The following is a 56,562-nucleotide window of genomic DNA, read 5'->3' on the forward strand; positions in this document are numbered from 1 at the left end:
ATGGTCGAGCCGAACAGGTACAGCCAGTAGGCGAACATGTTCAGCCGCGGGAACGCCACGTCGGGCGCGCCGATCTGCAGCGGCATGATCCAGTTCGTGAAACCGGCGAACAGCGGCGTCGCGAACATCAGCAGCATGATCGTGCCGTGCATCGTGAACGCCTGGTTGAACTGCTCGTTCGACAGCAGCTGCAGACCCGGCCGCGCCAGCTCGGCGCGCATCAGCAGCGCCATCACGCCGCCGATCAGGAAGAACACGAACGACGTGACCAGATACAGCGTGCCGATCGTCTTGTGGTCCGTGGTCGTCAGCCACTTGATCACGGTGTTGCCGGGTTGCTTGCGCCTTACCGGCAGCTCGTCCGTGTAGTGGGACTCCGCCGCCGCGGCACCCTGGGGTTCATTGAGGATGCTCACAGAGTCTTCGACTCCCACTTCTTCTCGTGGCTCGTCTGCGCGATGCCGGCGGGAATGTAACCGGTCTGGCCCTTCTTCGCGAGGTCCTTCAAGTGCTGCTGGTAGCGCTCGGGGGAGACGACCTTCACGTTGAACAGCATCCGGGCGTGGTCGACGCCGCAGAGCTCGGCGCACTTGCCCCGGAAGGTGCCCTCCTTGGTGGGGGTCACCTGGAAGGAGTTGGTACGGCCCGGGATGACGTCCATCTTCATCAGGAACGGCAGCACCCAGAAGGAGTGGATGACGTCACGTGACGTGAGGACGAAGCGGACCGTCTCACCCTTGGGAAGCCAGAGGGTGGGACCGGGGTTGCCCGTCTGCGGGTTCCGCGTGGCGGGCGTGCCGACGTCGTAGACACCGCCGGCGTTCGCCGGGAACTGGTTCTTGAACCGGCCCGGGATCGCGGCGAGGTTGCTGTCCGTCTTCGCGTCACCGGTGGAACCGCCGACGTTCTCGATGTAGTTGAAGCCCCAGCTCCACTGGAAGCCGACGACGTTGACCGTCACGTCGGGCTTCTTGTCGAGGCTCAGGATCTGAGTCTCGTCACGGGCCGTGAAGTAGAACAGGACCGAGACGATGATGAGCGGAACCACGGTGTACAGCGCCTCGATGGGCATGTTGTACCGGGTCTGTGGGGGAACTTCGACCTTGGTGCGGCTGCGCCGGTGGAACATGGCGCTCCACAGGATCAGGCCCCACACCAGCACGCCGACGGCGAGCGCGGCAGCCCACGAGCCCTGCCACAGGGAGAGGATCCGCGGAGCCTCTGCCGTGGTCGGGGTGGGCATACCAAGGCGGGGGAAGTCCTTGTATGTGCAGCCTGTCGCGGTCGCCAGGACCAGGCCCGCGGTCATTGCCTGCAGCAGCTTCCGCCGCATCGGGCGCCGCGGCGAGCGGTCGGAGCCGTTGGGACTCACGTAGCGCCTTCCCGAGAGTCTCGCCCGCGCGGATTGGCTGCGGCCTGCCTTCTCGCGGGTCGGTCGCCGCCCTGCGTCGGGCAGGGGTTTGGATGTTTATGCGGACCAAACCCTAGCCGACGCGATTTACGGTCGCGCGGGGAGGGTGCCCAACGCGCCGCCCGTTACTCCGGGCGCCGAATAGCTCGGATACGCGGGCTGTTGGGCGTTTACGGGCGCTTTGTGGTCGATCGCGCCTCGCGGCGGAGCCGCTCAGGTCAGGGCCCAGCACGCCTTCGTGGCCCGCCCACGTCTTACCGTTGCCGTGTGTCCTACTTCGATGCCGCCTCCTCCGCTCCCCTCCATCCCGTGGCCCGGCAGGCCCTGTTGGCCTCCCTGGACGAGGGGTGGGCCGATCCCGCCCGGCTGTACCGGGAGGGGCGGCGGGCGCGGATGCTGCTGGACGCCGCGCGGGAGGCCGCCGCCGACGCCGTGGGCTGCCGGGTGGACGAACTGGTCTTCACCTCATCGGGAACGCGGGCCGTACACGCGGGGATCGCGGGGGCGTTGGCGGGGCGGCGGCGCGTCGGGCGTCACCTGATCGTGTCAGCGGTCGAACACTCTGCCGTCCTCCATTCGGCCGAGGGGCTGGTGGCGGAGGGCGGTGCGGCGACCGAGGTGCCGGTGGACCGGACCGGGGCGGTGCGGCCCGAGGGGTACGCGGAGGCCCTGCGGGCGGACACCGCGCTGGCCTGTCTGCAGTCGGCCAACCACGAGGTGGGGACCGTACAGCCGGTCGCGGAGGTGGCCGAGGTGTGCCGGGCGGCCGGGGTGCCGTTGCTGGTGGACGCGGCGCAGTCGCTGGGATGGGGGCCGGTCGAGGGCGCGTGGTCGCTGCTCGCGGCCAGTGCCCACAAGTGGGGCGGTCCCGCGGGCGTCGGGCTGCTCGTCGTACGGAAGGGGGCGCGGTTCGCGGTCCAAGGCCCGGTCGACGAGCGGGAGTCGGGGCGGGCCGCCGGGTTCGAGAACCTGCCCGCGATCGTCGCCGCGGCGGCCTCGCTGCGCGCGGTGCGGGCCGAGGCGGCGGCGGAGGCCGTACGGCTGCGGGAACTGACGGAGCGGATCCGGACGCGGGTGCCGCGGCTGGTGCCGGACGTGGACGTGGTGGGCGCGCCCACGCACCGGCTGCCGGGGATCGTCACCTTCTCTTGTCTCTATGTCGACGGAGAGACCCTGCTGCACGAACTGGACCGCGAGGGTTTCTCCGTCTCGTCCGGTTCGTCCTGCACGAGCAGCACGCTGACGCCCAGCCATGTGCTGCGGGCGATGGGGGTGCTGAGCGAGGGGAACGTGCGGGTGTCGCTGCCGCCGGGGACCGCCGCGGCGGACGTGGAGCGGTTCCTCGCCGTGCTGCCGCGGGCCGTGTCGGGGGTCCGGCAGAGGTTCGCGGGACCGGCGCCGGCGCCCGTGGCCGCCGTACGGCAGGACTCGCTGGTAGTGGACGCGCTCGGGAAACGCTGCCCGATCCCGGTGATCGAGCTGGCGAAGGTCATCGGGAACGTGCCGGTGGGCGGCACGGTCCGGGTGCTGTCCGACGACGCGGCGGCCCGGCTGGACATCCCGGCGTGGTGCGAGATGCGCGGGCAGGAGTACGTGGGCGAGGAGCCGGCGGACCGGGGTGCGGCGTACCTGGTCCGCCGGCTCTCCTGAGCCTCAGCTCAGGAACTGGCGCACGTCGGCGGCGGCCTCGTGGCCGTACGCCTTGGTGAAGCGGTCCATGAAGTGGACGCGGCGCAGCTGGTACTCCTGGGTGCCGACCGTCTCGATGACCAGCGTGGCGAGCATGCAGCCGACCTGGGCCGCGCGCTCCAGGGAGACGCCCCAGGCGAGACCGGAGAGGAAACCGGCGCGGAAGGCGTCGCCGACGCCGGTGGGGTCGGCCTTGCGCTCCTCCTCCGCGCAGCCGACCTCGATCGGGTCGGCGCCGACGCTCTCGATGCGGACGCCGCGCGAGCCGAGGGTGGTGACGCGGTGGCCGACCTTGGAGAGGATCTCCTCGTCGCTCCAGCCGGTCTTGGACTCGATGAGGCCCTTCTCGTACTCGTTCGAGAAGAGGTACGTCGATCCGTCCAGCAGGATCCGGATCTCGTCGCCGTTCATGCGGGCGATCTGCTGGGAGAAGTCGGCGGCGAAGGGGATGGCGCGGGAGCGGCACTCCTCCGTGTGGCGGAGCATCGCCTCCGGGTCGTCGGCACCGATCAGGACCAGGTCGAGGCCGCCCACGCGGTCGGCGACGGTCTTCAGCTCGATCTGCCGGGCCTCGCTCATGGCGCCGGTGTAGAAGGAGCCGATCTGGTTGTGGTCGGCGTCCGTGGTGCAGACGAAGCGGGCGGTGTGCAGCGTCTCGGAGATCCGGACCGAGTCGGTGTCGACGCCGTGCCGGTCGAGCCAGGCGCGGTACTCGGCGAAGTCGGAGCCGGCGGCGCCGACCAGGACCGGTGTGGTGCCGAGCTGGCCCATGCCGAAGGCGATGTTCGCACCGACACCGCCCCGGCGTACGTCGAGGTTGTCGACCAGGAACGAGAGCGACACCGTGTGCAGCTGGTCCGCGACCAGCTGGTCGGCGAAGCGCCCGGGGAAGGTCATGAGGTGGTCGGTGGCGATGGAGCCGGTGACTGCGATGCGCACGACGGGGACTCTCCTGCGGGGGAGGCTGGATTGACAGTTCAAGCTACCCGGTCGGCGCGGCGGCTCTGAAGCGGTCAGAACTACCCGATAGTAGATCTTTCTTCGCGCGCCCCGGCGTGCCTACGGTGCCTTATGACGAACCTCGAAGTTCCTGGCACCGTTCCGGCCGACCTGGAGGGCGACCTCGCCTCGCTGCGCTGCGACTGCGCCCTGATGGCTCCGCACTGGACGGCCCCCGACCGGATCACCGCGCTTCCGGTCTCCCCCTCGCTCATCCACGGCGTGACCGTGCCGTCGCGGTCGGCGCGGATGCTGGACGCGATGCCGGAGTACGGGAACTGAGCGCGGACGGCTCCGCCGAGGCGCCCTGCTGAGCCGTCGTCCTGAGCCGGTCGGCCCGGGTCGGCGCGCTCGGGGGAACCGTGCGCTCCCCCGCCGCGTCCCATCGCCGTCCCCCGTAGAGGGGATACGGGATACGACCCTCCAGCGGGCCTTGCGGCAGCGGCTGGCCGGGTCCTCGGACAGTGGCGCGGCCGAAGGAGCGATGCGGTGAACACCGAGCGACCCGACAACGACGGAGCGGGCCGGAAGACCGGCCCCGCCCAACCTTCCGATGAGACCGGGGTCTCGGACGCGGGTGACGGGGCGGGAGGCTCGGGTGACGGGCCGGAGGACTCGGGCAGCGGACGCGGGGGCGCGGGTCACCGGCCGGCGGACTCGGGCAGCGAGCGCGAGGAGTCGGGTGCCGGGCCGGTGGACTCCGGTAGCGGCCCTGAGGAGTCGGGTGCCGGGCCGGAGGAAAGCGGGCCCGGGGCGACGGGGCTTCCCGCGGATGAGGTGGGGGCGGCCGACAAGACGGCCGGGGTGGACAACCGCGGCGAAGACGTGGGGGGCGGGGTCGTCGGGGTCGGGGTCAACCCCGGGAAGGCAGGTGCTCAAGAGGCCGATTCCGGGGAGAGCGACACCCGGGAGGCCGATGTCCAGGGGGCCGACTCCGGGAAGGGCGACGCCCAGGAAGCCGCTGCTCCGAAGGCCGCTGCCCGGGAGGTCGATTCCGGCGCGGGTGACTCCCGGGAGGCCGGTGATCAGGTCGACGCACAGGAGGCCGGTGCCGGGATCGGTGACGGGCGGGGGCGGCGGGGGTCTCGGGTGGCGGTGGCGGCCGTTGTCGCCGGGGTGTTGCTGGTCGGGGGTGGTGGGGCGCTGGTGGCCGCGCGGGCATCCGGGGATTCCGGGGCCGGGGTGGCCGACACGGGCGGGACTCCGCCGCCGCTCGCCCTGGACGGGTACTCCGGGGGCGGGATCGCGGTCGGTGAGCCAGACCCGTACGGCACGACCTACCGGGCCGGGGGCACCCTGCCCGGCGGTCCGGGTGCGGCGGCCGTGTACGCGGCCGAGGGCTCGGTCGGCAAGGACGCGGTGACACGGCTGGCCGCCGCCCTCGGGGTCGCGGGGACGCCCGTGACCGAGGGGCAGTACTGGAAGGTGGGGGGCCAGGACGGCAGCGGCCCGAGCCTCCAGGTGAACAAGGCGGCGCCGGGCGCGTGGACGTTCAGCCGCTACGCACCCGGCACGGACGCCTGCGAGGGCGCCACCCTCACCTGCGTGCACGACCCCGCCGCCCCCGCCGCCGACCCGGTGAGCGCGGCCGTGGCGAAGAAGGCCGCCGCCCCGGTACTGAAGGCGGTCGGCCAGGACGACGCGAAGGTGGACGCGAGTCAACTCATGGGCGCGCAACGGGTGGTGAACGCCGATCCGGTGGTCGACGGACTGCCGACCTACGGCTGGACGACCGGGCTGACCGTCAGTGCCCAGGGTGAAGTGGTCGGCGGGAGCGGGCAGTTGAAGGCGCCGGCCAAGGGCGACACCTACCCGGTGCTGAGTGCGCGCAAGACGCTGGAGCTGATGAACGCGGCCCCGCGGAGCGACCACCGCATGGGCATCGGCGGCTGTGCGGGCACCGTACCGGCGAAGGACCGGCTGGAGGCCCCCTGCGCCACGTCGGCCAACTCGCCCGCGGCGAGCGCCTCTTCGACGTCCACGACCTCTTCCGCGGCCACGGCCTCTTCGGCGTCCGCGACCGTCGAGCACGCCGTGTTCGGCCTCGCCGTGCACTCCGTGGGCGGGACGCGCACGCTGGTGCCGTCCTGGCTCTTCGCCGTGCGGGAGCCGAGCGGGCGGGGCACCTTCACGGTGACGTATCCGGCGGTCGATCCGGAGTTCCTCGCCTCGGCCTCGCCGAGTACGGCGCCCACTCCGACATCGACCGCGAACTCCGCTTCCCGTGACATCAGGGCCGACGGCTACTCCGCCGACGGCAGGAACCTCACGGTGATCTTCACCGGCGGGGTGTGCGCGGAGTACCGGGCGACGGCCGCCGAGACGTCGGGCAAGGTCACGGTGAAGGTGACCGAGACGCGCCGGCCGGGCAAGGTCTGCGTGATGATCGCCAGGATCTTCCACCGGACCGTGCGGCTGGACGCGCCGGTGGGCGGGCGCCGGGTGGAGGGCTCGGACGGCAAGGCACTCCCCGTCCGGACGGTGACGGAACAGCCGTCGGCGGGCCCGTCACTGGCCCGGTAGGCGCACCGGGAGACAGGGGCGCCCGCGACGGGCTCCTCGGCGGGAGCCAGCGGCGCGCTCCCCGGAAAGGCCGGGCAGCACGAAGGCGGCGCCCCCGACACACAGGGTCGCCGCCTTTCGGACCGGCTGGGCGCGGTGGCCGCCCGGCCTAGCTGAAGGAGTCGCCGCAGGCGCAGGACCCCGTCGCGTTCGGGTTGTCGATCGTGAAGCCCTGCTTCTCGATGGTGTCCACGAAGTCGATGGAGGCGCCGCCCAGGTACGGGGCGCTCATCCGGTCGGTGACGACCTTGACCCCGTCGAAGTCCTTGAGGACGTCGCCGTCGAGCGAGCGCTCGTCGAAGAAGAGCTGGTAGCGCAGGCCGGAGCAGCCGCCGGGCTGTACGGCGACGCGCAGCGCCAGATCGTCACGGCCTTCCTGGTCGAGCAGGGCCTTGACCTTCGCCGCGGCGGCGTCGGACAGGATGATGCCGTCGGTGACGGTGCTGGTCTCGTCCGATACGGACATCTACATCTCTCCCGGGTTGTACGGAGACTGGTTGCCGACGTATTCAACCGGCATGGCCGCGGATTCATTCCGGGCCTGTCTTGGTCTTTTCGTCTGTTCCTCTCTTCATGCTCGCACATGCCCGCAAGAGCCTCCCGTGCGCCGACCGGGCGCGTGTGCCGGGTCGGCGCACGGTGCCGACCGGGATTGATGTCACATCGACGTTATGGGCATCGTCAAAGTGACGTGAAGCGGTTATGATAGATAGCGTCATTTCGACGAAAAGGCGCGTCCTCCATCAGAACAGCCCGCAGAACAGAAAGGGTGCGTGTGGTGACCACCGCCCAGACCCAGGAGCTCGACGTACAGCCGACGCCCCTCGCCCTGCTGCTCCTCGGCCGCGAGGCCGACCCGCGGAGTGAGCGTGGCGTCGAATGTCCCGGCGACCTGCCCTCGCCGTCCGACCCGGACCTGGTCGAGCGGGCCCGCGCGGCCAAGGAGAAGCTCGGCGACAAGGTCTTCGTGCTCGGCCACCACTACCAGCGCGACGAGGTCATCCAGTTCGCCGACGTCACGGGTGACTCCTTCAAGCTCGCCCGGGACGCCGCCGCGCGCCCCGACGCCGAGTACATCGTGTTCTGCGGTGTGCACTTCATGGCGGAGTCCGCGGACATCCTGACCGGCGACGACCAGAAGGTCGTACTGCCCGACCTCGCGGCCGGTTGCTCGATGGCCGACATGGCCACCGCCGAGCAGGTCGCCGAGTGCTGGGACGTGCTGACCGAGGCCGGTACCGCCGAGCGGGTCGTGCCCGTCGCGTACATGAACTCGTCCGCGGACATCAAGGCGTTCACCGGCAGGCACGGGGGCACGATCTGCACCTCCTCGAACGCGCGGCGCGCCCTTGAGTGGGCCTTCGAGCAGGGCGAGCAGGTCCTGTTCCTGCCCGACCAGCACCTGGGCCGCAACACGGCCGTCCGCGACCTGGGCCTGAGCCTCGACGACTGTGTCGTCTACAACCCGCACAAGCCCAACGGCGGCCTCACCGCCGACCAGTTGCGGGCGGCGAAGATGATCCTGTGGCGCGGGCACTGCTCGGTGCATGGTCGTTTCTCACTGGAGTCGGTCGAGGAGGTCCGCGCGCGCATCCCCGGCGTCAACGTCCTCGTCCACCCCGAGTGCAAGTACGAGGTCGTGGACGCGGCGGACCAGGTCGGCTCGACCGAGTACATCATCAGGGCACTGGAGGCGGCTCCAGCCGGTTCCAAGTGGGCCATCGGTACGGAGCTGAATCTCGTACGACGCCTGGCGAACCGTTTCGCCGCCGAGGACAAGGAGATCGTCTTCCTCGACCGCACGGTCTGCTTCTGCTCGACGATGAACCGCATCGACCTCCCGCACCTCGTCTGGACCCTGGAGTCCCTCGCCGAGGGCAACCTGGTCAACCGCATTCAGGTCGACCGGGAGACGGAGACCTTCGCGAAGCTGGCGCTGGAGCGGATGCTGGCGCTGCCGTAGGCCCCGCTTCCGTACGGTCCCGACCGTCCGTACGGTCCGCGCGCCCTTACGTCCGTACGGTCAACTACCGCCGCCCGCCCGCCGGTTGAGGTTCTCCTCGGCCGGCGGGCGGGCGTCCGTCCGCCCCGGGCGGGTTCACTCCGCCCTCGGACGCACCAGTCCGGACTCGTAGGCGACCACCACGAGTTGTGCCCGGTCGCGGGCGCCCAGCTTGCCCATGGCCCGGTTGACGTGGGTCTTCACCGTCAGAGGGCTGACTTCCAGGCGTTCCGCAATCTCGTCGTTGGAGTGGCCGCCGGCGACCTGGACGAGGACCTCGCGCTCCCGCACGGTGAGGGAGCCGAGGCGCTCGGCGCGGGCCGGGTCCTGGTCCTCGTCGGAGGTGCCGCCCTGGGCGAGGAACCGGGCGATCAGCCCCTTGGTGGCGGCCGGGGACAGCAGGGCCTCGCCCCCGGCGGCGACCCGGATCGCGCTGAGGAGTTCCTCGGGCTCGGAGCCCTTGCCGAGGAAGCCGGAGGCGCCCGCGCGCAGCGACCGCACCACGTAGTCGTCGACCTCGAAGGTCGTCAGGATGACCACGCGGACATGGGCCAGGGACGGGTCCGCGCTGATCATCCGGGTGGCGGCGAGACCGTCGGTGCCGGGCATCCGGATGTCCATCAGCACCACGTCGGCCCGCTCCTCCCCGGCCAGCCGGACCGCCTCCGCCCCGTCCGACGCCTCTCCCACGACCTCCATGTCGGGCTCCGAGTCGACCAGCACCCGGAAGGCGCTGCGCAGCAGGGCCTGGTCGTCGGCGAGGAGCACACGGATGGTCATGCGGGGTCTCCCGGGGCAGCTGGTCGGGGGCGGGTCACACGGGCGTACCGGTGGCGCGGGCGGGGCTCTTGACCGGCAGGATCGCATGGACGCGGAAGCCGCCGCCGTAGCGGGGACCGGTGGTGAGGGTGCCGCGCAGGGCGGTCACCCGCTCCCGCATGCCGAGCAGCCCGTGGCCGCCGCCGGAAGCGGGGTCCTCGTCGTCGCCTGAGCCGTTGTCCAGGACGGTGATCTCGACGTTCGGTCCCACCCGGACGACGCTCACCTCGGCGTGGGACGCCGTGCCGGCGTGCTTCTGGACGTTGGTGAGGGCCTCCTGGACGACCCGGTAGGCGGCCAGGCCTACGGCGGCGGGCAGGGTCGTGTCGTGGTCGGCGCGGGCCACCTCGACGCGCAGGCCCGCGCTGCGGAAGGTGCCGACGAGTTCGTCGAGCCGTTCGAGACCGGGGGCCGGCTCGGTGGGGGCCTCCGGGTCGCCGGACTGGCGGAGCAGACCGACGGTGGCGCGGAGTTCGTTGAGTGCGGAACGGCTGGCCTCGCGTACGTGCGCCAGCGCCTCCTTGGCCTGGTCGGGCCGCTTGTCCATGACGTGCGCGGCGACCCCCGCCTGCACGTTGACGAGCGCGATGTGGTGGGCGACGACGTCGTGCAGGTCGCGGGCGATGCGCAGGCGCTCCTCGGCGACGCGGCGGCGGGCCTCCTCCTCGCGGGTGCGTTCGGCGCGTTCGGCGCGCTCACGGATCGCGTGCACGAAGGCGCGGCGGCTGCGCACCGCGTCACCCGCGGCGGCCGCCATGCCGGTCCAGGCGAAGATGCCGAGGTTCTCCTGCGCGTACCAAGGGAGCGGGCCGCCGAGCATCGCGGCGGCGGTCAGCACGGTCATCGAGAGCAGGCCGACGCGCCAGGTGGTGGGGCGGTCGGTGGTGGCGGCGACGGTGTACAGGGCGACCACGGCGCACATCGCCACCGGGGCGCGCGGGTCGCTGGTGACACTCTCGACGAGGGAGGCGCCGGCGGTGACGGCGAGGACGGCCATGGGGGCGCGGCGGCGGAACACAAGCGCCGCGGCGGCCACGCCCATCAGGGCCAGGCTGAGCGCGTCGGGGACCCGGATGCCCCAGGTGACACCGGTCTCCCCGCGCGGTTCGACGAAGGAGCCGGCGACCATGCAGAGCAGCACCGCCGCGGCGAGGGTCGCGTCCAGCGCGGCCGGGTGCGCCTTCAGCTGACAGCGGGCGCGGTCCAGGGTCCTCATTGCGGCAACGGTACGGGGCCCTGGGCGGGGGCGGAACGGGGGTCATCCGTACGTTTTCGGCGGGGCGGCGGGGCGGGTGCGGGCGTTGCCGGGGCCGGTCGCCCTCGGGGCCCGCTCCGGCCTGCACGGCCTCGTCCTCGAACGCCGGACGGGCTGACGCCGGTGGGCGCCCGGGGGTCAGCCCGGGATCAGGCCCCCGTCGCTCAGCAGCTTGCGGACGTCCTCCAGGGTGGCGTCCGGGGAGGGGAGGATCAGCCCGGACGGCTCCAGGGAGTCGTCGGGGAGCGGGTCGCCCAGCTCCCTGACCCTGGCGAGCAGGGCGTGGAGGGTGGCGCGGAAGCCGGGGCCGTCGCCCTTCTCCATCTCCTTGAGAAGGACGTCGTCCAGTCTGTCCAGCTCGGCGAGGTGGCTGTCGGCCAGCCTCACCTGCCCCTCCCCCATGATCCGTACGATCATGTCGCCCTCCTCGGCGTGGGCTACTGCTTGTCGAAGCGCGGAGTGTCCTGCGGCTGCTGGGGCTGCGCCTGGCCGGCGCCGCCCTCGATCGCCTGCTGCTGCGCGGACGAACCTCCGGCCAGCTCGGCCTTCATCCGCTGAAGTTCCAGCTCCACATCCGTACCACCCGACAGCCGTTCCAGCTCGGCCTGGATGTCGTCCTTGGCGAGGCCGCTCGGGTCGTCGAGGGCGCCGGAGGCGAGAAGCTCGTCGATGGCGCCGGCCCGCGCCTGGAGCTGCTGGGTCTTGTCCTCGGCACGCTGGATCGCCAGGCCGACGTCGCCCATCTCCTCCGAGATGCCGCTGAACGCCTCGCCGATCCGGGTCTGCGCCTGGGCCGCCGTGTAGGTGGCCTTGATGGTCTCCTTCTTGGTCCGGAAGGCGTCCACCTTGGCCTGGAGGCGCTGGGCCGCGAGGGTGAGCTTCTCCTCCTCGCCCTGGAGCGTGGTGTGCTGCGTCTCCAGGTCCGTCACCTGCTGCTGGAGGGCGGCGCGGCGCGACAGCGCCTCGCGGGCCAGATCCTCGCGGCCGAGGGCGAGCGCCTTGCGGCCCTGGTCCTCCAGCTTCGAGGACTGCGACTGCAACTGGTTGAGCTGGAGCTCCAGACGCTTGCGGGAGGTGGCGACGTCGGCCACACCCCGGCGCACCTTCTGAAGCAGCTCCAGCTGTTTCTGGTACGAGTAATCGAGGGTTTCGCGCGGGTCCTCGGCCCGGTCAAGGGCCTTGTTCGCCTTCGCGCGGAAGATCATCCCCATACGCTTCATGACACCGCTCATGGGCTTCGCGCGCCCCCTTCTGACGGACTCCGGCTCCAGCGACTGCAACAGAACCCACAGTACGGGCCCTGCATCCATTACCGCACTGTTCGGGGAGTGATGCGCTCATCCCCAAGGACGACTGCCTTCGGTTCCGCTCCGGCGTAGGGAGTAGGTGCTCCCCTGGTCCGGCTCGTCCGCGACGCGTCCTCTGTCTCCCTACAGACGACTGGTGTTGCCGGATCGTTCCCCACCGGGCTGGGGTCCAACCCCGTCCACCCCGTACCCTTGGGTTTTGTGTTCCGTAGCCGTGCCAAGGAAGAGAAGGCCCCGACCGCCGTCAAGGCGTCGCTGACCGACTCCAAGCAGCCCCGCGACCCGCAGGCCCCGAAGGGTCGGCCCACGCCCAAGCGCAGTGAGGCCCAGACCCAGCGGCGCAGCGTCGCCAACACCACGATGACGCGCAAGGACGCCTCGAAGCGCCAGCGCGACGAACGGCGCGCGCAGATGGAGAGGCAGCGCCAGGCGCTGGCCGGCGGTGACGAGCGGTATCTGCCCGCTCGTGACAAGGGGCCGGTGCGCAAGTTCGCGCGTGACTTCATCGACTCGCGCTTCAACGTGGCCGAGTTCTTCCTGCCGCTGGCCGTGGTGATCCTCGTGCTCAGCGTGGTGCGGGTGGCCGCGCTACAGAACATCGCGCTGCTGCTCTGGCTCGTGGTGATCGTGCTGATCCTGCTCGACTCGGTGCTGAGCGTCTTCCGGCTGCGGAAGCGGCTCGCGGAGCGCTTCCCCGGTCAGAACCAGAAGGGCGCGGTCGTCTACGCCCTCATGCGCTCCCTCCAGATGCGCCGGCTGCGCCTGCCCAAGCCGCAGGTCAAGCGCGGAGAGCGGCCCTGAGCGCGAACTCCTTCTCCGGGAGCGCGGCGCGCGCCTGGCTCGGCGGAGTGGGCGGGCTGCGTGACGTCGTACGCCAGGAGCTGGTGGCCCGGCAGCTCGACGAGCAGATAGTCGGCCGGTATCCGGTCGGACAGCGGCTGCGCGTGCTCGACGTGGGCATGGGCCAGGGTTCGCAGGCGCTGCGGCTGGCCCGGGCCGGGCATCAGGTGACCGGTCTGGAGCAGGACGCGACGATGATCGCCGCGGCCCGCGGGGCGCTGGCCGGCGAGCCCGAGGGCATCCGGGAGCGGGTGCGGATCATCGAGGGCGACGGCCGGGACACGGGCGTGCACTTCCTGCCGGGCAGCTTCGACGTCGTGCTCTGTCATGGCGTGCTCATGTATGTGCAGGAGCCCGATCCGATGGTGGCCGGGCTGGCGCGGGTGCTCGCGCCCGGGGGTCTGCTCTCCCTGCTCGTACGGAACGCCGACGCGCTCGCGATGCGGCCCGGCCTGTACGGGGACTGGACCACCGCTCTGGCCGCGTTCGACTCGGTCTCGTACCGCAACCGGCTCGGTCTCGACGTACGGGCCGACCGCCTGGAGACGCTGACGGCCACCCTCGCGGGCATCGGGGCGCCCTTGCAGGCCTGGTACGGGGTACGGGTCTTCAGCGACACCGCCGCCGACGGGGCGGAGATCCCGTCCGACGTGGAGACCCTGCTCGCCGCCGAGGAACGGGCCGGCCGCACAGACCCCTACCGCTCGGTCGCGGCGCTGCTGCACCTGTGCGGGGTGCGCGGCTAGGGCGGACGGTGACGCCGGGGGCGGCGGGGTCTCTCCGGGTGCCCCCGGCGTCACCTCCGCGGAGACCTGGCTACGCGTCCTCGGCGTGCAGGCTCATCGGACCGTAGATCTCCGTGGAGTCCTCGAAGAGCCGTACCTGGTCCGCGCCGCCCGCCACGAGTTCCTTCCACACCTCACCGAGCCAGGACTCGGCGTCTCCCTGGGTGGTGAACTCCTCGGGCTGCGTCGCCGGTTCGACCTCGGTCCCGTCGGACTTCTCGAACCGCCACGTCCATGCCGCCATGTACGCCTCCAAGGTCTGAGCACATGCAGAGCAGAAGCCGGATCTTGGTCCGGCCTCTGCTGTGCAGCCTAGTCGGATGCGCGACACCTGGTCGGAGAGGCGAAAATCATCCCTGTGGAACTCACTCTGCTCGGCACCGGCGCCCCCGCGGGGCTTCCCCGCCCCGACTGCCCCTGCGCGGCCTGTGCCGTGTCGCTCGGGACCGACGCGCGGGCGGCCACCTCGCTGCTCGTCGACGGGTCGCTGCTGCTCGACCTGACACCCGGCGCGGCCTTCGCGGCGGCGCGGGCCGGGCGTTCGCTGAGCGGGGTGCGGCAGGTACTGCTGACCCACCCGCACGACGGGCCCCCCGTGGAGGTGCCGGCCGGGCTGCCGCAGCCGGGGCGGGTACCGGACGGGCGGCGGCTGGCCCTGCTGACCGGGCACCGGGTGCGGGCGGTGGCGATGGACGCGCCGGGCACCGGGTACGCCGTGACCGGCCCGGACGGGCAGCGGCTGCTGTACCTGCCGCCGGGCGGGGCGCCGGCCGGCCTTGAGGTGCGGCCCGTCGAGCCGTACGACATGGTGCTGCTGGATGTGGTGGGGCGGCCGGACGCGCTGGCGAGGCTGCGGGCCGTGGGGGCGGTCGGGCCGGCGACGGACGTGATCGCCGTGCACCTGGACCACGACGTGCCGCCGGGCGCCGAGTCGCGCCGCCGGCTGGCCGCGGCCGGGGCGCGGGCGGTGCCCGACGGTTCGACGCTGACCGTCGGGGTCTACGAGGACGTGCCCGACGTACCGCGCCGGACGCTGGTCCTCGGCGGGGCGCGGTCCGGGAAGTCGGCCGAGGCCGAGCGGCGCCTGGAGGCGTTCCCGGAGGTGCTGTACGTGGCGACCGGCGGCGCGCGCAACGGCGACACCGAGTGGGCCTCCCGGGTCTCCGCGCACCGCGAGCGACGCCCCGGGTCCTGGCGTACGACGGAGACCTGCGACCTGGTGCCCCTGCTGGCGAAGGACGGGCCGCCGCTGCTCGTCGACTGCCTGTCACTGTGGCTGACGGACGCGATGGACACCGTAGGGGCGTGGGACGACGCTGAGTGGGCGGACGGCGGGGAGCGGGCCCTGCGGGAGCGGGTACGGGAGTTGACGGCCGCGGTGCGCGAGACCCGGCGGACCGTCGTCGCCGTGTCGAACGAGGTCGGCTCGGGCATCGTGCCGGCCACCGCGTCCGGCCGCCGCTACCGCGACGAGCTGGGCCGGCTCAACACCGCGGTCGCCGACGAGTGCGAGCACGTCCTGCTGGTGGTGGCGGGGCAGGCGCTGACACTGCGCGGCTAGTGCTGTGACCGGGAAGGTTCACCGGCTCGCGACGCCCGGTCACGGGTCAGTACAACCAGGGCGTTCCCGGCCTCGGCGTCGGGGTCGCCCGTGGCGGCTCGGGCGCCTTGCGGGCGAGGACCAGGTGGACGGGCGGGAAGCGGTCACCGAGGCGGCGGGAGACCGCGATGAGCGCGCAGTCGCGGAGGGCGGGCGGCCGGGGGTGCGGGCTCTCGACGAGGAGGAGGCCGCCGGGGCGCAGGACGGCGAGGGCGGCGCGGAGTTCCGTGTCGGGGTCCGGGGCCTGCGAGCGGTCGCGGAGCAGGGAGACGACGTCGTAGCGGGCGCGGAGCACGGCGAGGAGGCGCGGGTCCGTCAGATCACCGGCGTACGCCTCCTCGACGCGCTCGCTCGCGCGCGCCCGCAGGACGCGCGGAGAGGGGTCCACGCCGTCGAAGGACGTATACGGGAAGTACTCCTTCGCCGTCCCGGGGAAGCGGCCGTCGCCGGTCCCGACGTCCAGCCAGCTCTCCGGTTCGGGGAGGAGGCGCAGGACCGCGCGGGCCGCGGCGCGGTGGCGGCGGCGCTCGCCGAGGGCGTGGACCCGGGTGCGCGGGCTGTTCATGGCGGCTCCCAGTGACGTACGACAATCCGCTGCAAACCGGAACGTATGGGATCACGATCTTGGGTGCAATGACGTCCGGTGCGTGTGGTGACGACGGGGCGAGGTGGCGTTCGGGCGCTGCCGGTACTGTTCGGCGAATGAGCTCGCTTAATCTCGACGACTTCACCGATCTGATCGAGCGCCCCGACGGTGGTGTGCGCCGCGACGCCGAGGCGCGTCGGGAACGTCAGATCGTGCCGCCCGGGGCGCTGGGCCGCCTCGACGACCTGGGTGAGTGGCTGGCGGCGGCGCAGTCGTCCGTGCCGGTGCGGCCGGTGGAGCGAGCGCGCGTGGTGCTCTTCGCGGGCGACCACGGGATCGCCGAACTGGGCGTGTCGGCGCGCGAGGCGGGCACCGCCGGGCAGTTGGTGCGGTCCGTCCTGGAGGGCGGCAGCCCGGCGGCGGTGCTCGCCCGCCGGCTCGGCGTGCCGGTGCGGATCGTGGACATGGCCCTCGACTGCGATCCGGGGAGCCTGCCCGAGGAGGTCGTACGGCATCGGGTACGGCGGGGCAGCGGCCGGATCGACATCGAAGACGCGCTGACCCTGGCGGAGGCGGAGGCCGCCTTCCTGGCCGGCGTCGCGATCGCCGACGAGGAGGCCGACTCCGGCACCGATCTGGTGGTCCTCGGCGACATCAGCGTCGGCGGCACCACCCCGGCCTCGGTACTGATCGCCGCGCTGTGCGGCACCGACGCGTCCGTGGTGACCGGGCGGGGCGGCCTGGCCGTCGACGACCTGGCCTGGATGCGCAAGTGCGCCGCGATCCGGGACGCGCTGCGCCGGGCCCGGCCGGTGCTCGGGGACCAGCTCCAGCTGCTGGCGACGGTGGGCGGCGCCGACCTCGCGGCGATGACCGGCTTCCTGTTGCAGAGCGCCGTACGCAAGCTGCCGGTGATCCTGGACGGGGTGGTGGCCGCCGCCTGTGCGCTGGTGGGCCAGCGGGTCGCGTTCCGGGCGCCGGACTGGTGGCTGGCGGGCCAGAACAGCGGGGAGCCGGGGCAGGCGAAGGCGCTGGACCGGATGGCGCTGGAACCGCTGCTCGACCACGGGGTGACCGTCGGGGAGGGCGCGGGGGCGCTGCTGGCGCTGCCGCTGGTGCAGGCCGCGGCGGCGCTCGCCGCCGAACTGCCTCTGACGCCGGAGCCGGAAGACCCGGCCGGACCGACAGGACCGGCAGGACCGGATGAAGCGGCCGGACCGGCGGAGTCGGCCAAACCGACTGAGTCGGCGGAGCCGGCGGCACCGGCTGAAGCGGCGGCACCGGTGGCACCCGCGGAGCCGGCGGAACCGGCGTAACGGGTCGCATCGGACCGTGTGACCGAGGCCGGGAAGGCCGAGTGACGTGCCGCGTCGCCGTTGCGGCGACGCAAAAGGAATGTTCGCCTCAACGACCCCCATATGATCCTCCCTCATGGGAGAAGTCCGGCTAGCGCCCGCTCAGGAACGTCACAGCTCAGGCGCCTCGCGGCGGGCCGCCGCGTTCACCGTCTGGTATCTGCGGGCCGTCGCGTTCATCAACTTCCTCAGCGCGGCGTGGGTTTCGCTGGGGCAGGACGTACGACGGCACAACCAGGAGAACTTCTTCACCCCGTACCTGCTGACCGCGGGTTTCGCCTCCGGGGTGTTCACGGCGTTCCTCGCCATCACCATGCGGCGCCGCAAGCGGGCCGCGTGGATCCTGAACCTCGTGGTCAGCGGGCTGTTCCTGGCGCTGTTCACCTTCGCGATGACGTTCCCGGAGATCCGCCGCTACCCGCAGAACTGGATCTCCCTGCTGCTCACCGCCGCCTTCGTGGCCGCGCTGCTGACGGGGCGGCGGGAGTTCTACGCCAAGGGCGACCGGTCCAACCCGCGGCTGGCCGCCGTCGTCGCGGTCGGCGGCACACTGGCCGCCTCGCTGCTCGCCGCGCTGCTGGTGACGGTCACCAACCGGGCCTGGGACGCGTCCCGTTCGACGTTCCTGGAGCGCTGGCACTACGGCACGTTCCGGCTGGTGTCGGTCGCCGCCACGGAGAACCGCTTCCCCGGCATCTGGACCCCGAACTGGGTCAACATCGCCATCAACGTGCTCAGCACCCTCCTCGTCCTGGCCGTCTTCTACGCCGCGTTCCGCTCCCGGCGGGCCGTCGACCCGCTCACCGAGGACGACGACAAACGGCTGCGGGCGCTGCTGGAGCGGCACGGCGACCGGGACTCGCTCGGCTACTTCGCGCTGCGCCGGGAGAAGAGCGTCGTCTGGTCGCCGACCGGCAAGGCGGCCGTGGCGTACCGGGTGATCGGCGGGGTGTCGCTGGCCTCCGGTGACCCGCTCGGCGACCCGGAGGCGTGGCCCGGCGCGATCGAGCCCTGGCTGGCCGAGGCGCGCGAACACGGGTGGATCCCGGCCGTGATGGGGGCGAGCGAGGAGGCGGGCACCGTCTACGCGCGGCACGGGCTCGACGCCCTCGAACTGGGGGACGAGGCACTGGTGGAGGTCGCCGAGTTCACCCTGGAGGGGCGGGCGATGCGGACCGTGCGGCAGGCCTACAACCGGGTGAAGCGGGCCGGGTACACCGTGCGGATCCGGCGGCACGAGGAGATCCCGGCCGACGAGATGGCGTACCTGCTGCTGCGGGCGGACGACTGGCGCGACGGGGCGACCGAACGCGGCTTCAGCATGGCGCTGGGGCGGCTCGGGGACCCGCACGACGGGCGCTGCGTGATGCTCGAATGCACGGACGGGAAGGGCGAGTTGAGGGCGGTGCTGTCCTTCGTGCCGTGGGGGCCGAACGGACTGTCGCTGGATCTGATGCGGCGGGACCGGGACTCCGACAACGGGCTGATGGAGTTCATGGTGATCGAACTGCTGCGCCGCGCCCAGGAGATCGGGATCACCCAGGTCTCGCTCAACTTCGCCATGTTCCGGTCCGTCTTCGAACGTGGCGCGCGGATCGGCGCGGGGCCGGTGCTGCGGCTGTGGCGCTCACTCCTCAGCTTCTTCTCGCGCTGGTGGCAGATCGAGTCGCTGTACCGCGCCAACGCCAAGTACCGGCCCATCTGGGAACCCCGGTTCCTGCTCTTCGAGAAGAGCGCGGACCTGCTGCGCATCGGCCTCGCGTCGGCGCGCGCGGAGGGGTTCCTGGAGGCGCCGGGACTGCCGAAGTGGCTGCACCGCAAGCATCTGGAGACGCACAGATGAGAAGGCTCGCCCGCTGGGCCCGCGCCGAATGGGGACTCTTGTACGTCACGGCGCGCGAGCCGCTGGCCAAGCGGCACTGGCGGGCGGTCCCGATGACCCTCGGGGCGGTGCTGTTCACCGCGGTGCTGCAGTTCGTGCAGAACCAGCCGTGGGGTTTCGGGTTCGTGCAGGACATCGGATCCGTACGGGCCGAGGAACCCCTCACGCTGGCGCTCCTGCGCACCCCGCTCTCCCTCTTCGTACCGGCGCTGGACCTGCCCGTGTGGGGCGCGCTGGCGCAGATCCTGTTCGTCTTCGGGATCGCGGAGCTCTGTCTGGGCTGGTGGCGCACCCTGGTCATCTCCTACGTGGCGACGCTCGCCGGCACGCTGTACGCCCGCGCCGGCGTCCACCTCGGCTTCGACCACCTGCTGGGGCTGCCCGCCTCCGACGCCCGGGTCGTCGACACCGGCCCGTCGGCCGCCGTGGTGGGCCTCGCCGTCTTCCTCGGCTGGCGCTACGGCGCATACGCCACGGTGGGCGTGGTCTGCGCGGCGATGGCGGTCGAGGTGACGGTCAAAGGCAACCTGGCCGGCAAGGAACACCTGGCCGCGATCGCGGCGGTGGCGACGCTGTGCGCCCTCTCCTCGCTCCGCCACCACTACCGCCGGCGCCGCCCGCCGCGCACTCCCGGACCAGCCCGCTGACCAGCCCGTTCCGGGCCCGCGGCCCGCGCCACCCCGGCTACCGCCGCCCCGCCACCCGCGCCGGCTCGGGATCCGGCTTCCCGCCGAGCCAGTCCTGGACCACCCGGCGGGGCCCGGCCCAGCGGCGGTCGTGGTGGTAGGCGCGGAGGCTGGAGCGGGCGCGGGCGCGATGGCGGCGCCGGTAGAAGCGCTTGGCCCACAGGGAGCCGGGGCGGGCGAGGCGGATCGCGCCGACGAGACCGACGAGCGGGACCAACACGCCGAAGACCGCGGTGCGCGCCTTGCCCTTGCTGAGGGCGATCAGGGAGAAGACGAAGTTCACCACGACGCTGACGACGACGCCGGCACGGTCGTGGAGTTCGGCGGCGGAGAGGTCGTTGACCCCGAAGGGCGAGAAGCCCGCGAGGACGAAGCCGACCAGGGCCGCCGTCAGCACCACGGCCTCGACGCTCTTGCGGCCCGCCTCGGTCCAGTAGACGTCGTCGAGGTAGAGGATCAGCGCGAACTCGTCCAGGACGAGGCCGGCGCCCATGCCGAAGACGATCGCGAACAGGGCCGAGCCGACGCCGTAGCGGCTGCTGGCGACCGCGCCGAAGCCGCCGAGGACGGTGAGGATCACCCCGGGTACCACGTGGTGGATGTGCACCCCGCCCGCCTTGACGTTCCCGAAGGGCCCCTTGCCCGCCCGGATGAGCCGGGTGATCAGCCGGGTGATCAGGAACGTCAGGACGAAGGCGGTCAGCGCGAGGAGCAGCGGCAGCTTGCCCGGTTCGACGATGTTGCGGTGCAGCCAATGTCCCATAAGCGCACTTTATCCACGGTGGCCTCCCACGCCCCGCCGACCGCCGGGTAACCTTCGCCGGTGTCCAGGACCCACCCCCGTCAAGGCTCCGCAGGTCTCCGCTTCGCCTTCGGCACCCTGACCGTGCTGCCGGTCCGGGTGACCCGCTGGGACCGTGAGGCCGCGCGCGGTGGCATGCTCTGCGCCCCCCTGGCCGGCCTCGTCGTCGGCGGCTGCTCGGCCGCGCTCGGAGTACTGCTGCTCCTGCTGGGCGCGGGCGCGCCGCTCGCCGCCGTCGCCACCGTCGCCGTACCGGCCGTCCTCACCCGGGGCCTGCATCTGGACGGACTGGCCGACACCGCCGACGGGCTGGGCAGCGGGAAGCCAGCCGAGGACGCGCTGCGGATCATGAAGCAGTCGGACATCGGCCCGTTCGGCGTCCTCACCGTCGTCCTCGTCCTCCTCGCCCAGACCGCCGCCCTCGCCCAGCTCTACGGCGACTCCTGGACCCGGGGCGCCGTCGCGGCCGTCGTGTCGGCGCTCGCGGGCCGGCTGGCGCTCACCCTGGCCGCCCGCGCCGGGGTACCGGCCGCCCGCCCCGAGGGGCTGGGGGCGGCGGTCGCCGGGGTGGTGCCGGTGGCGTGGGCGCTGACCGTGACGCTCGGCTGTGTCGTGGCGGCGGGCGCGGCCGGCCTGGCCCTGGGGACGTACTACGGCGTCGCACCGGCGCTCGTCCTGGCCCTCTGCGCCGCCGAACTCCTGTTGCGGCGCTGCGGGCGTCGCTTCGGCGGGGTGACGGGCGACGTGTTCGGCGCGCTCACCGAGACGGCGGCCACGGCGGCGCTCGTCGTACTGTGCCTGGGCTGAGCCCGGTTCGCCGGGCCCCGCGAACACCCACGGGAGGGACCCCTCCGCGCACGCGCGTAGGCTCGCCCCAGGGTGTTCACCAGCCCCCCACGAGGACCCACCGCCGAAGGTCGGATCCGAAGGTCGGCTGCCGGCCCGGTCGACCCACCCAGATCGGCCATTGGAACTTCACATCGGAAGCGAGATTTCACCACCGTGACTGCTCTCACTCTCAGCACCGCAGCGGTGCCCGGCCTGCGCGCCGACGCGCTGGTGATCGGTGTCGCCAAGGGCTCCCGGCCCGCCTCCGGCGACCTGGTCGTGGCGCCGGGCGCCGAGGCCGTGGACAAGGCGTACGACGGCACGCTGGCCGGCGTCCTGGAGACCCTCGGCGCCTCCGGTGCCGAGGGCGAGGTGACGAAGCTGCCCGCGCCGGCCGGCTTCAGGACGCCGCTCGTGCTCGCGGTCGGGCTCGGCACCGAGCCCGCTGAGGGCGACGCCTACGACGCCGAGGCGCTGCGCCGGGCCGCCGGCGCGGCCGCCCGCGCGCTCTCCGGCGCCAAGAAGGCCGCCTTCGCCCTGCCGCTCACGGACGCCGCCGACGCCGGCGCGATCGCCGAGGGCGCCCTGCTGGGCTCGTACGCCTTCGTCGCGTACAAGGACCTCGTGCCCGCCAAGAAGAAGACCGGCAAGGCCCCCCTCGCCGAGATCGCCCTGCTCGGCGGCAAGCCCCGCGACAAGGCCCAGAAGGCGGCCGTCGAGCGCGCCGTCGCCGTCGCCGAGGAGCTCAACCGCGCCCGCGACCTGATCAACACCCCGCCGAACGACCTCGACCCCGAGGCCTTCGCCGCCGTCGCGCAGGCCGCGGCCAAGGAGCACGGCATCAAGGTGCAGGTGCTCGACGAGAAGGCGCTGGCGAAGGGCGGCTACGGCGGCATCCTCGGCGTCGGTGCCGGCTCGGCCGCGGCCCCGCGGCTGGTGAAGCTGTCGTACACGCACGGCAAAGCGAAGAAGCACCTCGCCTTCGTCGGCAAGGGCATCACCTACGACTCGGGCGGCATCTCCCTGAAGCCGGCCGGGCACAACGAGACGATGAAGTGCGACATGAGCGGTGCCGCCGCCGTGTTCGCCGCGGTCGTCGCCGCCGCCCGCCTCGGCCTGGAGGTCAACGTCACGGGCTGGCTGGCGCTCGCCGAGAACATGCCCTCCGGTTCCGCGACCCGCCCCGGTGACGTGCTGCACATGTACAGCGGCAAGACCGTCGAGGTGCTCAACACGGACGCGGAGGGCCGGCTGGTCCTCGCGGACGCGCTCTGGGCGGCCTCGGCGGAGAAGCCGGACGCCATCGTCGACGTGGCGACGCTGACCGGCGCCATGGTGCTGGCGCTCGGCAACCGCACCTTCGGCGTGATGGCGAACGACGACGCGTTCCGCGCGGCGATCGTCGACGCGGCCGAGGAGGTCGGCGAGGCGTCCTGGCCGATGCCGCTCCCCGAGCACCTGCGCAAGGGCATGGACTCCCCCACCGCCGACATCGCCAACATGGGCGAGCGGATGGGCGGGGGCCTGGTCGCCGGTCTCTTCCTGCGCGAGTTCGTGGGCGAGGGCATCACCTGGGCGCACCTCGACATCGCGGGCCCGGCCTTCAACGAGCAGGGTCCCTTCGGCTACACCCCCAAGGGAGGCACGGGTTCCGGTGTACGCACGCTCGTGCGCCTCGCGGAGCTGACCGCCGCCGGTGACCTGGGCTGAGACGGTCCCGTCCGGTACGACGGCCCCGGGCGCGTGCGGCCCGGGGCCGTTTTGTCCGCTCTTGACGCGGGAGTGGGACGTCTCACACACCGGCCCGGCGTCTCGTCGGCCCCCGACAGGTGCGAAGATGGGTTCTCGGCAGGACAGGGCCCCCACCACAGGGCCGAAGAAAGAGCGGCCGACACCAGCCGCCGACCGGTCGTCGCCGACCGGCGTGGCGCACATGCATGGAGGACGTGACGTGGCGAACGACGCCAGCACCGTTTTCGACCTAGTGATCCTCGGCGGTGGCAGTGGCGGTTACGCCGCGGCCCTGCGCGGGGCGCAGCTGGGCCTGGACGTCGCACTGATCGAGAAGGACAAGGTCGGCGGTACCTGCCTGCACCGGGGCTGCATCCCCACCAAGGCCCTGCTGCACGCCGGCGAGATCGCCGACCAGGCCCGCGAGAGCGAGCAGTTCGGTGTCAAGGCCACCTTCGAGGGCATCGACATCGCCGGCGTCCACAAGTACAAGGACGGCGTGATCTCCGGCCTGTACAAGGGTCTGCAGGGTCTCGTCGCCTCCCGCAAGGTGACGTACATCGAGGGTGAGGGCCGGCTCTCCTCCCCCACCTCCGTCGACGTGAACGGCCGGCGCGTCGAGGGGCGCCACGTGCTCCTCGCGACCGGCTCCGTGCCGAAGTCGCTGCCGGGCCTGGAGATCGACGGCAACCGGATCATCTCCTCGGACCACGCCCTCGTGCTGGACCGCGTCCCGCAGTCCGCGATCATCCTGGGCGGCGGTGTCATCGGCGTGGAGTTCGCCTCCGCGTGGAAGTCCTTCGGCGCCGAGGTGACGATCGTCGAGGGCCTGAAGCACCTCGCCCCCCTTGAGGACGAGAACTCCTCCAAGCTTCTTGAGCGCGCCTTCCGCAAGCGCGGCATCAAGTTCAACCTGGGCACCTTCTTCTCGAAGGCCGAGTACACCCAGAACGGTGTCAAGGTCACCCTCGCCGACGGCAAGGAGTTCGAGGCCGAGGTCCTGCTCGTCGCCGTCGGCCGCGGCCCGGTCTCGGCCGGTCTCGGCTACGAGGAGCAGGGCGTCGCCATGGACCGCGGCTACGTCCTGGTCGACGAGTACATGCGGACGAACGTCCCGACCATCTCCGCCGTCGGTGACCTGGTCCCGACGCTCCAGCTCGCGCACGTCGGCTTCGCCGAGGGCATCCTGGTGGCGGAGCGTCTGGCCGGTCTCAAGACCGTTCCGATCGATTACGACGGTGTCCCCCGGGTGACGTACTGCCACCCCGAGGTCGCCTCCGTGGGGATCACCGAGGCCAAGGCCAAGGAGATCTACGGCGCGGACAAGGTCGTCGCTCTCAAGTACAACCTGGCGGGCAACGGCAAGAGCAAGATCCTGAACACCTCGGGCGAGATCAAGCTCGTCCAGGTCAAGGACGGTGCCGTGGTCGGCGTCCACATGGTCGGCGACCGTATGGGCGAGCAGGTCGGCGAAGCCCAGCTGATCTACAACTGGGAAGCGCTGCCCGCCGAGGTCGCCCAGCTCATCCACGCCCACCCGACGCAGAGCGAGGCGCTCGGCGAGGCTCACCTGGCGCTGGCCGGCAAGCCGCTGCACTCGCACGACTGACAGCCCTCGGGCGCGACGACACAGACTTCCGCAAATCGTTAGGAGCAACCGAAACCATGCCGGTTTCCGTAACCCTTCCGGCGCTCGGTGAAAGCGTCACCGAGGGCACAGTCACTCGCTGGCTGAAGGCCGAGGGCGAGCGCGTCGAGGCCGACGAGCCGCTGCTCGAGGTGTCGACCGACAAGGTCGACACCGAGATCCCCTCGCCCGTCGCCGGCGTGCTGGCCTCCATCAAGGTGGCCGAGGACGAGACCGTCGAGGTCGGCGCCGAACTGGCCGTGATCGACGACGGCACCGGCGCGCCCGCCGCCGCCCCGGCTCCGGCCGAGGCCGAGGCACCCGCGCCGGCCCCGGCCCCCGAGCCGGCCCCGCAGTCCATCCCCTCCACCGAGCAGGCCGCCCCGGCTCCGGCGCCCACCGCCGAGTCCGCCGCCGGTGCCGGTTCCGCCGAGGGCACGGACGTCGTCCTGCCCGCGCTCGGCGAGTCGGTCACCGAGGGCACGGTCACCCGCTGGCTGAAGGAGGTCGGCGAGGAGGTCGCGGAGGACGAGCCGCTCCTGGAGGTCTCGACCGACAAGGTCGACACCGAGATCCCCTCCCCGATCGCCGGCGTCCTGCTGGAGATCGTGGTGGGCGAGGACGAGACCGCCGAGGTCGGCGCCAGGCTGGCCGTCGTCGGCGCCCCGGGTTCGGCGCCCGCCGCCGCTCCTGCCGCAGCCCCCGCCGCGCCCGCCCCCGCCGCTCCGGCCCCGGCTCCCGCCCCTGCCCCGGCTCCCGCCCCGGCCGCCGCTGCTCCGGCTCCGGCTCCGGCCCCCGCTGCTCCGGCTCCGGCTCCGGCCGCCGCTCCCGCCCCGGCACCGGCTCCCGCGCCCGCCCCGGTGGCCGCGGATCCGGCCGCTCCGGCTCCCGCGCCCGCCGCGGTGGCCCCCGCCGCCCCGGCTCCGGCTCCGGCCGCGCCCTCCGGTGACGAGGGTGCCTACGTGACCCCGCTGGTGCGCAAGCTCGCCGCCGAGAACGGCGTCGACCTCTCCACCGTCAAGGGCACCGGCGTCGGCGGCCGGGTCCGCAAGCAGGACGTCCTCGCCGCCGCCGAGGCCGCGAAGGCCGCCGCCACCCCGGCTCCGGCCGCCGCTGCCGCCCCCGCCGCGAGCGCCAAGAAGGCCCCGGCCCTCGAAGCGTCCCCGCTGCGCGGCCAGACCGTGAAGATGCCCCGCATCCGCAAGGTCATCGGCGACAACATGGTCAAGGCACTGCACGAGCAGGCGCAGCTCTCCTCGGTCGTCGAGGTCGACATCACCCGCCTGATGAACCTCCGGGCGCGGGCGAAGGACTCCTTCGCGGCCCGCGAGGGCGTCAAGCTCTCCCCGATGCCGTTCTTCGTGAAGGCGGCGGCCCAGGCGCTGAAGGCCCACCCGGCCGTCAACGCCCGGATCAACGTGGACGAGGGCACGATCACCTACTTCGACACCGAGAGCATCGGTATCGCGGTGGACTCCGAGAAGGGCCTGATGACCCCGGTCATCAAGCACGCGGGCGACCTGAACATCGCCGGTATCGCCAAGGCCACCGCTGAGCTCGCGGGCAAGGTCCGGGCGAACAAGATCACCCCGGACGAGCTGTCCGGCGCGACCTTCACCATCTCCAACACCGGTTCGCGCGGCGCGCTCTTCGACACGATCATCGTGCCGCCGAACCAGGTCGCGATCCTCGGTATCGGTGCCACGGTCAAGCGTCCGGCGGTCATCGAGACCGAGGAGGGCACGGTCATCGGCGTACGCGACATGACCTACCTGACCCTCTCCTACGACCACCGTCTGGTGGACGGCGCGGACGCCGCCCGTTACCTGACGGCGGTCAAGGCGATCCTGGAGGCCGGCGAGTTCGAGGTCGAGCTCGGCCTCTAGGCAACGGCGTTCCAAGGGGTGCCCCCGTCCGGATCCTCCCGGGCGGGGGCACCGCGCTTTTCACCGTGTAAGTCTCGTCTCACCTGCGTGAAAGCCCCCACGTGCGCCCTTCCGCCGGACGCGCGCGGCCTTATTGTCTAAACGTCGAACGCCCGTCGGGGGCGGCAAGCCCCTCCCTAAGGAGCCCTCATGACCGCGCCCGTCGTCCACTCGCTGCGCGAACAGATCCGCGAGCACATCGTGGAGGGGATCGTCAGCGGGCGCTGGCAGCCGGGTGAGCGGATCGTGGAGCGACGGATCGCGACCGAGCTGGAGGTCAGCCAGACGCCCGTGCGGGAGGCGCTGCGCGAGCTGGAGTCGCTGCGGCTGATCGAGTCGGCGCCGAACAAGGGCGTACGGGTGCGGAACCTGACCGCGGCCGACCTGGAGGAGAGCTATCCCGTGCGGGCCGGTCTGGAGGCGATCGCGGCGGAGCTGGCGGCCGAGCGGCTGGCCGGTGACTGCTCGGCGCTGGAGCCGCACGTGGCCGCGCTGTACGAGGCGGACCGGGAAGCGGACGGGACCGGGCAGGTGCGGCACACGGTGGGCTTCCACCGGGAGCTGGTGCGGGCGGCCGGGAACTCGGTCCTGCTGCACACCTGGGAGGGGCTCGGCATCGAGGTCTTCACGGCGCTGTCGATCCGCTGGCTGGGGACCGTGCAGCAGTCGTACGCGGAGGAGCACGAGGAGCTGGTGGCCGCGTTCCGCCGCCGGGACCCGCGGATCGCGGAGCTGGTGAAGGCGCATGTGCTGGGCTGCGCGCCGCGCCCCTGAGACGGTCGGGTCGACCGTGGCCCACCTGCGGAAACGTTCCGGAGAACCGGCCGAGAAGCGGCACGCGGTGCCCCGGCCCGAGGCACCGCGTGCCGACTTTCTCGGATTCAAGATATTTTGCCCCTCAACCCTTTGATCGATCATCGATCAGGGAGTTACAGTCGCCGACGGGCCGCGCGCCGGGGTCACGGACCGACACCGCGCCGCAGAGCCCTCCGCCCTGTCCTGCCAAAGACAAAGGGCACCCCCGAACCCCCTGCCGACGAGGGCACCCCTTCGACTGAGGAAGGCGGCGACATGACCGACCCCTACGCCATCCAGCCGAGCGAGCTCGACCAGCTCCCGGACCGCGACCCCGAGGAGACCGCCGAATGGCAGGCCTCCCTGGACGCCGTCACCCAGGCGGCCGGCCCGCACCGTGCCGCGTACCTGATGCGCCGCACGCTGGAGCGCGCGGAGGGCAACGGCATCGCGCTGCCCAAGCTCCTGGAGACCGACTACGTCAACACCATCCCGACCGCCGCCGAGCCGGCCGCCCCCGGTGACGAGGCGCTGGAGCAGCGCATCACCGCCTGGAACCGGTGGAACGCGGCGGCGATGGTGACCCGGGGCGCGAAACACGGCGTCGGCGGCCACATCGCCACCTTCGCCTCCGCCGCGTGGCTGTACGAGACCGGCTTCAACCACTTCTTCAAGGGCAAGGAGTCCCCGGAGTCCCCCGGCTCCGGCGACCAGCTCTACATCCAGGGCCACGCCTCCCCCGGCATCTACGCCCGCGCCTTCCTCGACGGCCGGCTGACCGAGGCGCACCTCGACAACTTCCGCCGGGAAGCGGGCGGCAACGGCCTGCCGTCCTACCCGCACCCGCGCCGGCTGCCCTGGCTGTGGGAGTTCCCGACGGTGTCGATGGGCCTCGGCCCGCTGTCGGCGATCTACCAGGCGCGCTTCAACCGCTATCTGACCGCCCGCGGCATCAAGGACGTCTCGCAGTCCCACGTCTGGGCCTTCCTCGGCGACGGCGAGATGGACGAGCCGGAGTCGACCGCCGCCCTCGCGCTCGCCTCCCGTGAGGGCCTGGACAACCTGACCTTCGTCATCAACTGCAACCTCCAGCGCCTCGACGGCCCGGTCCGCGCCAACTTCAAGATCGTGCAGGAGCTGGAGGCCCAGTTCCGGGGTGCCGGCTGGAACGTCATCAAGACCCTGTGGGGCACCGCCTGGGACGAGCTGCTCCGGCTCGACACCACGGGCGCGCTGGTACGGCGGCTGCGCGAGGTACCCGACGCCCAGGTGCAGACGTACCAGACGCGGGGCGCGGCCTACATCCGCGAGGACTTCTTCGGCAAGGACCCCGCGCTCGCCGAGATGGCGAAGCTGCTGAGCGACGACAAGATCCTGGAGTGCTTCCACCTCTCGCGCGGCGGCCACGAGGCCCGCAAGGTGTACGCCGCGTACAAGGCGGCCGTCGAGCACAAGGGCGGCCCCACGGTGATCCTCGCGCAGACCGTCAAGGGGCACACCCTCGGCGAGGGCTTCGCGTCGAAGAACGCCAACCACCAGATGAAGAAGCTGTCGGTGGAGGAGTTCAAGCAGATGCGTGATCTGCTCGAACTGCCCATCTCCGACAGCCAGTTCGTGGACGGCGTGGTGCCCTACGGCCACCCGGGCGCCGACTCCCCCGAGGTCCGCTACCTCCAGGAGCGGCGCGCGGCCCTCGGCGGCCCCGCCCCGGCCCGTCGTACGCAGCCGCTCGCCCCGCTGCCCGCCCCGGCGGAGAAGGCGTTCGCCTCCTTCGACAAGGGCTCCGGCACGCAGAACGTGGCGACCACGATGGCGTTCGTCCGGCTGGTCAAGGACCTGGTCCGGGACAAGGAGACCGGCCGGCGCTGGGTGCCGATCGTCCCCGACGAGGCGCGCACCTTCGGCATGGAGAGCCTCTTCCCGTCCCTGGGCATCTACTCCCCCAAGGGCCAGACGTACGAGCCGGTCGACCGCGACCAGCTGATGTACTACAAGGAGGCCAGCAACGGCCAGATCCTCAACGAGGGGATCACCGAGGCCGGTTCGATGGCCGACTTCGTCGCCGCGTCCACCGCGTACGCCACGCACGGCGAGGCGATGATCCCGTTCTACATCTTCTACTCGATGTTCGGCTGGCAGCGCACGGCCGACCAGATGTGGCAGCTCGGCGACCAGCTCGGCCGCGGCTTCCTGGTCGGCGCGACGGCCGGCCGGACGACCCTGACGGGCGAGGGCCTCCAGCACGCCGACGGCCACTCCCCGGTCATCGCGGCGACCAACCCGGCGGCCCTGTCGTACGACCCGGCCTTCGCCTACGAGGTCGCGGCGATCGTCAAGGAGGGCCTGCGCCGGATGTACGGCGAGGCGGCCCCGGGTGAGGACCAGAACGTCTTCTACTACCTGACGGTCTACAACGAGCCGATCCCGCAGCCCGCCAAGCCGGCCGCGCCCGGCGTCGACGAGGGCATCGTCAAGGGCCTGTACCGCTTCAACACGGCGGAATCGGCGGGCCTCTCACCGGCCGCCAACGCGCCGCGCGCACAGCTGCTGGGCTCCGGTACGGCGATCCACTGGGCGCTGGACGCGCAGCGGCTGCTCGCCGAGGAGTGGGGCGTGGCCGCCGACGTGTGGTCCGCGACCTCCTGGACCGAGCTGCGCCGCGACGCCCTGGAGGCCGACGCGGCCCTGCTGCGCGGCGAGGAGCGCGTGCCCTACGTCCGGCAGGCGCTGCAAGGGGCCGAGGGCCCGGTGCTCGCGGTCTCCGACTACATGCGCCAGGTGCCCGACCAGATCGCGCAGTGGGTGGAGCAGGACTACTCGTCGCTGGGCGCCGACGGCTTCGGCCTCTCCGACACCCGCGAGGCGGCCCGCCGGCACTTCGGTGTCGACGCGGAGTCGATCGTCGTCGCGGTCCTGGCCCAGCTGGCCCGGCGCGGCGAGGTCCGGGCGACGGCCGTGAAGGAGGCGCGCGAGCGCTACGGCCTGTAGGACCCGGCCAGGCAGGTACGCGGGAGCACGGCGACGCGGTCGCCGGGCCCCCGCGTTGTCGGTGCGCCCCGGCATCATGGCCGTATGCGTGCCGCCCGGCTGATCAAGATGGTGCTGTTGCTCCAGTCCAGGGCCTCCCTGACCGCCGCCGAGCTGGCGCGCGAGCTGGAGGTGTCCGAGCGGACGGTGACCCGGGACGCCCAGGCGCTGTCGGAGGCGGGGGTGCCGGTCTACGCGGACCGGGGGCGGGCCGGCGGGTACCGGCTGGCCGGCGGCTACCGCACCCGGCTGACGGGGCTGGCGCGTACCGAGGCGGAGGCGCTGTTCCTGAGCGGGGTGCCGGGGGCGCTGCGCGAGATGGGGCTGGCGGACGCGGCCTCGGTGGCCCGGCTGAAGGTGTCCGCGGCGCTGCCGCCGTCGCTGCGGGACGCCTGGCGTGCGGCCGGGCAGCGGTTCCATCTGGACGCGCCGGGCTGGTTCCGGGAGCCGGAGACGCCCGGCCTGCTGCCGGCGGTCGCGGACGCGGTCTGGGACGACCGCCCCCTCACCGCCCGCTACCGGCGCGAACAGGCCGAGGTGGAGCGGGAGTTGGAGCCGTACGGGCTCGTCCTCAAGGCGGGGGTCTGGTATCTGTGCGCCCGGGTGGCGGACGAGGACGCCTTCCGGGTGTACCGGGTCGAGCGGTTCACGGCGGTGCGGGCGGGCGCGGAGCGGTTCGTCCGCGACGAGGGGTTCGACCTGCCGGCGTTCTGGGCGGAGCGGGCCGGAGAGTTCGCGCGGTCGGTGCTGCGGACCGAGGTCGTGGTGCGGCTGACGGAGTCGGGGGTGCGGGCCCTGCCGTCCGCCGTCGGTCCGCAGGCGGCGCGGGAGGCTCTGGCCGATCCGGCCGGGCCGGACGGCGACGGACGGGTGACGGTGACCGTGCCGGTGGAGTCCGAGGAGGTCGCCCACGCCCAGCTGACGGCGCTCGGCCCGGAGGCCGAGGTGCTGGCCCCGCGCAGCCTGCGGACCCGCTTCGCCCGGGACGCGGGACGGCTCGCCGCGCTGTACGGGCCCTCCCTCGGACAACAACCGCTGTACGGCCCATAACGATCTGTCTCACTCCACGTGCGCACCACCCCTCAAGGGCCGAGGATTGACCCGTGATGGACGAGACGGAGTTCTGGGAGCTGGTCGACAGCGCCCGCGAGGCGGCCGACGGCGACCCCGAGGAGCAGGCGGACCTGCTCGTGGAGCGGTTGCTGCGCCTGGACCCGGAACAGGTCCTGGACTTCGCCCGTCACTTCGAGGTCCGCTACAACCGCGCCTACACCTGGGAGTTGTGGGGCGCCGCCTGGGTCCTGCTGGACGGGGCGAGCGACGACGCCTTCGACTTCTTCCGCTGCTGGCTCATCGGCCAGGGCCGCGAGGTCTACGAGGGGGCGGTGCACCTCCCCGACGCGCTGGCCGAGCTGCTCGACGACTTCGACGAGGAGATCGACGGCGACGGCGAGGACCTGGGGTACGCGGCGGACGAGGCCTACGAACAGCTCACCGGGGCCGTCGCGCCCGACCTGGGCATACCGGCCGCCCCTTCGGAGCCGGAGGGCACCCCGGTCGACTTCGAGAACGAGCGGGCCCTCGCGGAGCGGTTCCCGCTGCTCTGGGAGCGGTTCAGGGCCTGAGCCTCACACGGCGGCCCGCCTGCGGCTCTGGCCGGTCCGCTGCGACTGGTCGGACGCGAGGTACGCGTGCGTCCGGTCGGCGGTCACCGCGTGGTGCAGCGGTGCCGCGTTCGCCTGGTCCAGGGCGGACGCCGTGACGGCGGCCGGTCCCAGGACGACGGTGGCCACCGCGCACACCACCGTCCAGACACGACCGCCGCCGCTCGTACCGTTGCTGCTGCTCATGATCCCCACCTCCGGTCGGCTTGTGTCCATGACATTAGGAGGCGGGGCTCTGAGGAGTCTGCGGGTGGCCTGTGGTCTTCCTGTGGGCGCTGCCGGCCGGTGCGCGGACCGGCGTTTGCCCGGGTGTCCTGCCCTGGAGCCGGGCGGCCCGTTCCCTGATGTCCGGGAGGCGGGCGGCGAGGGCGGCGCCGGGGCAGCTGGTCATGTAGCCGTCCCGGTGGCCGGCGAGGGCGGGCAGCGTGGCGGTGGCGCCGGCGGCGTAGCGGCTGAGGCCGTTGCTGGAGACGAGCCGGGCGGTGGCGCGGGGGTCGGTGCCCGCGAGGCCGAGTTTCCAGGCGGCGAGCGCGGCGATGGCGTCGGTCAGCGCCCGCGGTACCGGTCGGCCGGTGGTGAAGGTGCCGATGGCGGCTATGCCGGCGGTGCGGTGGTTGAAGCCCTGGGTGTGGGCGCCGGTGACGGCCTGGTCGGGGCCGCCGGCCCGGCCCTCGTAGATGGTGCCGCAGCGGTCGACGAGGAAGTTGTAGCCGATGTCGTCCCAGTCGCGGGCGCCGGTCTGGCCCGCGTAGAGGTAGCGGATGATGCGGGGCGCGTCCGCGCAGTCGTAGCCGTTGGGCGAGTCGGTGTGGTGCACGAAGACGGCGACGACCTTGTCGTCGTAGCGCGGGGGCGGCTGGGCGTGCCGGGTCAGGGTGTCCAGCCAGGCCGAGCGGGGCACGATGGGGGGTCTGGCGGCGGTGTGCGCGACGGCGGGGCGGGCGGCCGGGGTGCGCGGGTGGGCGGTGGCGCGGTGTCCGACGCCCCGGGCGCAGAGCAGTAGGGCGAGGACGGCGGCGAGCCCGGGCAGCCAGCCGAGCAGCAGAAGGGCGGGTATGCGCACCGGACGCCGTTTCCGCGCTCCCCGGGTTCTTCGGAGGACTCGCATGACCCCACAGTGGGTGTGATCCCCGCCGTCCGCGATGTGGGTTGTGCCACCCGGTGGAACCATCGTCCTGGTCCGGGACGTTTCTGGGGGTACACGTGTGCGCGGGCCGTCTGCCCCCGGGCCGCACACGCGTGGCTGATCAGTGCACCGGTCCCACGCGTACTAGGGCCTGTCCGGACCTGTACGCCGGACGGGCCCCGAGGGGTCGAAGAGAGAGGCGGCTCCGTGGACCTGCTCGACCTGCTGTTGTTGCTGGTGATCCTCGTCTACGCGGCGTCGGGGTACCGGCGCGGACTGGTGGCCGGCTGTGTGTCGCTGGCCGGGTTCGTGGGGGGCGCGGTCATCGGTGTGTGGATCCTGCCGTGGGTGATGGAACTGGTGACGCCGGGGACGACGGCGGCCACGGTGACCGCGGTGCTCACGGTGCTGGTCCCGGGGGTCGTGGGCCATGAACTGGCGGGGCGCCTCGCGCTGCGGCTGCGGCGCGAGCTGGAGAAGGGCCCGCTGCGGGTGGCGGACGGGGTCGGCGGGGCGGCGGCGAACTCGGTGGCGGTGCTGATCGTGGCGTGGGTGGCCGCGAGCGTCCTGGGCGTCTCCTCGTCGGCGCTGGTCACGACGGCGATCCGGGACTCGACGCTGCTGGGCGGCGTGCAGCGGCTGATGCCGGAGACGACTCCGACCTGGTTCTCCCGGGCGACCTCCGCGCTCACGGAGGCGGGCTTCCCGCAGGTCTTCAACCCGTTCGAGAACGAGTCGACGGCCGAGGTCGCCGAGCCCACCGGCGACAGCGTCACCCCGCGGGCCACCAGCGCGGCCAAGCTGAGCACGGTCAAGATCGAGGGCATCTCGGGCACCCAGGGCCGCGAGGGCAGCGGCTTCGTGTACGCGGCGCGCCATGTGATGACCAACGCGCACGTGGTGGCGGGCATCGACCGCCCGAGCGTACGGATCGGCGGGGTCGGGCGGTCGTACGCGGCGCGGGTGGTGCTGTTCGATCCGCAGAAGGACGTGGCGGTGCTGTACGTGCCGGGGCTGAGCGCGCCCGTGCTGCGGTTCGACGACAGCGCGGCGCGCGGCGACTCGGCGGTCGTCGCGGGGTATCCGCAGGACGGCGACCTGAATCTGCAGGCGGCGACGGTCGCCAACCGGGTGAAGGCGACGGGGCAGAACATCTACAACGACGCCACCGTCACCCGGGAGATCTACTCGATCCGCTCGACCGTCCGGCCGGGCAACTCCGGCGGCCCGCTGCTGACCACCGACGGCCAGGTGTTCGGGGTCGTCTTCGCCCGCTCCACCTCGGACAACGAGACGGGGTACGTGCTGACGGCGGACGAGGTCTCGGGCGACGCCCGGCGCGCGGCGGCGGCGACCACGCCGGTGGGCACGGGCACGCTCGTGACCTCGTAGTTCACACCGGGCGGCCCATCAGCACGTCGTCGACGTAGGCGCCGTCGAGCCGGAACTCCTCGGGCAGTACGCCCTCCACGACGAACCCCTCGCTCGCGTAGAGCGCGCGGGCCGGGGTGTTGTGGCCCAGGACGCGGAGGGTGAGCCGGCGGGCGCCCCGGCGCCGGGCCTCCTCGACGGCGGCCCGGACCAGCGCCCGGCCGACGCCCCGGCCCCGGGCCTCCTCGGCGACGGCGAGGCCCTGGATCTGCCGTACGTGCGCGTTCGCGGCGAGCGGGGTGGGGAGGCCGAGCCGGACGTAGCCGACGATCCGGCGGTCGAGTTCGGCGACGAGGTGGTCCTCGGCGCGGTGCCGCTCGTCGAAGAAGGGGGCGTACGGCGGCCGCTCCCGCGGGACGACCGCGTGCAGGGGCGACCAGGCGGCCCGGTCCAGCGCGCCGAGTTCCTCGTCGTCGTCGGGCAGGGCGATGCGTATGTGCGGCTCGGGCATGGGGGCCACTGTAGGACGGTCCGGGCGCGGTGCTCGTGGGGCTTGCGGGCCGTTCACGGGGCAGGATGGGCGGCATGGAACGTTCGCGAATCGCGGTGACCGGCGCCTCCGGTCTGATCGGCAGCGCACTGGTGCGGTCCCTGCGGGCCGACGGGCACGAGGTGGTGCGTCTGGTGCGCCGGGCGGCCCAGAGCCCGGACGAGGTCCGCTGGGACCCCGAGGGGCAGTACGTGGACGCGGCCGGCCTCGACGGCTGTGCCGCCGTGGTCAATCTGGCCGGGGCGGGGATCGGGGACCACCGCTGGACGGACGCGTACAAGAAGACGATCCGGGACAGCCGGGTGCTGGGCACGGCGGCGCTCGCGGAGGCCGTGGCCGCGCTGGACCGGCCGCCGCGGGTCTTCGTCAGCGGCAGCGCGATCGGCATCTACGGCGACACCGGCGAGCGTCCGGTCGACGAGAAGACGCCTCCCGGGGACGGCTTCCTGCCCTCGGTGTGCGTGGAGTGGGAGGAGGCCGCCGCGCCCGCGCGGGAGGCCGGGATCCGGACGGTGTTCGCGCGGACCGGGCTGGTCGTGGCGGCCGGCGGCGGGGCGTGGGCCAGGCTGTTCCCGCTCTTCAAGGCCGGGCTCGGCGGACGGCTGGGCAGCGGACGGCAGTACTGGTCGTTCATCGCGCTGCACGACGAGGTGGCCGCGCTGCGCCATCTCCTCGACACCGACGGGCTCTCCGGGCCGGTCAACCTGACCGCCCCCCGTCCACTGACGAACCGTCAGATCACCGCGGCGATGGGGCGGGTGCTGCGCCGGCCGACGCTGTTCGCGGTGCCGGCGCCGGCCCTGAAACTCGCGCTCGGGGAGATGTCGGGTGATGTGCTGGGCAGCCAACGGGTGCTGCCCGCCCGCCTGTTGGAGTCGGGGTTCGCCTTCGCCTTCCCGGACATCGAGGACGCGGTCCGGGCGGCCGGCTGAACCGCCCGGCGACCACGGCGTACCGGGCGGCCGGCGCATGCGACCGCCGTGCGACCGTGCCTCACCCGTGCGCGACTGGCGACGACCGGTCGCAGCCCTAACCTCAACCCGAACTCGGGTATTTCTGGAGGCAGTTGGGGGCATGACGTCCCCACCGGCCGCGCAACCGCGAGGAGGGGCACGTGTTCGAGCCCACGTACCAGGCGGACGTCGTCGTGGTGGGAGCCGGGATCGCCGGCCTCTCGGCGGCGCATCGGCTGACCAGCGCAGGAGTGACGACCGTCGTCCTGGAGGCGGCGCCTCGCGTGGGCGGCCGCATGTCGACCGAGAAGGTCGACGGGTTCCGGCTGGACCGGATCGGCCAGCTGCTCTCCACCTCCTACCCCGAACTGCGCCGGACGCCGGGGCTGGACGCGCTGGTCCTGCGCCCGTTCGCGCCGGGCGTCCTGGTCCATGCCGACGGGCGCCTGCACCGGGCCGGCGCCCAGGTCGGCGGCCGGGGCGCGAGGGGCGCACTGCACACCGTGCGCGCCCTGGCGAGCGCCCCTAGGCCGACGGCCGGGCCCCGGGTCCGCGGCGGCTTTCCCTGGCCCGCTCAGGCCCCCTGGACCCGCTCGGCGGCCCCCCTGGGAGGCGCCGTGGACCAGGCCCGGCTCGGGACCGCGCTGACCCGGCTCGCCGGCACCCCGGTCGAACGGCTGCTCTCCCGGGCGGAGTTGCCCGCCGGGCAGGCGCTCGCGGCATGCGGGGTGCCCGCCCGGACGATCGAGGGCTTCCTGCGCCCGCTGCTCGCCGCGCTGCTCTGCGACCCCGAGTTGACGACGTCCAGCCGCTGCGCGGATCTCGCGCTGCGCGCCTTCGCAGGCGGCCGGCTCTGCCTGCCCGAGGGCGGCGCCGAGGTCCTGCCGGAGCTGCTGGCCGGCGCGCTGCCACCGGGCACCGTGCGCACCGGGGTCCGGGTGACGGCGGTGTCGACGACCTCGGTGGCCACCGCCGAGCACGGCGAGTTCCGCTGCCGTGCCGTGCTGCTCGCCACCGACGCGTCCGCCGCCGCCGCACTGCTGCCGGGGCTGCGCGTACCGGACTTCCATCCGGTCACGGTCGTCCACCACGCCACCGACGAACCGCCCGGCACCGGCGCCGCCCTGCTGCTCGACGCCGACCGGGGCGGCCCGGTCGCGCACACCGCGGTGGTCAGCCACGTCGACCCGAGCCGCGCGCCCGCGGGCCGGGCCCTGGTCTCCTCGACGGTCCTGGGCACTCCCCCGCCGGACGTCGAGACCGCCGTACGCGCCCATCTGGCGCGGCTGTACGGCACCTCGACCGCACGGTGGGAGACGCTCGCCGTGCACCACACGGCGGCGGCGGTGCCCATGATGCGGCCGCCGCACGATCTGCGGCGGCCGGTGCGCCTGCTGGCGGGCCTGTACGTGTGCGGCGACCACCGCGACACCAGCACCGTCCAGGGCGCGCTGCACTCGGGCCGCCGCGCCTCGGCCGCCGTGCTGGCGGATCTGGGCGCGGCGGCCCCGACGCGCGAGGCGCCGGAGCCGCGGACCGTGCGCGCGGCGGCCTGAGAGGGATCAGCCCAGGGCCGCCACCCGGTCCCGGTATCCGCGCACGGGCGCCGCGTCCTTGTACGGCTCCAGCCTCCGTTCGAAGTCCCGCACGTACTCGATCGCGCGGACCGACCGGATCTCGGCCGCCTGCCCGGCCGCCTCGGCGCCGAGCTGGCAGGCCTGGTCGAGTTCGCCGAGGCCGAGCCGGGCGGAGGCCAGCACCACCCGGCAGAAGAGGCGGCTGCGCGCGTAGGCCGGCGCGCGCAGTTGCAGGGAGCGCTCCGCGTGCTGGACGGCGGAGCGGAACTGCTGGAGGTCGCGGTGGGCGTGCCCGAAGTCGTCGGCGAGCTCCGCCTCGTCGAAGAAGCGCGCCCAGTGCGGCACCTCGTCGCCGGTCCTGGCCGCTTCCAGGGCGCGCTCGGCCCGTACCAGCGAGGAGGTGCACGCCCGCACCTCGCCGAGCACTCCGTGGCCGCGCGCCTCGACGGCGTGCAGCAGGGCCTGGACGACGGGCGGCGCGCTGGTCCCGACGCCCTGCTGGGCCACCCGCGCCAGCTGCACGGCTTCCCTGCCGTGCCCGAGGTAGACGGCCTGCCGGCTCATGGTGATCAGCACGTAGGAGCCGTAGGCCCGGTCCCCGGCCGCCTGCGCGAGCCTGAGCGCCTGCACGAAGTACCGCTGGGCGAGCCCGTGCGCGGCGATGTCGTACGACGTCCAGCCGGCCAGCCGGGTCAGGTCGGCGGCGGCGGCGAAGAGCCGGCGGCCGGTCTGCTCGCCGTAGGTGCCGCGCAGCATGGGTTCGGCCTCGTGCTCCAGGTAGCGCACGAGGGCCTGGCGGGCGTGGCCGCCGCCGTAGGCGTTGTCGAGGGCGCGGAACAGTTCGCCGACCGAGCGGAGCGCGGCGAGGTCGCCGCCGGTGACCCGCTGGCCGGGGACGCGCTCGGCCTGGACGCGCTGGCGGGGCACGACGGGACGGCCCTGCGGGGGCACCCGGGCGACGGGTTCGCCGCGGCCGACCTTGTCGTCGGCGCGGCCGATCAGCCAGTCCCGGCTGGGCACCACGAGCCCGGCCGGGGTGAAGGCGATCTTCCGCAGCTCGGCGTGGCTACCGGAGTCCTTGCGCCACAGCCCGCTGACGATGTCGACGGCCTCCTCCGGGGTGGCCGCGAACTCCAGGCCGGCGTAGACCGGCGCGCAGGCGTCGAGCCCCAGGTCCTGGGCGGTGAGACGGCGGCCGAGACGGCGGGTGAAGACCTCGGCGATGAGGGCGGGGGTGGTGCCCCTGGGCTGCTGGCCGCGCAGCCATCGGGTGACGGAGGTCTTGTCGTATCTGAGGTCGAGCCCGTGTTCGAGACCGAGCTGGTCCACGCGGCGGGCGAGACCCGCGTTGGAGAACCCCGCTTCCGCGATGAGCGCGGTGAGCTGGCGGTTGGGAGTGCGCTGCGCGGGTCGTTCCGTCATCTGCTGTGCGGTCTCCTGCCTTTCGGGCCTCGCGGGGGCCCTAGCGGTGCCCGGATTGCCGGGGAGCAGCCCATATGGCCTCGTGAACGGCGCGAATGTAGCGGAGCGTGAGCACGCCGTCGCACATTCCGACGTGCATTCATCCGATCGTGTGAGGATTGGCCTCGGAGCTGACGCACCCCGGTCGGTCGTACAGTGGCGTAGGCGCGGGTTGTGCCTTACGACGCGTCGGGGCTGCAAGGGAGGCGCTTGCCGTGAGTGAGTTGCGGTTCGTCCGCATGGGGTTCGGCGCGGAGGCCGTCGCGTACCAGGAGGCGTGGGACGAGCAGCGCCGGGTGCACGCGGCGCGGTTCGCGGACGAGGTGCCCGACACCGTGCTGCTGCTGGAGCACCCGCCGGTCTACACGGCCGGCCGGCGCACCGCGGCGAGCGAACGGCCCCTGGACGGCACCCCGGTCGTCGATGTCGACCGCGGCGGGAAGATCACCTGGCACGGCCCAGGCCAGCTGGTGGGATACCCGATCCAGAAGCTGCCCCGCCCCGTCGACGTCGTCGCCCACGTCCGCCGGCTGGAGGAGGCGCTGATCCGGGTCTGCGCGGAGTTCGGCCTGGAGACGAGCCGGGTCGAGGGCCGCAGCGGCGTGTGGATCCTCGGAGACCCCGTCGAGCTGCGCCCGAAACCCGCCGGACTCTCCCTCGACTTCGATCCCCGGCTGCACGACGAGGAGTTCGACCCCCGGCTCAACGGCCCGGAGTACGCCCCCTCCAACGCCGGCCAGCGCCGCGAGGACCGCAAGATCGCGGCGATCGGCATCCGGGTCGCCAAGGGCGTCACGATGCACGGCTTCGCACTGAACGTGAACCCGGACACCGCCTGGTTCGACCGCATCATCCCGTGCGGCATCCGCGACGCGGGCGTCGCCTCGCTCGCCGACGAACTGGGCCGGGAGCTGACGATCGCCGCCGTACTGCCCGTGGTCGAGCGGCACCTGAAGGACGTACTGGAGCATGCGGAGCCGAGGCCCCGCGCGGTGGAGAAGGCGACCGCCTGACCGGGAATGCGACCGGCCGTCCCGGGGTTGCCCTCGGGGCGGGGGCCGGAAATCACGGGCGTACCCTGGTGTACGCCGAAGAATCGAAGTCACAGGGAGCCGATGTGTCCGCAGTCGCACCCGACGGACGCAAAATGCTGCGCCTGGAGGTCCGGAACGCCCAGACCCCCATCGAGCGCAAGCCCGAGTGGATCAAGACCCGGGCGAAAATGGGTCCCGAGTACACGAAGATGCAGAGCCTCGTGAAGAGCGAGGGCCTGCACACGGTCTGTCAGGAAGCCGGCTGCCCCAACATCTACGAGTGCTGGGAGGACCGCGAGGCGACCTTCCTCATCGGCGGCGACCAGTGCACGCGGCGCTGCGACTTCTGCCAGATCGACACCGGCAAGCCCGAGGCCCTCGACCGTGACGAGCCCCGCCGGGTCGGCGAGTCGGTGGTCACGATGGACCTCAACTACGCCACGATCACCGGCGTCGCCCGCGACGACCTGGCGGACGGCGGCGCCTGGCTGTACGCCGAGACGGTCCGCCAGATCCACCAGCAGACGGCGACCCGCGAGGCCGGCCGCACCAAGGTCGAGCTGCTCGCCCCGGACTTCAACGCGGTGCCGGAGCAGCTGGCCGAGGTCTTCTCCGCCCGCCCTGAGGTCTTCGCGCACAACATCGAGACGGTCCCGAGGATCTTCAAGCGCATCCGCCCCGGCTTCCGCTACGAGCGGTCCCTCAAGGTGATCACCGAGGCCCGTGACGTCGGCCTGGTCACCAAGTCGAACCTCATCCTCGGCATGGGCGAGACCCGCGAGGAGGTCGGCGAGGCGCTGCGCCAGCTGCACGAGGCGGGCTGCGAGCTGATCACCATCACGCAGTACCTGCGCCCCTCCGTGCGCCACCACCCCGTGGAGCGCTGGGTCAAGCCGCACGAGTTCGTGGAGCTGAAGGAGGAGGCCGAGCAGATCGGCTTCTCCGGGGTCATGTCGGGCCCGCTGGTGCGGTCCTCGTATCGCGCCGGACGGCTGTACCAGATGGCCGTCGAGAAGCGGGGCGCCTACGTCGCCTCGCAGGCCGTGTGACGCGGGTCTCCACCGCCGCCCCGGGGTGCGTGTGAATTCACGCACAAGCGATTACCCGCCAGTAGTGACCGATTCGACGCGGTCCTGAGCGTCCTCGCAGCTGAGTACGCCCATCAGGACCGCGTCGGCGTGTGCGGGCACCGAATCAATGTTTCATTGGTGTTTGACCGGTCGGTCACGCCCTGGTAACACCAAACAGTGACGCTGGACTCACACCACGTAAGCCCTTGCCCACAGCCGCTCCGAGGGGACCTCCGCCATGCAGGCCGCGCCCGTTCGCGCCACCGCCATCCCGTCCTTCACCGACGCCCTCCGCACGGTCGAGTCGCTGCTGATGAGCAGCGGCCAGCGGACCGCCCGCCGCAACGCCTGGACCTCCGTACTGGAGGACCGCCGCCGCGCCAAGGACCGGGTCGACGCCCAGCTCGTCCTGGAGCGGGCGCTGACCTCCAGCCGCTGAAAACCGTCCCCGCGGGCACCGCCGTCGTCGGCGCCCCCCGGGGACACGTAGACTTCACGGCATGGCGAGGAAGGACACGGCAGCGGACGCTGCGAACCCCGGGCGACTCAAGCAGATCGCTCTGACCTACAAGATGACCCGCAAGGCCGACAAGACAATCGGCCTTGTGCTCGCGGCTGTCGGAATCGTCACCTTCGGTGTCTTCCTCGCGATCGGCTTCTTGCTCGGGCACCCCATCTATCTGGGCATTCTCGGTCTCCTGCTCGCCTTCCTCGCGTCGGCGATCGTCTTCGGACGCCGGGCCGAGCGGGCCGCCTTCGGGCAGATGGAGGGCCAGCCGGGCGCTGCCGCCGCGGTGCTGGACAACATCGGCAAGGGCTGGACGACGACTCCGGCCGTGGCGATGAACCGCAGCCAGGACGTGGTGCACCGCGCGGTTGGCAAGGCCGGCATCGTGCTGGTGGCCGAGGGCAACCCGAACCGGGTGAAGACCCTGCTGGCCGCCGAGAAGAAGAAGATGAACCGCATCGTCGCGGACGTCCCGGTGCACGACGTGATCGTGGGCACCGGCGAGGGCCAGGTCCCGCTGAAGAAGGTGCGGACCACGATGCTGAAGCTGCCCCGGGTCCTGACCGGACCCCAGGTGACCTCCACCAACGACCGGCTGCGGGCCCTGGGCGACCTGATGAGCAACATGCCGCTCCCGAAGGGCCCGATGCCGAAGGGCATGAAGCTTCCGAAGGGCGGCGGCAAGGCCCGCTGACTCCGCCGCACCGTCCTATCGACGGAGGGGGCGCCCGGATCTCGTATCCGGGCGCCCCCTCCGTCGTAGGGGTCATGGCGGTCGTGACGGTCGTGGACGGAGGCGTCAGACGCGGACTTCCACCGTGCGGGCCAGGCGGTCGTGGAGGCCGCGGCCGTCGCGGTCCCAGACGAGGGCCGGGATCGCGACGCAGAGCAGGGCCGTACGGAGCAGGGCGCGCGGCGGGTTGGGGCGGCCGGTGGCGAGCGCGATGACCCGAAGGCCGAAGAGGCGCTTGCCCGGGGTGAAGCCGAGCGTGCCGACCGTGAGAACGCTCAGGGCGAAGAAGACCAGCAGCGCCCAGTTGCCGGTCGCCTGGCCGTAGCCGTCGGTGAGCAGGCCGTATGCGATCAGCAGGCAGAGACCCCAGTCGACGGCGAGGGCGCCGATACGGCGGCCCGGACGGGCGATCGAGCCGGGGCCCGCTTCCGGCAGCCCCAGCTGCTCGCCGCGGTATCCGAGGTCGGCGCCGGCGTCCTCGATGGCGGCGCGGGGTCCGGAGAGCCACGATCCGATTGCTTGCCTGTTGTCCACGGCTCAACGGTACTGCGCGCGTTTCGTCATCCGGACAGGCGGGGTAGGCGGGACCCGGTCCGGTTAACTTGGGCGAAACAAATGGGTCACGCTGGAGAAATCCCCCGTCCTTAAGGTCGGGTCCAGCGTGTGCCACCGCACTGGCCGCACGAACGAACTACCACCCCGGCACGGACGGTCGGGAGTAGGAGGAGCTGGATGTTCCAGAACGCCGACGAGGCCAAGAAGTACATCGCGGACGAGGACGTCAAGTTCGTCGACGTCCGCTTCTGCGACCTGCCGGGTGTGATGCAGCACTTCACGCTGCCGGCGAAGGCCTTCGACCCGGACGAGGAACTCGCCTTCGACGGCTCCTCGATCCGAGGGTTCCAGGCCATTCACGAGTCCGACATGGCGCTCCGCGCCGACCTGTCGACGGCCCGGGTGGACCCCTTCCGCCGGGACAAGACGGTCAACATCAACTTCTTCATCCACGACCCGATCACGGGCGAGCAGTACTCCCGTGACCCGCGCAACGTGGCGAAGAAGGCCGAGGCGTACCTCGCCTCCACCGGCATCGCGGACACCGCGTACTTCGGTCCCGAGGCCGAGTTCTACGTCTTCGACAGCGTGCGCTTCGAGACCAAGGCGAACGAGTCCTTCTACCACATCGACTCCGAGGCCGGCGCCTGGAACACCGGTGCGGTCGAGGACAACCGCGGCTACAAGGTCCGCTACAAGGGCGGCTACTTCCCGACCCCGCCGGTCGACCACTTCGCCGACCTGCGTGCGGAGATCTCCCTGGAGCTGGAAGCCTCCGGCCTCCAGGTCGAGCGCCAGCACCACGAGGTGGGCACCGCCGGCCAGGCAGAGATCAACTACAAGTTCAACACGCTGCTCGCCGCCGCCGACGACCTCCAGCTCTTCAAGTACATCGTGAAGAACGTGGCCTGGCGCAACGGCAAGACCGCGACCTTCATGCCGAAGCCGATCTTCGGCGACAACGGCTCGGGCATGCACGTCCACCAGTCGCTGTGGGCGGGCGGCTCCCCGCTCTTCTACGACGAGGCCGGCTACGCGGGTCTGTCGGACATCGCCCGCTACTACATCGGCGGCATCCTCAAGCACGCCCCGTCGCTGCTCGCCTTCACCAACCCGACGGTGAACTCGTACCACCGCTTGGTGCCCGGCTTCGAGGCCCCGGTCAACCTGGTGTACTCGCAGCGCAACCGCTCCGCGGCCATGCGTATCCCGATCACCGGCTCGAACCCGAAGGCCAAGCGCGTCGAGTTCCGCGCGCCCGACTCCTCCGGCAACCCCTACCTGGCGTTCTCCGCTCTGCTGATGGCGGGCCTGGACGGGGTCAAGAACAAGATCGAGCCGGCCGAGCCGATCGACAAGGACCTCTACGAGCTGGCCCCCGAGGAGCACGCGGGCGTCGCCCAGGTCCCGACCTCCCTCCCGGCCGTCCTCGACCGTCTGGAGGCCGACCACGAGTTCCTCCTCGCCGGTGACGTCTTCACGTCCGACCTGATCGAGACGTGGATCGACTACAAGCGCACCAACGAGATCGCGCCGCTGCAACTGCGTCCGCACCCGCACGAGTTCGAGCTGTACTTCGACGTGTGACCGAACCGGTCCCCTGGTGCCCCCGTCTCTCTCCGGAGAGGCGGGGGCACCGTCGTTCGCCCCCCCTGTTCCGCCCTCGGCCGGGGGGCGGGGACCTTTTGCCTCACGTGGGGTCGTTCGGGACCTTTTCATGGGCAGTGCCGGGTGCACACTGGCAGTGGGACGAGTGCGTGACTGCGGGGTGATGGCAGATGCAGAGCCGTTTCCGGAGCGACCGGCGGCTGACCCTCCGTATGGGGGTCACGCTGTTCCTGCTCGGGCTGCTGTACGTGGCGTTCGTCGCCGCGCTGATCGTGTTGCTGAAGTCCTGGGTGCTGGTCGTGGTGATCGCGGCGGGGCTGCTCGTCGCGCAGTACTGGTTCTCCGACCGGATCGCCCTGTACGCGATGCACGGGCGGATCGTGGAGCGCGAGGAGTATCCCCAACTGCACGGTGTCGTCGACCGGTTGTGCGCCGTTGCCGACATGCCCAAACCGGTGGTCGCCGTCTCCGGCATCGACATGCCGAACGCGTTCGCCACCGGGCGCAACGCGGACAACGCCGTCATCTGTGTGACCACCGGGCTGCTGCGCCGGCTGGAGCCGGCCGAGCTGGAGGGCGTGCTCGCGCACGAGCTGTCGCACGTGGCGCACAAGGACGTGGCCGTGATCACGGTGGCGTCGTTCCTCGGGGTGATCGCCGGGCTGATGGTGCGGTTCGCCTTCTACTCGCAGCTCTTCCGAGGGCGCAAGGACCAGAACACCCTGGCCGTCTTCGCCGCGATCATGGGGGTTTCGGCGGCCGTCTACGCGATCAGCTTCCTGCTGATCCGGGCGCTGTCCCGGTACCGGGAGCTGGCGGCGGACCGGGCGGCGGCCCAGCTCACCGGCCGGCCCTCGGCGCTGGCCTCCGCGCTCACCAAGGTCGACGGCGACATCGCCCGCATCCCGAGCAGGGACCTGCGGACCGCGCAGGCCTTCAACGCCTTCTACTTCTCCCCGGCGACCGGCACCGAGCCCGGTATCACCCGGTTCTTCTCCACCCACCCGAGCCTGGCGCAGCGGCTCGACCAACTGGGGCGTATGTCCGCCGAGTTGGGTGAGGCGGCGGTGCCCGGGAAGGCGGAGTGAGGATGGGCCTGCTGGACATCCTGCTCGGCCGTACGAGACCGGTCGCCCCCGACCTGGACCGGCTCTTCGCGCTGCCGTCGGCGGCCGTGACGCTGGAGGCGGCGACCGGGTTCTCGCCGACCGGGCGCGGCGCGGTGTGCTTCGCCACGGTGGAGGGCGGGGCCTTCGAGCAGACCCACCGGGAGGTCCAGGCGCTCCTCGACGCCGACGCGGAACGGCCCGGGCCGCCGGTGGAGCTCACCCAGGACGACTACGGCTACTCGTGGCTGGTCTCGCGCCGGACGCCGGACCAGCTGCCGCAGCTCGTCAACGACCTGCACGCGGTGAACAGCGCGCTGGAGGCCAACGGCTTCGGTCCCCAACTGCTGTGCTCCCTCGCGGGGTTCGAGAGCGGGGCGGGCGGCGGGCGGGCCGCGGGCGGCCGGCTGGCCCTGGTCTATCTCTACAAGCGCGGGACGTTCTTCCCGTTCGCGCCGCTGCCCGGACCGGCGCAGCGGCGCGACAACGCGCTGGAGATGCAGGTCAGGGCGGCGCTGGTGAGTGACCTCAAGGTCGAGCAGGACGTGGGTCGTTGGTTCCCGGTGTGGGGCGCCCCCGGGCTGTGAGGCGGGGCCGAGCCGGTGCGCGGTGGGTCAGACGCCCGGTGTCGCCGTCACCACGCCCGCCGTGACGGCCGCGCCGAGGGCGCTGTGGTCGGCGGCGGTCCGGTCGGCGTAGGACAGGGCGAAGTCGGCCACGGCGCGTTCGAAGGCGGGGCCGCCGCCGAGGTAGCCGGCGATGGCGATGCGGTCGCCGGAGCGGGCGTGCGCGCGGGCGAGGGCGGTGCCGCACAGCCGGGCGTAGGCGGCGAGTACGGCCGGGCTCATACCGGCCACGTCCGCGGAGCCCTTCATGTCGCGCAGCTGCCGCCAGTAGAAGGCGCGCCCCTGCGGCCCGGTCATCCACCCCAGGAAGATGTCCCCGGCGGCCTGGAGCAGCCGCTGCCCGGCCACCACCCGGCGCCCGGGATGGACGTACGCGCCGCTCGGCAGGTGTTCCTCCAGTACGGATCCGCGCGCCTCCTTGATCTGGAGGAACAGCGGATCGTCCTGGTCGCGGCCGGTGAGCAGCACGACGAAGCAGCGGGTGCCGACGCTGCCGACGCCGACGACCTTGCGGGCCGCGTCGACGAAGCGGTAGCGGTCCAGCAGCAGGCGGCGCTCCTCGGAGAGGGTGGAGCGGTAGTCGCTGAAGATCTTGCGCAGGGCGGCCATGTCGAGGGCGGCCACCGGTTCGAGGAGGGGCGGGTCGCGGACGATGCGGCGGCGGCCGTCGACCGTCTCGGTGAGCTTGCCGAGGGCGTGCAGGCTGGTGCGGCGGCGGGCGCGGGTGAGGTTGGACTCGACCCGGCGGCGGTGCCGGGCCGAGCGGACCAGGGGCAGCAGGCTCTCGGCGTCGATGTGCTCGTACCAGACGGCGAGTTCGCCCTCGCGGGCCAGGCGGCGCACGGCGGTGCGGTACGCGGCGGTCGCCTCCAGGGCGGCGCGGTGCGCCTTGGCGTCGCTGTGTCCGTTCTCGCGGGCCGCTACGGCGACGCTGGCGGCGAGGCGTTTGACGTCCCACTCGAAGGGTCCCGGGAACGTCTCGTCGAAGTCGTTCAGGTCGAAGAGGAGGGTGCGCTCGGGCGAGGCGTAGACGCCGAAGTTCAGCAGATGCGCGTCGCCGCAGAGCTGCACGGTGAGCCCGGTGTGCGGCAGGGCGGCGAGATCGGCGGCCATGACGGCTGCGGAGCCGCGCAGGAAGGCGAAGGGGGAGGCCGCCATGCGGCCGTACCGGATCGGCAGCAGTTCCGGGAGCCGGTCGCGGCCCTGGCGCTCCAGTACGGCGACCGGGTCCGGGCGGTCGACGCCGGGTATCCAGCCGCCGTGCGCGGACCGGGGGACGCGGCTGCGCGCGGCCCGGCCCCGCCCGGCGCGGTCGGCGGGGCTGGTCATGAGCCGTTCCCGTGCATCCCGTGCCTCCCTGGTGCCGCCGCCGTCACGTGCCGCTTCTTCGCAGTGAAGGCGGGCGAGAGGGCGTACGCATGCCGGGTACGCCGGACGGGTGAAGGGCGGCGGTGTCCGTACGGACGCGGGCGGCCGCCCGGGAAAGGCGCGTCCCCGGACCCGGACCCGGTGCCTTCCCCCGCTCGGGCCCGTCTACTGTCGTCGGTCGGAACGCGCACCCTCAGAGGAGGCCGGGATGGACGGCAATGTGCGGTATGTCGGGGTGGCCGAGCGGCGGGCCAGGCTGGCGCTGCGACAGCGGCTGGCCGTGGAGGCGCGGGCCGGCACCCCGGAGGAGGTCGCCGGCTCCCTCGTCGCCCTGCACGGCACGGACCCGGCGACGGTCTACCTGGCCGTGGGCGCCCGGCTCGCGGAGCCGGCGACGACCGTGCCGCGGACCGAGCGCGCCCTGTACGAGGACCGCACCCTGGTCCGGATGCACGGCATGCGGCACACGGTGTTCGTCTTCCCGGCGGAGCTGACCGCGGTGGTGCACGCGTCGACGGGCCTCACGGTGGCCGCCAGGGAGCGCGCCTCCCTGGTGAAGGACATGGCGCAGGCGGGGGCGCCGGACGCGGCCTGGCTGAAGGAGGTCGAGGAGTCGGCGCTCGCCGCCCTGGCCCGGTGCGGCCCGGCGACGGCCGCCGAACTGGCCCTGGAGGAACCGAGGTTGAGGGAACAGTTCGTGTACGCGGCCGGCAAGCGGTACGAGGGCGTGCACACCGTGTCGACCCGGCTGCTGCGGGTGCTGGGCGTCGAGGGGAAGGTGGTGCGCGGCCGGCCCCGGGGCGGCTGGACATCGAGCCAGTTCCGCTGGGCGGTGGCCCCGCCGCACCCCGAACTGGACGCCGCCGAGGCCCGGTCCGCCCTGCTGCGCCACTGGCTCACCGCGTGCGGCCCGGCGACCGAGGCCGACCTGAAGTGGTGGACGGGGTGGCGCGTGACCGACGTACGGCGGGCGCTCGCGGCGATCGGGGCGCGGGAGGTCTCCCTGGACGAGGGCACGGGGTACGTCACCGACGGCGACGTGGATCCGGTGGCCGGGCCGGACCGCCCGTGGGCGGCGCTGCTGCCCGGCCTCGATCCCACCGCCATGGGCTGGCAGCAGCGGGACTGGTACCTGGCGCCGGAACTGCGCCCCGCCCTCTTCGACGGCAGCGGCAACGTGGGGCCCACGGTGTGGTGGAACGGCCGGGTGGTGGGCGGCTGGGCGCAGCGGCCCGACGGCGAGATCGTGTGGCGGGCGCTCGACGCGGAGGGCGCCGGACGCGAGGCCGGCGCGGCGATCGGGGCGGCGGCGGAACGGCTGCGGGAGTGGGTGGGCACGGCGCGGGTGACGCCGCGGTTCCGCACACCGGTGGAGAAGGAGCTGCTGCGGTAGACGCGGGGCCACCGCCCCCTCGCCGGCCGCACCGGGTGCCGGGCACCCGTCGAGGAGACGGGGCGCCCGGCACCTGGGCTAGCTCGATCTTCAACGTCCGTCGTCGAATGACGGACGTTGAAGATCAAGCTAACGGGAGTACCGCATCAGCGCCCGCACCATGTGGCACGTCGTGGCCGACGGCGGATGGACGCCGATCAGTGCGGCGGTGTCACGGATCGTCTCGTCGCGGGCCTGGTTCGGCATGTGGACGCCCGAGTCGAGCAGGGCGATGGCGAGCCGCATCGCCTTGAGGCGGCGGTTGTGCGTGACGTACCACTCGCGCGGACGCCCCGGCGGCAGCGCACGCTTGCGCACGGGTGCGTACGGCAGATCGGGCAGCACGGGGTGCCGGGCGGTGGACCGGGTGGGTGACGGCTTGCAGGCGGCAGCGGGCACAGGCATCCTCCTGTCGCGATCGGGGCGTCGTCCGGACCTCCCGGCGATACCCTCGAACACTGCTTCCATTCTACTGCCCGGCACTGACAAAAGGCCCTGGCCACAAGGGTTTTCGGGGTCACCGGGACGCGCTTGGAGAACGGGTCGCCCGGTACCGTGGACGCATGGAGATCTGGATCAACCCGGCCTGTTCCACGTGCCGTTCCGCCGTCGGCCTGCTCGACGAGGAAGGCGCCGGCTACACCGTCCGCCACTACCTGGAGGACGTACCGAGCGAGGACGAGATCCGCGCCGTACTCTCCCGGCTCGGGCTCGAACCGTGGGACATCACCCGCACCCAGGAGGCCGCCGCCAAGGAGCTGGGGGTCAAGGAGTGGGCGCGGGACGCCGGTTCGCGCGACCGGTGGGTGCGGGCGCTCGCCGAGCACCCGAAGCTGATCCAGCGTCCGATCATCACGGCCGACGACGGCACGGCGGTGGTGGCCCGCACCGAGGCGGCCGTACGGGACGCCCTGTCCCGGCAGGCACCCCCAACCCCCGTGTGACGTACGTTACTTGGGCTCCTCCCGTCACCGTTGAGCAACGGTGTTCGAGATCTCGTACCTACCGGCGTACGACGCTCCCCACCCCAAGGAGGCGCGCATGTCGCGTAGGAGAACCCTCGGCACGAAGAAGAGGCTGGCGCTGCTGGTCACCGCCGCCGCGGTGGCGGGCGGCGGAGCCTTCGTCCTGGCCACCACGTCGAACGCGGCGCAGAGTCCGGCGCAGGGCCAGAGCGCGAGAACACTGTCCGCCGCCAACTCGACGGTCTGCCAGGGGCTCGCCACCGCGCTCGGCAACAACCAGGCGTTCATCGCGGGCCAACGGGCCGCTCCCGACGCCCAGTCGACGGCGCGGATCGCCAACCGCGAGGCGGTCATCGACCAGATCAAGGTGCAGCAGAAGGCGTCCGGATGCGTGGTGGGGGAATCGGCTCAGGGCTCCCGGACCACCCAGCCCGCGCAGTCGGCCCCGGCCGGCTCGACCGCCACCGCGACGCCGCCCGCGACCGCCCCCGCCGGAAACGCCGGCAGCGCCGCGGCCTCCGGCACCCAGGTCTGCAAGGGCTCCACGGTCACCCTCTCCGGGGAGGCCGGCGCGCCGGCCGCGTCCAGCAACCAGTTCCCCGCCGGCACGACGCTGAAGGTCACCAACCTGGACAACAACAAGTCCACGACGGTGCGGGTCACTTCGGTCTCCGGCAGTTGCGCCCTGCTCAACAACGCGGCCTTCGAACAGGTCCGTGAGCCCGGCAAGTTCCTGATCCGCCGGGCGTTGATCGAGAAGGTGGGGTGAGGCCCGGGAGCGGAGAAGAACCGGTGAGGTGACGTGCCGCCCGACCGGGCCGTCACCAGGTGTGTGTCACGGGTCCTGCCGCTTCCGGCCAGAAGCGGCAGGACCGGCGCATGCCCCTCCCCCGGCTCCCCAACCCCATCGCATACGAGCCCGCGGACCGCCCCGCCGCCGCGGACTCTCCCGCGCCGGGCCCGCTCACGGCGCGCGCGCAGCGGTATCGCACCACCGGGTAACACGGGGTTCACGTTCGAGCAATGGTCGGGAAATCGCCTGTTGACAGGCTGCCGGGCAGGAATCGCGGCACCCCGGTGCCGCAGCGCCGCACAGCACCCGCGAGCGCGCCCAGACCCACCCCGAAGGATGTGGCCCGTGACCTTCAAGGCTGAGTACATCTGGATCGACGGCACCCAGCCGACGGCCAAGCTGCGTTCCAAGACGAAGATCCTGGCGGACTCCGACATTCCGGCCGAGGGCGTCGCCGACCTGCCGATCTGGGGCTTCGACGGGTCGTCCACGAACCAGGCCGAGGGACACGCCTCGGACCGTGTGCTCAAGCCGGTCTTCACCTGTCCCGACCCGATCCGCGGCGGCGACCACATCCTCGTCCTGTGCGAGGTGCTCGACATCGACATGACCCCGCACGAGTCCAACACCCGGGCCGCGCTCGCCGAGGTCGCCGAGAAGTTCGCCGCGCAGGAGCCCGTCTTCGGCATCGAGCAGGAGTACACCTTCTTCGACGGCGCCCGTCCGCTCGGCTTCCCGGAGGGCGGCTTCCCGGCCCCCCAGGGCGGCTACTACTGCGGTGTCGGCGCCGACGAGATCTTCGGCCGCGAGATCGTCGAGGCCCATCTGGAGAACTGCCTGAAGGCGGGCCTGGCGATCTCCGGCATCAACGCCGAGGTCATGCCCGGCCAGTGGGAGTTCCAGGTCGGCCCGGTCTCCCCGCTGGACGTCTCCGACCAGCTGTGGATCGCCCGCTGGCTGCTCTACCGCACCGCCGAGGACTTCGGCGTCTCCGCGACCCTCGACCCCAAGCCGGTCAAGGGCGACTGGAACGGCGCCGGCGCGCACACCAACTTCTCCACCAAGGCGATGCGGGAAGGCTACGACGCGATCATCACCGCGTGCGAGTCGCTCGGCGAGGGCTCCAAGCCGCTCGACCACGTCAAGCACTACGGCGCCGGCATCGACGACCGCCTGACCGGCCTGCACGAGACCGCCCCGTGGAACGAGTACTCCTACGGCGTCTCCGACCGCGGCGCCTCGGTCCGTATCCCGTGGCAGGTCGAGAAGGACGGCAAGGGCTACATCGAGGACCGCCGTCCGAACGCCAACGTCGACCCGTACCTGGTGACCCGGCTGATCGTGGACACCTGCTGCGCCGCCCTGGAGAAGGCCGGCCAGGTCTGATCCGCCCGTAAGGCCGGAAGGGGCGCCCGCCGTCGCACGCCGCGGTGGGCGCCCCTCCCGCGTCGTCTCCGGCGCCCCGGCCGCGGGAACCACGGGTGCCGGGGTGAGGTGCTCCGCTTCGGATTCCCGCCGAGCAAGCGTCCAAGCAGTGAGAGAAGGGTCCTGTCACCGGCCTCCGTCTGCTTCAATGGAGCCATGGCCAGCCACCGGAAGTGCAGCGCGACGGGTCGTCATGACCTGGAGCCGTTCTGGCCTTCCCGTCAGCACCATGACTTCGACCGGGTGTGTTGTCGCGCGATGAACGCGCCGGCCCTCTGACGCCGTACACCCCGGCCTCCGGCCAGCGCACGACGTACGTCCCCCGACGAGCCCGACCACGAATCGCGGCCGTCGGACCTCCCGACGAACCTCTCGCGCGAAAGAGCTGACCTCTCATGGCGACCACTCGTTCCCTCTCCCCCGCCCCCCTCTCCGAGCCCTCCACGACGTCCTCCTCCAGCGGTGCGCGGCACCGGCTGCGGGCCGTCGACCGGGACGAGGTGGTGGACGTCACCGACTTCCTGCCGCCCGGCGCCACCTGGCTGCCGGCGCCCCAGCACACCCTGCCCGTGCTGCCGGGCCGGCCGCCGATGATCGGCTACCTGGTGCTCGTCCCCGCCGACCAGCAGCCGCCGTTCCTGCCGGTGGCGGTCCCCGACCGGTCCACCGCGGCCGAACCGGCGCCGGCCGGCCCCGCCCCCCTCGTCCGGATCGACGCCGTACAGCGCGTCGCCGAGGTGGACGGCGAGGAACTCGACCTCACCTACCTGGAGTTCGAGCTGCTGGCCCATCTGGTGGCGCACCCCAACCGGGTGCACACCCGCGACCAGCTGGTCACCACGGTGTGGGGCTACGGACATGTGGGCGACGGCCGTACCGTCGACGTCCATATCGCCCGGCTGCGCCGCAAGTTGGGCACCGAGTACCGCAAGACGATCCAGACGGTGCGCCGGGTCGGCTACAAGTACACGCCGCCGACCGGGCGTTGAGCCTCTGCTGACGGCAGATCCAGGTTCCGTCCCGGGCCCGGCGCGGGCAGGGTCGGCGGTATGAGACTTCTGGTGCTGGGTGGTACGGAGTTCGTGGGGCGGGCCGTCGTGACCGCCGCCCTCGGGCGCGGCTGGGAGGTGACCGTCCTCAACCGAGGACGGCACGAGGCCCCGCCCGGGGTGCGGGCGCTGCGGGGTGACCGCACCGCGTCCGACGGGCTCGCCGCACTGGCCGGGACCGAGTGGGACGCCGTCGTGGACACCTGGTCGGCGGCGCCCCGCGCGGTGCACGACGCGGCCCGGCTGCTGGCGGGCCGGGCCGGGCGGTACGTGTACGTGTCGAGCTGCTCGGTGTACGCCTGGGCACCGCCCGCCGGGTACACCGAGGAGGCACCGGTGGTGGCGGGCGCCGAGCCCGACGCGGACCGGACCGACTACGCGCGCGACAAGCGGGGCGGTGAACTGGCCGCGCTCGGCGCCTTCGGGGCGGAGCGCTCGCTGTTCGTACGGGCCGGGCTGATCCTCGGGCCGCACGAGAACATCGGCCGGCTGCCGTGGTGGCTGGGCCGGATCGCCCGGGGCGGTCCGGTGCTGGCGCCGGGGCCCCGGGAGCTGCCCCTCCAGTACGTCGACGTCCGCGACCTCGCCGCGTGGGCGCTCGGCGCCGTGGAGCGGGAGTTGAGCGGGCCGTACAACCTGATCGGTCCGCCGGGACTCGCCACCATGGGCTCCCTCCTCGACGCCTGCGTGAACGTCACCCGAGGCGCGGCTGAGCTGCGCTGGACCGCCCCGCGGACCGTCCTCGACGCGGGCATCGAACCCTGGACCCAGCTCCCGGTGTGGGTACCGCCCGACAGCGAGGAGCACCACGCCCTGCACTCCGCCGATGTCTCCCGCGCCCTCGCCACCGGCCTGCGCTGCCGTCCGGTGACCGAGACGGTGGCCGACACCTGGAGTTGGCTGCGGGAGAACGGCGGGACGGCGCCGCTGCGGGACGGCCGCCCGCCGGTCGGGCTCGACCCGGCGGTGGAGGCGAGGGCGCTGGGGCTACCGGGCGGGACCCCGACGCGGTGGCCGGGGAAGTAGGGGTAGCGACACCCCCTGTCGGGGGCCGGACCCCGTGACCGCGTGGGCCGGGTCGGTGAGACTGGCCGTATGGAGACGGAGACCGTCAGAAGCACGGGGAGCACCGGAAGCACTCGGGGCGTTGAGGGCACGGCGAGCACCGACAACGCGGTGGGCACGGGGAGTTGGGACGCGGCCGGGCGGGGCCGGGAGGTCGGGGTGGCGGGCGCGCGGGCGCTGGGGCTCGCCGTGATCTCGATCAGCGGGTCGCTCACGCTGCTGGTGCTCACCGTCGTGTCGCTGGCGTTCGTGCCGTTCGGGGCGGGGCTGGTCACGACACCGTGGGTGCTGGGCGGGGTGCGGGCCTTCGCGAACTGGCGGCGGCTGGTGGCGGCGGAGTGGTGCGGGGTGCGCGTCCCGCCCGCCTACCGGCCGGTGCCGGCCGGGGCGAGACCCTGGACGCGCACGTTCCGCCTGCTCGGGGACCCGGCGACCTGGCGGGACGTGCGCTGGCTGGCGGTCGACGCGACGGCCGGGTTCGTCACCGCCCTGCTGCCCGCCGCCTTGGTGTTCTACCCGGTGGAGGGCTTCGCGCTGGCGCTCGGTCTGTGGCGGGTCTTCACGGACGGCACCTACGTCGGCTGGTGGTACGGCTTCGTACCGGTGAGCGGGCAGGGCAGCGCGCTGCTGGCGGGGCTGCTCGGTGCCGCGTTCCTCAGCGCGGGCTGGTTCCTCACCCCGGCCCTGCTGCGCTTCCACTTCCTGCTCGCCCGTTCCGTGCTCGCCCCCGAGCAGAGCCGACTGGCCGAGCGGGTAAGGGTGCTTACCGAGACCCGGCGGGACGCGGTGGACAACTCGGCGGTCGAACTGCGCCGTATCGAGAGGGATCTGCACGACGGCGCCCAGGCCCGGCTCGTCGCGATGGGCATGAACCTCGGCGCGATCGAGGCCCTGATCGAGAAGAACCCGGCGAAGGCCAGGGAGTTGCTCGTCCGGGCCCGCCGGTCCTCCGCCGAGGCGCTGGACGAACTGCGCGACCTCGTCCGCGGCATCCACCCGCCGGTGCTCGCGGAGCGCGGACTGGGCGACGCCGTAAGGGCGTTGGCGCTGCGGCTGCCCGTACCGACCGAGGTGCGGGTGGAGTTGACCGGGCGCCCGGAGGTCTCGGTCGAGTCGGCGGTGTACTTCGCCGCGAGCGAGATCCTCACCAACGCGGTCAAGCACGCCGACGCCCACCGCGTCTGGGTCGACATCGAGCACACCGGGGGGAGGCTGCGGGTCGCCGTCACCGACGACGGAAGGGGCGGCGCGGTGGTCGGCGCCGGTTCGGGTCTCACCGGGGTGGAGCGGCGGCTCGGTACATTCGACGGCGTCCTGACCGTCGACAGTCCCGTCGGCGGCCCCACCGCGGTGACGATGGAGATTCCGTGCGTGTTGTCCTAGCCGAAGACCTCTTCCTGCTGCGCGACGGACTGGTGCGGCTGCTGGAGGCCCACGACTTCGAGATCGCCGCGGCCGTGGAGACCGGCCCCGAGCTGACCAGGGCGCTGACGGAACTCTCCCCCGACATCGCCGTCGTCGACGTACGGCTGCCGCCCACCCACACCGACGAGGGGCTGCAGTGCGCGCTGCGGGCCCGCCGGGAGCGGCCCGGGCTGCCGGTCCTGGTCCTGTCGCAGCACGTCGAGCAGTTGTACGCGCGTGAGCTGCTCGCCGACGGGCACGGCGGGGTGGGGTACCTCCTGAAGGACCGGGTCTTCGACGCGGAGCAGTTCGTGGACGCCGTGCGCCGGGTGGCGGCGGGCGGGACGGCGATGGACCCGCAGGTCATCCAGCAGTTACTGGCCCGGCGGGCGGCGGACGACCGGCCGCTGGCGCGGCTCACGCCCCGCGAGCTGGAGGTGCTGCAGCTGATGGCGCAGGGGCGGTCCAACGCGGCGATCGCCGGGCAGCTCGTCGTCACGGAGCGGGCGATCGCCAAGCACACCTCGAACATCTTCGCCAAACTGGGACTCGAGGTGTCGGACGACGACAATCGCCGCGTCCTCGCCGTACTGGCCCATCTCGACC

54 protein-coding genes (1 of these 54 only partly in view) are annotated in these 56,562 nt (G+C 72.6%); 36 read left to right on the top strand and 18 right to left on the bottom strand.

Translation table 11 applies throughout. The features are described 5' to 3' along the window. Positions 1-416: cbb3-type cytochrome c oxidase subunit I (locus ABZT12_RS28890; RefSeq protein ID WP_356390010.1), on the bottom strand; the 416-nt coding region annotated here is incomplete at its 3' end. After that, positions 413-1,372, bottom strand: coding sequence for a cytochrome c oxidase subunit II (coxB, locus tag ABZT12_RS28895; protein ID WP_356389937.1), 960 nt, complete (start codon positions 1,370-1,372; stop codon positions 413-415). The genes ABZT12_RS28890 and coxB, both read right to left, overlap by 4 nt. A gap of 306 nt (positions 1,373-1,678) precedes the next feature. Here coxB and ABZT12_RS28900 point away from each other — a divergent pair, with 306 nt between their 5' ends. Further along, positions 1,679-3,061 (top strand): aminotransferase class V-fold PLP-dependent enzyme, encoded by a 1,383-nt coding sequence (locus tag ABZT12_RS28900; RefSeq protein ID WP_356389939.1) that lies wholly within the window; start codon positions 1,679-1,681, stop codon positions 3,059-3,061. A 3-nt stretch (positions 3,062-3,064) separates the two neighbouring features. Here the strand turns inward: ABZT12_RS28900 and ABZT12_RS28905 are convergent, their stop codons facing one another. Next, the gene (locus tag ABZT12_RS28905) at positions 3,065-4,039 is read right to left on the bottom strand and encodes a carbohydrate kinase family protein (protein ID WP_356389941.1); all 975 of its coding nucleotides are present in this window, start codon (positions 4,037-4,039) and stop codon (positions 3,065-3,067) included. A 132-nt stretch (positions 4,040-4,171) separates the two neighbouring features. On the opposite strand from ABZT12_RS28905, the gene ABZT12_RS28910 reads away from it, so the two are divergent. Beyond that, the gene (locus ABZT12_RS28910) at positions 4,172-4,381 is read left to right on the top strand and encodes a hypothetical protein (RefSeq protein ID WP_356389943.1); all 210 of its coding nucleotides are present in this window, start codon (positions 4,172-4,174) and stop codon (positions 4,379-4,381) included. A 207-nt stretch (positions 4,382-4,588) separates the two neighbouring features. After that, positions 4,589-6,622, top strand: a complete 2,034-nt coding sequence (locus ABZT12_RS28915; protein ID WP_356389944.1) for a hypothetical protein — start codon at positions 4,589-4,591, stop codon at positions 6,620-6,622. 148 nt (positions 6,623-6,770) lie between these two features. Here the strand turns inward: ABZT12_RS28915 and ABZT12_RS28920 are convergent, their stop codons facing one another. After that, a complete protein-coding gene (locus tag ABZT12_RS28920; RefSeq protein WP_356389946.1) occupies positions 6,771-7,127 on the bottom strand; it encodes an iron-sulfur cluster assembly accessory protein in 357 nt (118 codons plus the stop codon). 312 nt (positions 7,128-7,439) lie between these two features. On the opposite strand from ABZT12_RS28920, the gene nadA reads away from it, so the two are divergent. Then, complete coding sequence (gene nadA / locus ABZT12_RS28925; RefSeq protein ID WP_356389948.1) at positions 7,440-8,624, top strand: quinolinate synthase NadA; 1,185 nt, start codon at positions 7,440-7,442, stop codon at positions 8,622-8,624. 135 nt (positions 8,625-8,759) lie between these two features. On the opposite strand, the gene ABZT12_RS28930 is transcribed toward nadA, so the two are convergent. The 4 genes from ABZT12_RS28930 to ABZT12_RS28945 all read right to left on the bottom strand — a co-directional run bounded on the left by ABZT12_RS28930 (position 8,760) and on the right by ABZT12_RS28945 (position 11,969). Then, entirely contained in the window at positions 8,760-9,443 is a 684-nt protein-coding gene (locus ABZT12_RS28930; protein WP_356389950.1) for a response regulator transcription factor, read from the bottom strand. A gap of 34 nt (positions 9,444-9,477) precedes the next feature. Beyond that, complete coding sequence (locus ABZT12_RS28935; RefSeq protein ID WP_356389952.1) at positions 9,478-10,698, bottom strand: sensor histidine kinase; 1,221 nt, start codon at positions 10,696-10,698, stop codon at positions 9,478-9,480. A gap of 177 nt (positions 10,699-10,875) precedes the next feature. Beyond that, a complete protein-coding gene (locus ABZT12_RS28940; RefSeq protein WP_356389954.1) occupies positions 10,876-11,154 on the bottom strand; it encodes a hypothetical protein in 279 nt (92 codons plus the stop codon). Positions 11,155-11,174: 20 nt separating this feature from the next. Then, the gene (locus tag ABZT12_RS28945) at positions 11,175-11,969 is read right to left on the bottom strand and encodes a PspA/IM30 family protein (RefSeq protein WP_356389955.1); all 795 of its coding nucleotides are present in this window, start codon (positions 11,967-11,969) and stop codon (positions 11,175-11,177) included. A gap of 237 nt (positions 11,970-12,206) precedes the next feature. Here ABZT12_RS28945 and ABZT12_RS28950 point away from each other — a divergent pair, with 237 nt between their 5' ends. Continuing rightward, positions 12,207-12,845, top strand: coding sequence for a DUF3043 domain-containing protein (locus tag ABZT12_RS28950; protein WP_356390012.1), 639 nt, complete (start codon positions 12,207-12,209; stop codon positions 12,843-12,845). 83 nt (positions 12,846-12,928) lie between these two features. Then, a complete protein-coding gene (locus ABZT12_RS28955; RefSeq protein WP_356390014.1) occupies positions 12,929-13,630 on the top strand; it encodes a methyltransferase domain-containing protein in 702 nt (233 codons plus the stop codon). A gap of 70 nt (positions 13,631-13,700) precedes the next feature. Here the strand turns inward: ABZT12_RS28955 and ABZT12_RS28960 are convergent, their stop codons facing one another. Continuing rightward, entirely contained in the window at positions 13,701-13,913 is a 213-nt protein-coding gene (locus ABZT12_RS28960) for a hypothetical protein (RefSeq protein WP_356389956.1), read from the bottom strand. Between the two features lie 114 nt (positions 13,914-14,027). Here ABZT12_RS28960 and ABZT12_RS28965 point away from each other — a divergent pair, with 114 nt between their 5' ends. After that, on the top strand, positions 14,028-15,230 hold the full coding sequence (locus ABZT12_RS28965; protein ID WP_356389957.1) for a bifunctional adenosylcobinamide kinase/adenosylcobinamide-phosphate guanylyltransferase: 1,203 nt from the start codon (positions 14,028-14,030) through the stop codon (positions 15,228-15,230). 46 nt (positions 15,231-15,276) lie between these two features. Here ABZT12_RS28965 and ABZT12_RS28970 read toward each other — a convergent pair whose 3' ends face one another. Then, entirely contained in the window at positions 15,277-15,834 is a 558-nt protein-coding gene (locus ABZT12_RS28970) for a methyltransferase domain-containing protein (protein WP_356389958.1), read from the bottom strand. A 137-nt stretch (positions 15,835-15,971) separates the two neighbouring features. On the opposite strand from ABZT12_RS28970, the gene cobT reads away from it, so the two are divergent. The 3 genes from cobT to ABZT12_RS28985 all read left to right on the top strand — a co-directional run bounded on the left by cobT (position 15,972) and on the right by ABZT12_RS28985 (position 19,739). After that, a complete protein-coding gene (gene cobT, locus ABZT12_RS28975; protein ID WP_356389959.1) occupies positions 15,972-17,171 on the top strand; it encodes a nicotinate-nucleotide--dimethylbenzimidazole phosphoribosyltransferase in 1,200 nt (399 codons plus the stop codon). Between the two features lie 115 nt (positions 17,172-17,286). Then, positions 17,287-19,053, top strand: coding sequence for a phosphatidylglycerol lysyltransferase domain-containing protein (locus ABZT12_RS28980; RefSeq protein ID WP_356389960.1), 1,767 nt, complete (start codon positions 17,287-17,289; stop codon positions 19,051-19,053). Continuing rightward, positions 19,050-19,739, top strand: coding sequence for a hypothetical protein (locus tag ABZT12_RS28985; RefSeq protein WP_356389961.1), 690 nt, complete (start codon positions 19,050-19,052; stop codon positions 19,737-19,739). Before ABZT12_RS28980 ends, ABZT12_RS28985 begins: the two co-directional genes overlap by 4 nt. A 37-nt stretch (positions 19,740-19,776) precedes the next feature. On the opposite strand, the gene ABZT12_RS28990 is transcribed toward ABZT12_RS28985, so the two are convergent. Beyond that, entirely contained in the window at positions 19,777-20,541 is a 765-nt protein-coding gene (locus ABZT12_RS28990; protein WP_356389962.1) for a hypothetical protein, read from the bottom strand. A gap of 60 nt (positions 20,542-20,601) precedes the next feature. On the opposite strand from ABZT12_RS28990, the gene ABZT12_RS28995 reads away from it, so the two are divergent. From ABZT12_RS28995 to ABZT12_RS29030, 8 genes are all read left to right on the top strand, one after another. Next, positions 20,602-21,387, top strand: a complete 786-nt coding sequence (locus ABZT12_RS28995; RefSeq protein WP_356389963.1) for an adenosylcobinamide-GDP ribazoletransferase — start codon at positions 20,602-20,604, stop codon at positions 21,385-21,387. Between the two features lie 195 nt (positions 21,388-21,582). Continuing rightward, positions 21,583-23,118, top strand: coding sequence for a leucyl aminopeptidase (locus tag ABZT12_RS29000; protein ID WP_356389964.1), 1,536 nt, complete (start codon positions 21,583-21,585; stop codon positions 23,116-23,118). 241 nt (positions 23,119-23,359) lie between these two features. Then, a complete protein-coding gene (gene lpdA, locus ABZT12_RS29005) occupies positions 23,360-24,748 on the top strand; it encodes a dihydrolipoyl dehydrogenase (RefSeq protein ID WP_356389965.1) in 1,389 nt (462 codons plus the stop codon). A 56-nt stretch (positions 24,749-24,804) separates the two neighbouring features. After that, complete coding sequence (sucB, locus tag ABZT12_RS29010) at positions 24,805-26,652, top strand: 2-oxoglutarate dehydrogenase, E2 component, dihydrolipoamide succinyltransferase (RefSeq protein WP_356389966.1); 1,848 nt, start codon at positions 24,805-24,807, stop codon at positions 26,650-26,652. Positions 26,653-26,841: 189 nt separating this feature from the next. Further along, on the top strand, positions 26,842-27,465 hold the full coding sequence (locus ABZT12_RS29015; protein WP_356389967.1) for a GntR family transcriptional regulator: 624 nt from the start codon (positions 26,842-26,844) through the stop codon (positions 27,463-27,465). A 297-nt stretch (positions 27,466-27,762) separates the two neighbouring features. Beyond that, positions 27,763-30,474: a pyruvate dehydrogenase (acetyl-transferring), homodimeric type gene (aceE, locus tag ABZT12_RS29020; RefSeq protein WP_356389968.1), complete on the top strand. Its 2,712-nt coding sequence runs from the start codon at positions 27,763-27,765 to the stop codon at positions 30,472-30,474. An 84-nt stretch (positions 30,475-30,558) separates the two neighbouring features. Further along, positions 30,559-31,563: a WYL domain-containing protein gene (locus tag ABZT12_RS29025; protein ID WP_356389969.1), complete on the top strand. Its 1,005-nt coding sequence runs from the start codon at positions 30,559-30,561 to the stop codon at positions 31,561-31,563. A 56-nt stretch (positions 31,564-31,619) separates the two neighbouring features. After that, positions 31,620-32,138, top strand: a complete 519-nt coding sequence (locus ABZT12_RS29030) for a DUF4240 domain-containing protein (protein ID WP_356390016.1) — start codon at positions 31,620-31,622, stop codon at positions 32,136-32,138. A gap of 3 nt (positions 32,139-32,141) precedes the next feature. On the opposite strand, the gene ABZT12_RS29035 is transcribed toward ABZT12_RS29030, so the two are convergent. After that, on the bottom strand, positions 32,142-32,363 hold the full coding sequence (locus ABZT12_RS29035; protein WP_356389970.1) for a hypothetical protein: 222 nt from the start codon (positions 32,361-32,363) through the stop codon (positions 32,142-32,144). Positions 32,364-32,397: 34 nt separating this feature from the next. Further along, a complete protein-coding gene (locus tag ABZT12_RS29040; protein WP_356389971.1) occupies positions 32,398-33,285 on the bottom strand; it encodes a peptidoglycan recognition protein in 888 nt (295 codons plus the stop codon). A gap of 225 nt (positions 33,286-33,510) precedes the next feature. Here ABZT12_RS29040 and ABZT12_RS29045 point away from each other — a divergent pair, with 225 nt between their 5' ends. Continuing rightward, entirely contained in the window at positions 33,511-34,695 is a 1,185-nt protein-coding gene (locus tag ABZT12_RS29045) for a MarP family serine protease (RefSeq protein WP_356389972.1), read from the top strand. A gap of 1 nt (position 34,696) precedes the next feature. Here ABZT12_RS29045 and ABZT12_RS29050 read toward each other — a convergent pair whose 3' ends face one another. Beyond that, positions 34,697-35,185, bottom strand: a complete 489-nt coding sequence (locus tag ABZT12_RS29050; RefSeq protein WP_356389973.1) for a GNAT family N-acetyltransferase — start codon at positions 35,183-35,185, stop codon at positions 34,697-34,699. 74 nt (positions 35,186-35,259) lie between these two features. On the opposite strand from ABZT12_RS29050, the gene ABZT12_RS29055 reads away from it, so the two are divergent. Together ABZT12_RS29055 and ABZT12_RS29060 are read left to right on the top strand one after the other, a co-directional pair. Beyond that, positions 35,260-36,156: a TIGR01777 family oxidoreductase gene (locus ABZT12_RS29055; protein ID WP_356389974.1), complete on the top strand. Its 897-nt coding sequence runs from the start codon at positions 35,260-35,262 to the stop codon at positions 36,154-36,156. A 182-nt stretch (positions 36,157-36,338) separates the two neighbouring features. Next, positions 36,339-37,733 (top strand): NAD(P)/FAD-dependent oxidoreductase, encoded by a 1,395-nt coding sequence (locus ABZT12_RS29060; protein ID WP_356389975.1) that lies wholly within the window; start codon positions 36,339-36,341, stop codon positions 37,731-37,733. A gap of 6 nt (positions 37,734-37,739) precedes the next feature. Here ABZT12_RS29060 and ABZT12_RS29065 read toward each other — a convergent pair whose 3' ends face one another. Continuing rightward, positions 37,740-39,176, bottom strand: coding sequence for a regulator (locus ABZT12_RS29065; protein WP_356389976.1), 1,437 nt, complete (start codon positions 39,174-39,176; stop codon positions 37,740-37,742). A 254-nt stretch (positions 39,177-39,430) separates the two neighbouring features. Between ABZT12_RS29065 and lipB the strand changes: the two genes are divergently transcribed. The 4 genes from lipB (at position 39,431) to ABZT12_RS29085 (ending at position 42,521) form a co-directional block, all read left to right on the top strand. Then, positions 39,431-40,228 (top strand): lipoyl(octanoyl) transferase LipB, encoded by a 798-nt coding sequence (gene lipB, locus ABZT12_RS29070; protein ID WP_356389977.1) that lies wholly within the window; start codon positions 39,431-39,433, stop codon positions 40,226-40,228. A 104-nt stretch (positions 40,229-40,332) separates the two neighbouring features. Next, the gene (gene lipA, locus ABZT12_RS29075) at positions 40,333-41,298 is read left to right on the top strand and encodes a lipoyl synthase (protein WP_356389978.1); all 966 of its coding nucleotides are present in this window, start codon (positions 40,333-40,335) and stop codon (positions 41,296-41,298) included. Positions 41,299-41,557: 259 nt separating this feature from the next. Next, entirely contained in the window at positions 41,558-41,758 is a 201-nt protein-coding gene (locus ABZT12_RS29080; RefSeq protein ID WP_356389979.1) for a hypothetical protein, read from the top strand. A 61-nt stretch (positions 41,759-41,819) separates the two neighbouring features. Further along, entirely contained in the window at positions 41,820-42,521 is a 702-nt protein-coding gene (locus ABZT12_RS29085; RefSeq protein WP_356389980.1) for a DUF4191 domain-containing protein, read from the top strand. 105 nt (positions 42,522-42,626) lie between these two features. Here ABZT12_RS29085 and ABZT12_RS29090 read toward each other — a convergent pair whose 3' ends face one another. After that, the gene (locus tag ABZT12_RS29090) at positions 42,627-43,094 is read right to left on the bottom strand and encodes an RDD family protein (protein ID WP_356389981.1); all 468 of its coding nucleotides are present in this window, start codon (positions 43,092-43,094) and stop codon (positions 42,627-42,629) included. A gap of 198 nt (positions 43,095-43,292) precedes the next feature. Here ABZT12_RS29090 and glnA point away from each other — a divergent pair, with 198 nt between their 5' ends. The 3 genes from glnA to ABZT12_RS29105 all read left to right on the top strand — a co-directional run bounded on the left by glnA (position 43,293) and on the right by ABZT12_RS29105 (position 46,416). Further along, the gene (glnA, locus tag ABZT12_RS29095) at positions 43,293-44,702 is read left to right on the top strand and encodes a type I glutamate--ammonia ligase (protein WP_356389982.1); all 1,410 of its coding nucleotides are present in this window, start codon (positions 43,293-43,295) and stop codon (positions 44,700-44,702) included. A 191-nt stretch (positions 44,703-44,893) separates the two neighbouring features. Then, a complete protein-coding gene (htpX, locus tag ABZT12_RS29100; protein ID WP_356389983.1) occupies positions 44,894-45,811 on the top strand; it encodes a zinc metalloprotease HtpX in 918 nt (305 codons plus the stop codon). 2 nt (positions 45,812-45,813) lie between these two features. Further along, positions 45,814-46,416, top strand: coding sequence for a hypothetical protein (locus ABZT12_RS29105; protein ID WP_356389984.1), 603 nt, complete (start codon positions 45,814-45,816; stop codon positions 46,414-46,416). Between the two features lie 27 nt (positions 46,417-46,443). Here ABZT12_RS29105 and ABZT12_RS29110 read toward each other — a convergent pair whose 3' ends face one another. Continuing rightward, positions 46,444-47,784 (bottom strand): DUF2252 domain-containing protein, encoded by a 1,341-nt coding sequence (locus tag ABZT12_RS29110; protein ID WP_356389985.1) that lies wholly within the window; start codon positions 47,782-47,784, stop codon positions 46,444-46,446. Between the two features lie 247 nt (positions 47,785-48,031). Here ABZT12_RS29110 and ABZT12_RS29115 point away from each other — a divergent pair, with 247 nt between their 5' ends. Next, positions 48,032-49,216 (top strand): winged helix DNA-binding domain-containing protein, encoded by a 1,185-nt coding sequence (locus ABZT12_RS29115; RefSeq protein ID WP_356389986.1) that lies wholly within the window; start codon positions 48,032-48,034, stop codon positions 49,214-49,216. Positions 49,217-49,345: 129 nt separating this feature from the next. On the opposite strand, the gene ABZT12_RS29120 is transcribed toward ABZT12_RS29115, so the two are convergent. Further along, positions 49,346-49,660, bottom strand: a complete 315-nt coding sequence (locus ABZT12_RS29120; protein ID WP_356389987.1) for a hypothetical protein — start codon at positions 49,658-49,660, stop codon at positions 49,346-49,348. A gap of 158 nt (positions 49,661-49,818) precedes the next feature. Between ABZT12_RS29120 and ABZT12_RS29125 the strand changes: the two genes are divergently transcribed. The 7 genes from ABZT12_RS29125 to ABZT12_RS29155 all read left to right on the top strand — a co-directional run. Next, positions 49,819-50,199, top strand: a complete 381-nt coding sequence (locus ABZT12_RS29125; RefSeq protein WP_356389988.1) for an ArsC/Spx/MgsR family protein — start codon at positions 49,819-49,821, stop codon at positions 50,197-50,199. A gap of 97 nt (positions 50,200-50,296) precedes the next feature. Further along, entirely contained in the window at positions 50,297-50,989 is a 693-nt protein-coding gene (locus tag ABZT12_RS29130) for a hypothetical protein (RefSeq protein ID WP_356389989.1), read from the top strand. 369 nt (positions 50,990-51,358) lie between these two features. Then, a complete protein-coding gene (gene glnII, locus ABZT12_RS29135; RefSeq protein WP_356389990.1) occupies positions 51,359-52,399 on the top strand; it encodes a glutamine synthetase in 1,041 nt (346 codons plus the stop codon). 434 nt (positions 52,400-52,833) lie between these two features. Then, positions 52,834-53,427 (top strand): winged helix-turn-helix domain-containing protein, encoded by a 594-nt coding sequence (locus ABZT12_RS29140; protein WP_356389991.1) that lies wholly within the window; start codon positions 52,834-52,836, stop codon positions 53,425-53,427. Between the two features lie 60 nt (positions 53,428-53,487). After that, the gene (locus tag ABZT12_RS29145; protein WP_356389992.1) at positions 53,488-54,513 is read left to right on the top strand and encodes an NAD-dependent epimerase/dehydratase family protein; all 1,026 of its coding nucleotides are present in this window, start codon (positions 53,488-53,490) and stop codon (positions 54,511-54,513) included. Between the two features lie 69 nt (positions 54,514-54,582). Beyond that, the gene (locus tag ABZT12_RS29150; protein WP_356389993.1) at positions 54,583-55,935 is read left to right on the top strand and encodes a histidine kinase; all 1,353 of its coding nucleotides are present in this window, start codon (positions 54,583-54,585) and stop codon (positions 55,933-55,935) included. Then, positions 55,920-56,562 carry the 5' portion of a response regulator transcription factor gene (locus ABZT12_RS29155; RefSeq protein ID WP_356389994.1) on the top strand. Its footprint extends 11 nt past the window's final position, so the window shows 643 of its 654 coding nt (coding positions 1-643); the start codon lies at positions 55,920-55,922; the stop codon falls past the right edge of the window. Before ABZT12_RS29150 ends, ABZT12_RS29155 begins: the two co-directional genes overlap by 16 nt.

This window comes from Streptomyces sp. NPDC005423 (genome assembly GCF_040606415.1).
Lineage (GTDB): Bacteria > Actinomycetota > Actinomycetes > Streptomycetales > Streptomycetaceae > Streptomyces.

Coding starts and splice junctions, on each gene's coding strand:
- ABZT12_RS28920 (WP_356389946.1), bottom strand. CDS start 7,127: ATGTCCGTATCGGACGAGACCAGCACCGTCACCGACGGCATCATCCTG.
- ABZT12_RS28970 (WP_356389958.1), bottom strand. CDS start 15,834: ATGAACAGCCCGCGCACCCGGGTCCACGCCCTCGGCGAGCGCCGCCGC.
- ABZT12_RS29150 (WP_356389993.1), top strand. CDS start 54,583: ATGGAGACGGAGACCGTCAGAAGCACGGGGAGCACCGGAAGCACTCGG.
- ABZT12_RS29125 (WP_356389988.1), top strand. CDS start 49,819: ATGGAGATCTGGATCAACCCGGCCTGTTCCACGTGCCGTTCCGCCGTC.
- ABZT12_RS28940 (WP_356389954.1), bottom strand. CDS start 11,154: ATGATCGTACGGATCATGGGGGAGGGGCAGGTGAGGCTGGCCGACAGC.
- ABZT12_RS28960 (WP_356389956.1), bottom strand. CDS start 13,913: ATGGCGGCATGGACGTGGCGGTTCGAGAAGTCCGACGGGACCGAGGTC.
- ABZT12_RS28985 (WP_356389961.1), top strand. CDS start 19,050: ATGAGAAGGCTCGCCCGCTGGGCCCGCGCCGAATGGGGACTCTTGTAC.
- ABZT12_RS28980 (WP_356389960.1), top strand. CDS start 17,287: ATGGGAGAAGTCCGGCTAGCGCCCGCTCAGGAACGTCACAGCTCAGGC.
- sucB (WP_356389966.1), top strand. CDS start 24,805: ATGCCGGTTTCCGTAACCCTTCCGGCGCTCGGTGAAAGCGTCACCGAG.
- ABZT12_RS29025 (WP_356389969.1), top strand. CDS start 30,559: ATGCGTGCCGCCCGGCTGATCAAGATGGTGCTGTTGCTCCAGTCCAGG.
- ABZT12_RS29080 (WP_356389979.1), top strand. CDS start 41,558: ATGCAGGCCGCGCCCGTTCGCGCCACCGCCATCCCGTCCTTCACCGAC.
- ABZT12_RS29110 (WP_356389985.1), bottom strand. CDS start 47,784: ATGACCAGCCCCGCCGACCGCGCCGGGCGGGGCCGGGCCGCGCGCAGC.
- ABZT12_RS29015 (WP_356389967.1), top strand. CDS start 26,842: ATGACCGCGCCCGTCGTCCACTCGCTGCGCGAACAGATCCGCGAGCAC.
- ABZT12_RS29115 (WP_356389986.1), top strand. CDS start 48,032: ATGGACGGCAATGTGCGGTATGTCGGGGTGGCCGAGCGGCGGGCCAGG.
- ABZT12_RS28945 (WP_356389955.1), bottom strand. CDS start 11,969: ATGAGCGGTGTCATGAAGCGTATGGGGATGATCTTCCGCGCGAAGGCG.
- ABZT12_RS28930 (WP_356389950.1), bottom strand. CDS start 9,443: ATGACCATCCGTGTGCTCCTCGCCGACGACCAGGCCCTGCTGCGCAGC.
- ABZT12_RS28935 (WP_356389952.1), bottom strand. CDS start 10,698: ATGAGGACCCTGGACCGCGCCCGCTGTCAGCTGAAGGCGCACCCGGCC.
- ABZT12_RS29145 (WP_356389992.1), top strand. CDS start 53,488: ATGAGACTTCTGGTGCTGGGTGGTACGGAGTTCGTGGGGCGGGCCGTC.
- ABZT12_RS29085 (WP_356389980.1), top strand. CDS start 41,820: ATGGCGAGGAAGGACACGGCAGCGGACGCTGCGAACCCCGGGCGACTC.
- ABZT12_RS29130 (WP_356389989.1), top strand. CDS start 50,297: ATGTCGCGTAGGAGAACCCTCGGCACGAAGAAGAGGCTGGCGCTGCTG.
- ABZT12_RS28990 (WP_356389962.1), bottom strand. CDS start 20,541: ATGGGACATTGGCTGCACCGCAACATCGTCGAACCGGGCAAGCTGCCG.
- ABZT12_RS29040 (WP_356389971.1), bottom strand. CDS start 33,285: ATGCGAGTCCTCCGAAGAACCCGGGGAGCGCGGAAACGGCGTCCGGTG.
- ABZT12_RS29055 (WP_356389974.1), top strand. CDS start 35,260: ATGGAACGTTCGCGAATCGCGGTGACCGGCGCCTCCGGTCTGATCGGC.
- ABZT12_RS29065 (WP_356389976.1), bottom strand. CDS start 39,176: ATGACGGAACGACCCGCGCAGCGCACTCCCAACCGCCAGCTCACCGCG.
- ABZT12_RS29050 (WP_356389973.1), bottom strand. CDS start 35,185: ATGCCCGAGCCGCACATACGCATCGCCCTGCCCGACGACGACGAGGAA.
- ABZT12_RS29030 (WP_356390016.1), top strand. CDS start 31,620: ATGGACGAGACGGAGTTCTGGGAGCTGGTCGACAGCGCCCGCGAGGCG.
- cobT (WP_356389959.1), top strand. CDS start 15,972: ATGAGCTCGCTTAATCTCGACGACTTCACCGATCTGATCGAGCGCCCC.
- ABZT12_RS29035 (WP_356389970.1), bottom strand. CDS start 32,363: ATGAGCAGCAGCAACGGTACGAGCGGCGGCGGTCGTGTCTGGACGGTG.
- aceE (WP_356389968.1), top strand. CDS start 27,763: ATGACCGACCCCTACGCCATCCAGCCGAGCGAGCTCGACCAGCTCCCG.
- htpX (WP_356389983.1), top strand. CDS start 44,894: ATGCAGAGCCGTTTCCGGAGCGACCGGCGGCTGACCCTCCGTATGGGG.
- ABZT12_RS29120 (WP_356389987.1), bottom strand. CDS start 49,660: ATGCCTGTGCCCGCTGCCGCCTGCAAGCCGTCACCCACCCGGTCCACC.
- ABZT12_RS28910 (WP_356389943.1), top strand. CDS start 4,172: ATGACGAACCTCGAAGTTCCTGGCACCGTTCCGGCCGACCTGGAGGGC.
- ABZT12_RS29105 (WP_356389984.1), top strand. CDS start 45,814: ATGGGCCTGCTGGACATCCTGCTCGGCCGTACGAGACCGGTCGCCCCC.
- ABZT12_RS29140 (WP_356389991.1), top strand. CDS start 52,834: ATGGCGACCACTCGTTCCCTCTCCCCCGCCCCCCTCTCCGAGCCCTCC.
- glnA (WP_356389982.1), top strand. CDS start 43,293: ATGTTCCAGAACGCCGACGAGGCCAAGAAGTACATCGCGGACGAGGAC.